At 74.7% G+C, this 56610-nt stretch carries 51 protein-coding genes, 1 tRNA gene and 1 pseudogene (1 of these 53 only partly in view); 21 read left to right on the plus strand and 32 right to left on the minus strand.

The window, feature by feature from the left end; genetic code table 11:
• The 6 genes and pseudogenes from WHI96_RS05500 to WHI96_RS05525 all read right to left on the minus strand — a co-directional run.
• Positions 1-595, minus strand: a pseudogene (locus WHI96_RS05500) (electron transfer flavoprotein subunit beta/FixA family protein); the annotation flags it as partial.
• Between the two features lie 29 nt (positions 596-624).
• The gene (locus WHI96_RS05505; RefSeq protein ID WP_253067225.1) at positions 625-1800 is read right to left on the minus strand and encodes an acyl-CoA dehydrogenase family protein; all 1176 of its coding nucleotides are present in this window, start codon (positions 1798-1800) and stop codon (positions 625-627) included.
• A 10-nt stretch (positions 1801-1810) separates the two neighbouring features.
• Positions 1811-3175 (minus strand): MFS transporter, encoded by a 1365-nt coding sequence (locus WHI96_RS05510; RefSeq protein ID WP_345641992.1) that lies wholly within the window; start codon positions 3173-3175, stop codon positions 1811-1813.
• A 49-nt stretch (positions 3176-3224) separates the two neighbouring features.
• The gene (locus WHI96_RS05515; protein ID WP_345641995.1) at positions 3225-4853 is read right to left on the minus strand and encodes an acyl CoA:acetate/3-ketoacid CoA transferase; all 1629 of its coding nucleotides are present in this window, start codon (positions 4851-4853) and stop codon (positions 3225-3227) included.
• Positions 4854-4936: 83 nt separating this feature from the next.
• On the minus strand, positions 4937-5740 hold the full coding sequence (locus tag WHI96_RS05520; protein WP_345641999.1) for a sugar phosphate isomerase/epimerase family protein: 804 nt from the start codon (positions 5738-5740) through the stop codon (positions 4937-4939).
• Between the two features lie 33 nt (positions 5741-5773).
• Positions 5774-6934 (minus strand): DUF993 family protein, encoded by a 1161-nt coding sequence (locus WHI96_RS05525; RefSeq protein WP_425571533.1) that lies wholly within the window; start codon positions 6932-6934, stop codon positions 5774-5776.
• A 111-nt stretch (positions 6935-7045) separates the two neighbouring features.
• Between WHI96_RS05525 and WHI96_RS05530 the strand changes: the two genes are divergently transcribed.
• On the plus strand, positions 7046-7780 hold the full coding sequence (locus WHI96_RS05530; protein ID WP_345642005.1) for an SDR family NAD(P)-dependent oxidoreductase: 735 nt from the start codon (positions 7046-7048) through the stop codon (positions 7778-7780).
• A complete protein-coding gene (locus tag WHI96_RS05535) occupies positions 7777-8949 on the plus strand; it encodes a glycerate kinase (RefSeq protein ID WP_345642008.1) in 1173 nt (390 codons plus the stop codon). The genes WHI96_RS05530 and WHI96_RS05535 overlap by 4 nt, the downstream gene beginning before the upstream one ends.
• A 65-nt stretch (positions 8950-9014) precedes the next feature.
• Here the strand turns inward: WHI96_RS05535 and WHI96_RS05540 are convergent, their stop codons facing one another.
• Positions 9015-10388, minus strand: coding sequence for an aldehyde dehydrogenase family protein (locus WHI96_RS05540; RefSeq protein ID WP_345642011.1), 1374 nt, complete (start codon positions 10386-10388; stop codon positions 9015-9017).
• Between the two features lie 103 nt (positions 10389-10491).
• On the opposite strand from WHI96_RS05540, the gene WHI96_RS05545 reads away from it, so the two are divergent.
• The 3 genes from WHI96_RS05545 to WHI96_RS05555 all read left to right on the plus strand — a co-directional run bounded on the left by WHI96_RS05545 (position 10492) and on the right by WHI96_RS05555 (position 13699).
• Positions 10492-11544: an alcohol dehydrogenase catalytic domain-containing protein gene (locus WHI96_RS05545; RefSeq protein ID WP_345642013.1), complete on the plus strand. Its 1053-nt coding sequence runs from the start codon at positions 10492-10494 to the stop codon at positions 11542-11544.
• Complete coding sequence (locus WHI96_RS05550) at positions 11541-12608, plus strand: Gfo/Idh/MocA family protein (protein WP_345642016.1); 1068 nt, start codon at positions 11541-11543, stop codon at positions 12606-12608. The genes WHI96_RS05545 and WHI96_RS05550 overlap by 4 nt, the downstream gene beginning before the upstream one ends.
• A 101-nt stretch (positions 12609-12709) precedes the next feature.
• The gene (locus WHI96_RS05555; protein WP_253067235.1) at positions 12710-13699 is read left to right on the plus strand and encodes a LacI family DNA-binding transcriptional regulator; all 990 of its coding nucleotides are present in this window, start codon (positions 12710-12712) and stop codon (positions 13697-13699) included.
• Positions 13700-13739: 40 nt separating this feature from the next.
• Here the strand turns inward: WHI96_RS05555 and WHI96_RS05560 are convergent, their stop codons facing one another.
• The 8 genes from WHI96_RS05560 to WHI96_RS05600 form a co-directional block, all read right to left on the minus strand.
• Positions 13740-14300 carry an aldo/keto reductase gene (locus WHI96_RS05560; RefSeq protein ID WP_345642942.1) on the minus strand — a complete coding sequence of 187 codons (561 nt, stop codon included), beginning with the start codon at positions 14298-14300 and terminating at the stop codon, positions 13740-13742.
• A gap of 393 nt (positions 14301-14693) precedes the next feature.
• Positions 14694-15812, minus strand: coding sequence for an NDMA-dependent alcohol dehydrogenase (locus WHI96_RS05570; protein WP_345642020.1), 1119 nt, complete (start codon positions 15810-15812; stop codon positions 14694-14696).
• Between the two features lie 20 nt (positions 15813-15832).
• Positions 15833-16831, minus strand: coding sequence for an ABC transporter permease (locus tag WHI96_RS05575; RefSeq protein ID WP_253067238.1), 999 nt, complete (start codon positions 16829-16831; stop codon positions 15833-15835).
• Positions 16832-16838: 7 nt separating this feature from the next.
• A complete protein-coding gene (locus tag WHI96_RS05580; protein ID WP_345642025.1) occupies positions 16839-18341 on the minus strand; it encodes a sugar ABC transporter ATP-binding protein in 1503 nt (500 codons plus the stop codon).
• Complete coding sequence (locus WHI96_RS05585; protein WP_345642028.1) at positions 18338-19348, minus strand: ABC transporter permease; 1011 nt, start codon at positions 19346-19348, stop codon at positions 18338-18340. Before WHI96_RS05585 ends, WHI96_RS05580 begins: the two co-directional genes overlap by 4 nt.
• Before the next feature lie 10 nt (positions 19349-19358).
• Positions 19359-20459 (minus strand): sugar ABC transporter substrate-binding protein, encoded by a 1101-nt coding sequence (locus WHI96_RS05590; protein WP_345642031.1) that lies wholly within the window; start codon positions 20457-20459, stop codon positions 19359-19361.
• A gap of 601 nt (positions 20460-21060) precedes the next feature.
• Positions 21061-21522, minus strand: a complete 462-nt coding sequence (locus WHI96_RS05595) for a nuclear transport factor 2 family protein (protein ID WP_345642033.1) — start codon at positions 21520-21522, stop codon at positions 21061-21063.
• An 11-nt stretch (positions 21523-21533) separates the two neighbouring features.
• Positions 21534-21728 (minus strand): hypothetical protein, encoded by a 195-nt coding sequence (locus WHI96_RS05600; protein WP_345642036.1) that lies wholly within the window; start codon positions 21726-21728, stop codon positions 21534-21536.
• 111 nt (positions 21729-21839) lie between these two features.
• Between WHI96_RS05600 and WHI96_RS05605 the strand changes: the two genes are divergently transcribed.
• Entirely contained in the window at positions 21840-22466 is a 627-nt protein-coding gene (locus tag WHI96_RS05605; protein WP_345642039.1) for a TetR/AcrR family transcriptional regulator, read from the plus strand.
• 77 nt (positions 22467-22543) lie between these two features.
• Here WHI96_RS05605 and WHI96_RS05610 read toward each other — a convergent pair whose 3' ends face one another.
• The 3 genes from WHI96_RS05610 to WHI96_RS05620 form a co-directional block, all read right to left on the minus strand.
• Positions 22544-22789 (minus strand): hypothetical protein, encoded by a 246-nt coding sequence (locus tag WHI96_RS05610; RefSeq protein ID WP_345642042.1) that lies wholly within the window; start codon positions 22787-22789, stop codon positions 22544-22546.
• Positions 22790-22963: 174 nt separating this feature from the next.
• Positions 22964-23038 (minus strand) — tRNA-Ile (locus tag WHI96_RS05615).
• A 53-nt stretch (positions 23039-23091) separates the two neighbouring features.
• On the minus strand, positions 23092-23586 hold the full coding sequence (locus tag WHI96_RS05620) for a nucleotidyltransferase domain-containing protein (RefSeq protein WP_345642044.1): 495 nt from the start codon (positions 23584-23586) through the stop codon (positions 23092-23094).
• Between the two features lie 46 nt (positions 23587-23632).
• On the opposite strand from WHI96_RS05620, the gene WHI96_RS05625 reads away from it, so the two are divergent.
• Both WHI96_RS05625 and WHI96_RS05630 read left to right on the plus strand, forming a co-directional pair.
• Positions 23633-24505, plus strand: a complete 873-nt coding sequence (locus WHI96_RS05625; RefSeq protein ID WP_345642047.1) for an LLM class flavin-dependent oxidoreductase — start codon at positions 23633-23635, stop codon at positions 24503-24505.
• Positions 24506-24842: 337 nt separating this feature from the next.
• The gene (locus WHI96_RS05630) at positions 24843-26369 is read left to right on the plus strand and encodes an SIR2 family NAD-dependent protein deacylase (RefSeq protein WP_345642050.1); all 1527 of its coding nucleotides are present in this window, start codon (positions 24843-24845) and stop codon (positions 26367-26369) included.
• Between the two features lie 3 nt (positions 26370-26372).
• Here the strand turns inward: WHI96_RS05630 and WHI96_RS05635 are convergent, their stop codons facing one another.
• On the minus strand, positions 26373-27326 hold the full coding sequence (locus WHI96_RS05635) for an ADP-ribosylglycohydrolase family protein (RefSeq protein WP_345642052.1): 954 nt from the start codon (positions 27324-27326) through the stop codon (positions 26373-26375).
• Positions 27323-28156: an ARPP-1 family domain-containing protein gene (locus WHI96_RS05640; protein WP_345642056.1), complete on the minus strand. Its 834-nt coding sequence runs from the start codon at positions 28154-28156 to the stop codon at positions 27323-27325. Before WHI96_RS05640 ends, WHI96_RS05635 begins: the two co-directional genes overlap by 4 nt.
• 66 nt (positions 28157-28222) lie before the next feature.
• Here WHI96_RS05640 and WHI96_RS05645 point away from each other — a divergent pair, with 66 nt between their 5' ends.
• Complete coding sequence (locus tag WHI96_RS05645) at positions 28223-28879, plus strand: NUDIX hydrolase (RefSeq protein WP_345642059.1); 657 nt, start codon at positions 28223-28225, stop codon at positions 28877-28879.
• 3 nt (positions 28880-28882) lie between these two features.
• Here the strand turns inward: WHI96_RS05645 and WHI96_RS05650 are convergent, their stop codons facing one another.
• The 3 genes from WHI96_RS05650 to WHI96_RS05660 all read right to left on the minus strand — a co-directional run bounded on the left by WHI96_RS05650 (position 28883) and on the right by WHI96_RS05660 (position 31030).
• On the minus strand, positions 28883-29584 hold the full coding sequence (locus WHI96_RS05650) for a TetR/AcrR family transcriptional regulator (protein WP_345642062.1): 702 nt from the start codon (positions 29582-29584) through the stop codon (positions 28883-28885).
• A gap of 81 nt (positions 29585-29665) precedes the next feature.
• Positions 29666-30421 (minus strand): SDR family oxidoreductase, encoded by a 756-nt coding sequence (locus WHI96_RS05655; RefSeq protein WP_345642065.1) that lies wholly within the window; start codon positions 30419-30421, stop codon positions 29666-29668.
• A gap of 69 nt (positions 30422-30490) precedes the next feature.
• Positions 30491-31030, minus strand: coding sequence for a metal-dependent hydrolase (locus WHI96_RS05660; RefSeq protein WP_345642068.1), 540 nt, complete (start codon positions 31028-31030; stop codon positions 30491-30493).
• A gap of 121 nt (positions 31031-31151) precedes the next feature.
• Here WHI96_RS05660 and WHI96_RS05665 point away from each other — a divergent pair, with 121 nt between their 5' ends.
• Positions 31152-32462, plus strand: coding sequence for a D-arabinono-1,4-lactone oxidase (locus WHI96_RS05665; RefSeq protein WP_345642071.1), 1311 nt, complete (start codon positions 31152-31154; stop codon positions 32460-32462).
• On the plus strand, positions 32444-33454 hold the full coding sequence (locus WHI96_RS05670) for an alanine racemase (RefSeq protein ID WP_345642074.1): 1011 nt from the start codon (positions 32444-32446) through the stop codon (positions 33452-33454). Before WHI96_RS05665 ends, WHI96_RS05670 begins: the two co-directional genes overlap by 19 nt.
• Before the next feature lie 3 nt (positions 33455-33457).
• Here the strand turns inward: WHI96_RS05670 and WHI96_RS05675 are convergent, their stop codons facing one another.
• The 4 genes from WHI96_RS05675 to WHI96_RS05690 are packed head-to-tail and all read right to left on the minus strand — an operon-like array spanning position 33458 to position 36696.
• Positions 33458-33898: an SRPBCC family protein gene (locus WHI96_RS05675; RefSeq protein ID WP_345642077.1), complete on the minus strand. Its 441-nt coding sequence runs from the start codon at positions 33896-33898 to the stop codon at positions 33458-33460.
• A 22-nt stretch (positions 33899-33920) separates the two neighbouring features.
• Positions 33921-34676 carry a hypothetical protein gene (locus tag WHI96_RS05680; RefSeq protein WP_345642080.1) on the minus strand — a complete coding sequence of 252 codons (756 nt, stop codon included), beginning with the start codon at positions 34674-34676 and terminating at the stop codon, positions 33921-33923.
• A complete protein-coding gene (locus WHI96_RS05685) occupies positions 34676-35509 on the minus strand; it encodes a phosphoenolpyruvate hydrolase family protein (protein WP_345642082.1) in 834 nt (277 codons plus the stop codon). The genes WHI96_RS05680 and WHI96_RS05685 overlap by 1 nt, the downstream gene beginning before the upstream one ends.
• Positions 35506-36696, minus strand: coding sequence for a Tm-1-like ATP-binding domain-containing protein (locus tag WHI96_RS05690; protein WP_345642085.1), 1191 nt, complete (start codon positions 36694-36696; stop codon positions 35506-35508). Before WHI96_RS05690 ends, WHI96_RS05685 begins: the two co-directional genes overlap by 4 nt.
• A 126-nt stretch (positions 36697-36822) precedes the next feature.
• Here WHI96_RS05690 and WHI96_RS05695 point away from each other — a divergent pair, with 126 nt between their 5' ends.
• On the plus strand, positions 36823-38019 hold the full coding sequence (locus WHI96_RS05695) for a hypothetical protein (protein ID WP_345642088.1): 1197 nt from the start codon (positions 36823-36825) through the stop codon (positions 38017-38019).
• 73 nt (positions 38020-38092) lie between these two features.
• Here the strand turns inward: WHI96_RS05695 and WHI96_RS05700 are convergent, their stop codons facing one another.
• The gene (locus tag WHI96_RS05700) at positions 38093-39229 is read right to left on the minus strand and encodes a DoxX family protein (RefSeq protein ID WP_345642091.1); all 1137 of its coding nucleotides are present in this window, start codon (positions 39227-39229) and stop codon (positions 38093-38095) included.
• Positions 39230-39310: 81 nt separating this feature from the next.
• Here WHI96_RS05700 and WHI96_RS05705 point away from each other — a divergent pair, with 81 nt between their 5' ends.
• Together WHI96_RS05705 and WHI96_RS05710 are read left to right on the plus strand one after the other, a co-directional pair.
• Positions 39311-40273, plus strand: a complete 963-nt coding sequence (locus tag WHI96_RS05705) for an ROK family protein (RefSeq protein ID WP_345642094.1) — start codon at positions 39311-39313, stop codon at positions 40271-40273.
• A gap of 43 nt (positions 40274-40316) precedes the next feature.
• Positions 40317-42038 carry an alkaline phosphatase D family protein gene (locus WHI96_RS05710; RefSeq protein ID WP_345642097.1) on the plus strand — a complete coding sequence of 574 codons (1722 nt, stop codon included), beginning with the start codon at positions 40317-40319 and terminating at the stop codon, positions 42036-42038.
• Positions 42039-42061: 23 nt separating this feature from the next.
• On the opposite strand, the gene WHI96_RS05715 is transcribed toward WHI96_RS05710, so the two are convergent.
• The gene (locus WHI96_RS05715; protein WP_345642100.1) at positions 42062-42844 is read right to left on the minus strand and encodes a maleylpyruvate isomerase family mycothiol-dependent enzyme; all 783 of its coding nucleotides are present in this window, start codon (positions 42842-42844) and stop codon (positions 42062-42064) included.
• An 85-nt stretch (positions 42845-42929) separates the two neighbouring features.
• Between WHI96_RS05715 and WHI96_RS05720 the strand changes: the two genes are divergently transcribed.
• Both WHI96_RS05720 and icmF read left to right on the plus strand, forming a co-directional pair.
• Positions 42930-43313, plus strand: coding sequence for a hypothetical protein (locus WHI96_RS05720; RefSeq protein WP_345642103.1), 384 nt, complete (start codon positions 42930-42932; stop codon positions 43311-43313).
• A 114-nt stretch (positions 43314-43427) separates the two neighbouring features.
• Positions 43428-46694 carry a fused isobutyryl-CoA mutase/GTPase IcmF gene (icmF, locus tag WHI96_RS05725; protein ID WP_345642106.1) on the plus strand — a complete coding sequence of 1089 codons (3267 nt, stop codon included), beginning with the start codon at positions 43428-43430 and terminating at the stop codon, positions 46692-46694.
• Between the two features lie 36 nt (positions 46695-46730).
• On the opposite strand, the gene WHI96_RS05730 is transcribed toward icmF, so the two are convergent.
• On the minus strand, positions 46731-48146 hold the full coding sequence (locus tag WHI96_RS05730; protein WP_345642108.1) for an MFS transporter: 1416 nt from the start codon (positions 48144-48146) through the stop codon (positions 46731-46733).
• Positions 48147-48662: 516 nt separating this feature from the next.
• On the opposite strand from WHI96_RS05730, the gene WHI96_RS05735 reads away from it, so the two are divergent.
• Both WHI96_RS05735 and WHI96_RS05740 read left to right on the plus strand, forming a co-directional pair.
• Entirely contained in the window at positions 48663-49241 is a 579-nt protein-coding gene (locus WHI96_RS05735; RefSeq protein WP_345642111.1) for a hypothetical protein, read from the plus strand.
• Positions 49238-50356, plus strand: a complete 1119-nt coding sequence (locus WHI96_RS05740) for a serine/threonine-protein kinase (RefSeq protein WP_345642114.1) — start codon at positions 49238-49240, stop codon at positions 50354-50356. The genes WHI96_RS05735 and WHI96_RS05740 overlap by 4 nt, the downstream gene beginning before the upstream one ends.
• A 7-nt stretch (positions 50357-50363) precedes the next feature.
• Here WHI96_RS05740 and WHI96_RS05745 read toward each other — a convergent pair whose 3' ends face one another.
• Positions 50364-51608: an MFS transporter gene (locus WHI96_RS05745; RefSeq protein WP_345642117.1), complete on the minus strand. Its 1245-nt coding sequence runs from the start codon at positions 51606-51608 to the stop codon at positions 50364-50366.
• A 67-nt stretch (positions 51609-51675) separates the two neighbouring features.
• Between WHI96_RS05745 and WHI96_RS05750 the strand changes: the two genes are divergently transcribed.
• The 3 genes from WHI96_RS05750 (at position 51676) to WHI96_RS05760 (ending at position 55903) form a co-directional block, all read left to right on the plus strand.
• The gene (locus WHI96_RS05750; RefSeq protein WP_345642119.1) at positions 51676-52575 is read left to right on the plus strand and encodes a LysR family transcriptional regulator; all 900 of its coding nucleotides are present in this window, start codon (positions 51676-51678) and stop codon (positions 52573-52575) included.
• Between the two features lie 74 nt (positions 52576-52649).
• Positions 52650-53432, plus strand: coding sequence for a helical backbone metal receptor (locus tag WHI96_RS05755; RefSeq protein ID WP_345642122.1), 783 nt, complete (start codon positions 52650-52652; stop codon positions 53430-53432).
• A gap of 29 nt (positions 53433-53461) precedes the next feature.
• Positions 53462-55903 carry a glycoside hydrolase family 3 C-terminal domain-containing protein gene (locus WHI96_RS05760; protein WP_345642124.1) on the plus strand — a complete coding sequence of 814 codons (2442 nt, stop codon included), beginning with the start codon at positions 53462-53464 and terminating at the stop codon, positions 55901-55903.
• 9 nt (positions 55904-55912) lie between these two features.
• Here WHI96_RS05760 and WHI96_RS05765 read toward each other — a convergent pair whose 3' ends face one another.
• Positions 55913-56610, minus strand: the end of a protein-coding gene (locus WHI96_RS05765) for a GMC family oxidoreductase (RefSeq protein WP_345642127.1). It continues 859 nt past the right edge of the window; the window shows 698 of its 1557 coding nt (coding positions 860-1557); its start codon lies beyond the right edge, outside the window; it ends in the stop codon at positions 55913-55915.

Here is a 56610-nt window from a genome sequence, read left to right on the forward strand (position 1 = left end):
TTCTTCGCCGCCATGATCCCCTTGAACGAGGGGTAACGCGGCTCGCCCGCCTTCTCCCCGATCGACACCACGACCGGCAACTCCGCAGTCAGATGGGTGACACCCTCGTCGGTCTCCCGCTTCGCCGCACCGTCGTACCCTCGACCGAGAGCTCGTTGGCGTGGGTCAACGACGGCACACCCAGCAGCTCGGCGACCATCGCCGGGACCGCACCGATCTGGCCGTCGGACGCGGAGTTACCCGCGATGACCACGTCCCAGCCCTCGACCGTGCCGATCAGCGTGGTCAACGCCTTCGCCGTCTGCACCGCACACGAGCCGTGGATCGCCTCATCGGACAGGTGCACCGCGGAATCCGCACCCATCGACAACGCCTTACGGATCGCGTCGGTGGCCCGATCCGGACCCATGCACACCACGACGACCTCCGAGCCGTCGTGCGCCTCCTTCAACTGCAGCGCCTGCTCCACCGCCCGCTCGTTGATCTCATCGATCACCGCCTCGGCACCCTCACGATCGAGGGTGTGGTCGGAGTCGGACAGCGTCCGCTCCGAGTAGGTGTCGGCCACCTGCTTGACCAGCGCGAGGATCCTCATCGGATCGCCCTTTCGTCCGTCGGGTTCGGTCATCGGGTCCGGGGAAGCAGGGCACGGCTGATGATCAGCCGCTGCATCTCGCTGGTCCCCTCGTAGATGCGGGTGATCCGGGCGTCGCGGTAGAGACGCTCGACCTCGTAGCCACGGATGAACCCCGAACCACCGAAGGTCTGGACCGCGACGTCGGCGTGCCGCACCGCGCCCTCGGACGCCGTGAGCTTGGCCATCGAGCACAGCACCGCGGCGTCGTCCGCACCGGAGCCCAGGGCGTGCGCCGCGTCCGCGGCCAGCGCGGTCGCGGCGCGCAGCTCGGTCACCGCCGTCGCGAGCGGGAACGAGATCGCCTGGTTCGCCCCGATCGGGGCGCCGAACTGGGTCCGGTCCGCCGCCTGCTGCACGGCGGCGGCGAGCGCCGCGCGGCTGATCCCGAGTGCGAGCCCCGCGATGCCGAGCCGGCCCTTGGCGAGCACCTCCATCATGTAGCCGAAGGCCTTGCCCTCCTCGCCGAGCAGGGCGTCGGACGGCAGCCGGACACGGTCGAACACCAGCCCGCCGACCTGGCTGGCCCGCTGGCCCATCTTGTGCTCGTGGTAGGCGCGCGTCACGCCGGCCTGCTCCAGGTCGACGACGAACACCGAGATGCCGCCGCGCTTGCCCTTCTCCGGGTCGGTGACGGCCAGTACCAGGGCGAAGTCGGCGACCGGCGCGTTGTGGATGTAGATCTTCTCGCCGGACAGCAGCCAGTCGTCGCCGTCGCGGACCGCCCGGGTGGAGATGCTGCCCAGGTCCGAGCCGGACTCCGCCTCGGTGAGCGCGTACGCGCACGGCCGCTCGTAGGCGAGCAGCGGACGCAGGTAGCGCTCGTGCTGCTCGGCGGTGCCGAACGCGGCCAGCAGCGAGCCGACCATCTCGACGAGCCCGCACTGGTCGGCGACCGAGGAGTAGCCGTAGGACAGGCCCTCCATCAGGAACAGGTAGTCCAGCGGGGTCGCGCCCGTCCCCCCGAGATCGGTGGGGACGGTGACCCCGAACATCCCGATCTTGGCGAGCTCGGTGTACAGCTCACGGGGGAAGCGCTCGGTCTCGTCCAGCTCGGTGGCGAGCGGACGGATCTGCTCGTCGACGAACTCCTCGACGAGCCTGCGCTCGTCGGAGCCGAAGGTGTCGGTGGGCAGGAAGGTGTGGCGCAGGGACAGCGCAGCCATCGGTGGCTCCTCAGGAACGTCGGGACGGGACGGACGCGTCTGCGGCCGCCGTCGGGGCGGGACGCGTGGTCCGCTCCAGGGTTTCGGGCAGGGCGACGATGGCGACCAGGCCGACGAGGCTCAGCACCATCAGGTAGACGGCCACGCCGACCGGCGACCCGCCGCCCCACGCCACCAGTGCGGTCGCGACCAGGGGCGCGGTGCCGCCGACGACGGCGGCCGGGATCTCCCGGGACAGGGCGATGCCGCTCCAGCGGGACCGGGCCGGGAACAGATCGGCCAGCATCGCGCCGGCCGGGCCGGAGGTGCACCCCTGGGAGACGCAGATACCCAGCGTCATCGCGACCGCGATCAGCACCCCGGAGCCGCTCTCGAGCATCCAGAACATCGGCATCGCGAACAGCAGGCAGAACGCGGCGCCGAACAGCATGACCGGGCGCCTGCCGACCCGGTCGGCCAGCCGGCCGCACGCGAGGATGACCGGGATGGCCAGGAACTCGGCGATGATCAGCCCGGTCAGCGCCGTACCCTTCGGGACCTCGAGGGTGTTGGTGACGTAGCTGAGCACGAACACCTGCATCGCGTAGGCCCACGGGATGATCAGGACGAACACGCCCATCCCGAGCAGGACCGAGCGCCGGTTGTTCCGCAGCACCTCGAGCACCGGGGCGCTCTGCACGGAGTCGTTCTGCTCGAGCTTCCTGAACGCGGGGGTCTCCTCGACCCGCCACCGCAGGTAGGCCGCGACCAGCACCATCGCCGCGCTGGCCAGGAACGGGATCCGCCATCCCCAGGCCAGGAAGGCCTCCTCCGGCATGAGGGTGACCAGGGTGAAGACCAGCGTCGCGCCGCCGGTGCCGACGTAGATCGCGGCGCCGGGCAGCGAGGCGGCGTAGGCGCGGCCCCGGTTGCCGGTCACCTCGGTGACCATCGTGATCGCACCGGCGAACTCGGCGCCCGCGCCCGCGCCCTGCAGCAGGCGGAGCACGACGAGGATGACGGCGGCCCAGATGCCGATCGTCTCCGCGGTCGGGAGCAGGCCGATCAGGGTGGTCGAGACGCCCATGACCATCAGGACCAGGAACATCGTGGGCTTGCGGCCGATCCGGTCGCCGTAGTGGGCGAAGATCAGGCCGCCGATCGGGCGCGCGCCGAGACCGACCGCGAAGGTGGCGAGCGAGGCGAGGACCCCGCCGAGCGCGCCGGCGTCGGGGAAGTAGAGGGGGCCGAAGACCAGGGCGGCGGCCAGGCCGTAGAGCGTGAAGTCGTACCACTCGATGACGGTCCCGGAGACGCTCGCGGCGAGCGTGCGCCGGCGCTGTTCCGGGTCACCGACGACCAGGGATCCGGTCTGCGGTTCGGGTGTCGTGGACATGACGGGGCCTCGTTCTCTCGCGTCGGTGGGAGGAGGGTGCGGCGTCCGGTCAGGCGTCGCGGGAACGCAGTGCCGCGATCCGCGAGTGCGGCGGCGCGGCCGGCAGCCGCAGGCCGGTGCGGTGCGGCTGGAAGATCTCGGCGGGCATCGCCTTGAGCTCGTCGGAGACGAGCAGCGGGAACGCGCTGCGGGCCAGGACGTCGCGCTCGAGGTCCACGCCGGGCGCGATCTCGGTGACGGTCAGGCCCTCGGGCCGGAGCTGCAGGACGGCCCGCTCGGTGACGTAGGTGACCTTCTGCCCGCGGGCCAGGGCGTGCGCGCCGGAGAAGGTCGGCGAGGCGACCTGCTCCACGAACTTGGTGTGCGGGCCGTCGGTCCGGATGTCGAGTCCGCCGTCGTCGACGGCGATGTCGCGGCGGCCCGCGGTGAAGGAACCGATGAACACGATCTCCGGGGCGGCCGAGACGATGTCGGCGAAGCCGCCGACGCCCGCCGTGACGTGCCGGCGTCCGGGCAGGTGGTGCACGTTGACCGAGCCGGTGCGGTCGATCTCCAGGAACGACAGCAGCGTCCGGTCGAAACCACCGCCCTGCAGGAGGGTGAACTGGTCGGCGCTGGCCATGATCGCGTCCGGGTTCACGGAGACACCGAAGGTGAAGTCCAGCAGCGGCACGCCGCCGACGGCGCCCTGCTCGATCACCCAGCTGACGGCGCCGGCCAGGTCCTCCTCGACCAGGACGTGCGGGACCAGAGCGGAGACGCCGAACCCGAGGTTGACGACGTCGCCGGAGCGCAGCTCGTGCGCGGCCCGGCGGGCGATCACCTTCTCCAGCGAGAAGGGGACGGGGTCGAGCGCGGACAGCGGGCGCCGCAGCTGCCCGGAGATCGCCGGGTCGTACGGGGTCTGGGTGGTCTGCATCTGGTCCGGCGCGACGACGACGGCGTCGACCAGGATCCCCGGGATGCGGACCTGCTGCGGGGACAGGCTGCCGCCCTCGGCCAGCCGCTTGACCTGGGCGATCACGAGGCCACCCCGGTTGTGCGCGGCGTAGGCGAGGTCCAGCGCGCCGAGCGGGGAGGCCTCCTCCTCGATCGTGAGGTTGCCGTGCTCGTCGGCGGTGGTCGCCCGGATCACCGCCACGTCGGGCACGATCGAGGGGAAGAACAGCCACTCCTCGCCGTCGAGCTCCTCGACCCGGACGAAGCGTTCCGGGGTGGCGTCGTTCATCCGCCCCCCGGTGAGCCGCGGGTCGACGAAGGATCCCAGGCCGACCTTGGTGAACACCCCCGGCTGGCGGGACGCCGCGGCCCGGTGCAGCTGGTACAGCACGCCGGACGGGAAGTTGTACGCCTCGACCTCGCCGTTCTCGATCATCTGCCAGATCCGCGGGGGCTCGGCCTTCGACGGCCCCGACGGGTAGGAACCGGCCACCACCCGGCGCAGCAGGCCGGGCCGGGCCAGGTGGTCGATGCCCTTGATCCCGGACATGTCACCGGCCGCGATCGGGTGCAACGTGGTCAGGTCGCGCGGCCCGGCGGTCTCGGCGAAGCGCTCGCCGATCCCGGCCAGCACGGCGTCCGGGCAGCCGAGGCCGGACGACGAGCTGACGCTGATCACGTCACCGTCGGCGATGAGGTCGGCGGCCTGGCGGGCGGTGAGGACGGCGGGTCGGTGCATGACGTCTGCTCCTGTGAAGTCGTCTGGGTTCGGTCGTCGCGGGCGGTCGGTGCTGCGGGACGGGTCGGTGGGTGCGGGGAGGGTCAGTGCTGCGGGACGGGGACGGTGTCGGTGATCGCGCCCAGGGCGGTGGCGGCGGCGCGGGCCGCGGCCTCGGGACCGGCCGCCCACCACGCGTCGCTGAGCACCTCGACCTCGACGAGACCCTCGAACCCGGCCGCCCGGCTGCGCTGTACGAACCGGTCCATCCCGATCACGCCGTCGCCGGGCATGCCGCGGCTGCTCAGCTGGCCGTGGATGGGCAGCACCCAGTCGGCGAGCTGGACGGTCAGCACCGTCCCGGACGCGCGGTCCAGACCCTCGTCGAGGGCGGCGTCCCACCAGACGTGGTAGCTGTCCAGCGCCAGCCCGAGCATCGGGTGGTCGATCCCGCGGACCAGGTCGACGGCCTCGCCGAGGGAGGTGATCGCGGAGCGGTCCGCGGCCATCATCGGGTGCATCGGTTCGACGGCGAGCGGGACGCCGGCCGCCTCGGCGTGCGGGAGCAGCGCCTCGACGCCGTCCCGGATCGCGCCGCGGGCGGCGGACAGGTCGCCGTCGCAGGCCGGCCCGCAGACCAGGACCAGGCAGTCCGCGCCCAGCACCCGGGCCTCCTCGATCGCGCGGAGGTTGTCGGCCCGCCGCGCCTCCCGCCCGGTGGCCGTGGGCTGCGGGAACATCCCGCCGCGGCACACCGAGGTGACCCGCAGGCCGGCGTCGGCGACCCGGCGGGCGGCCTCGGCGGCCCCGGCCCGCTCGTAGCAGTCGCGCCAGAGGCCGACGCCGCCGAAGCCGAGCCCGGCCGCCAGCGGCACCAGGTCCTCGACGGCCGCGGCGCGCGCGGTCACCGAGTTGAGGCTGCAGTGTGCGAGGTCCACGGCTCAGCCGATCCCGTGCACGGCGAAGTAGCGTCCGGCCCGGTGCGCCGCGACCTCCGGATCCCGGAAGAGGCCGATCCCGTCCGCGGCACGGACCAGGTCCCCGAGGTGACCGAGGGACCTGCCGGACTCCAGGCCACCGAGCATCCGGAAGTGCTCCTGGGCGCCGTCGAGGTAGGCCAGCCACGCGACACCGACCTTGTAGAACCGGGTCGGGGCGGCGAAGACCAGCCTGCTCAGCGGCTCGGTCGGGGCGAGGATCCCCCGGAAGCCGTCGACCCGGCCGGCGTCCAGCTCGGCGAGCGCGGCCGCGGCGTGCCGCCCGACGACCGCGAACGCGCCCAGCAGCGCGTCGCTGTGGTGCTCGCCGTCCCCGGCGATGAGGTCGGTGTAGTGGAAGTCGTCCCCGGTGAACAGGTGCACCCCGGCGGGCAGCCGGGACCGCAGCTCGCGTTCCAGGGCGTCGTCGAGCAGGGACAGCTTGATGCCGCGCACCCGCGAGCGGTGCTCGGTGATCAGGTCGAGCACGACCTCCATCGCCTTGCCCGGTTCGGGGTGGCCCCAGTAGCCGGCGAGCGCCGGGTCGAACGCCTCGCCGAGCCAGTGCAGCACGACCGGCTGCGAGGCGGCCCGCAGGACGTCCCCGTAGACCTCGAGGTAGTCGTCGGGACCGGCGGCGCGGGCGGCGAGCGCGCGGCTGGCCATCAGGACGGTGCCGCCGCCGAGCGACTCGATGTCGGCGAGCTGCTCGAGGTAGGCGTCGCGGACCGCCCGGACGCCACCGGCGTGCTCGGCGAGCTGGTCGGTGGAGATGCCGACGACCACGTCGGCGCCACGGGTGCGGGCCTCGGCGAGGGTCCGGCGCGCGAGCTCGCGCGCCGCGGGCCAGTCCAGCCCCATCCCCCGCTGCGCGGTGTCCATCGACTCGGCGACACCGAGACCGGCGTCCCACAGCCTGTGCCGCAGCGCCATCGTGGCGTCCCAGTCGATCGGACACGGCGCACCGTCGCCCGACGCACGGACGGGGTCGGGGACGACGTGCGCGGCCGCGAAGGCCACCCGGCTCGTCGCCGGTGTGGACGGCACGACGAGCTCGGCGGGCGGGCCCATGGACAGTGGAGCCAGGCTTCCGTCGGAAGCCGGCAGAAGGACCTCGGCCGACATCACACCTCCCAGAAAACGCTTACTTGTTGGAGTCGGCAGCAGCGTATAGCCTGTCATCGCGGGAGGCAAGAGAGCCTCCGCAGTTCAGAAAACGCTTACGAGGAGGTAGCGATGGGGCTGCAGCACGCCATGCCGTCCGCCGTGGTGACGGGCGGGGCCGGCGGGATCGGCTCGGCGATCGCCCGACGGCTCGCCGACCACGGGCACCCGGTCGTCGTGGTCGACCGGACACCGACCGCCCAGGACGTCGCCGACTCGGTCGGCGGACTGGCCCGGGTCGGCGACCTGACCGACCAGGGCTTCACCGACGCGGTCGTGGCGGACGCCGCCGCGCTGCCGGGGGGCCTCGGCGTGCTGGTCAACGCCGCCGGGATCCAGGCCCGGACCGACGCGGTCGACATCGCACCGGAGACCTGGGAGCGCCTCGTCGCGGTGAACCTCACCGCCGCCTACCGGCTGATCGCCGCCGCCGCGGGCCCCCTGGCGGTCGCCGGCGGCTCGGTGGTCAACATCGTGTCGCTGTCCGCGGACCGCGCGGTGCCGGGGATCGTCCCCTACGGCGCGACCAAGGCTGCGTTGGCGCAGCTCACGAAGGGTCTGGCCGTGGAGCTCGGCCCGCGCGGGATCCGGGTGAACGCCGTGGCCCCGGGGTACGTCGTCACCCCGATGACCGCCCCGGTCCTGGACCGGCCGGACTTCCGCGAGCGGGTGCTCGGGCGCATCCCGCTCGGCCGGCTCGCCGACGGGCAGGACATCGCCGACGTCGTCGGGTTCCTGGCCTCGCACGCCGCCCGGTACGTCACGGGCGTGGTCCTGCCGGTCGACGGCGGGTACGCGGTCACGTGACCGGCCCGCTGCGCGTGCTGGTCGCGCCCGACTCGTTCAAGGGGAGCCTGGCCGCGTCGGCGGTCGCCGAGGCACTGGCGGCCGGCTGGCGCGAGGTCCGCCCGCAGGACACGGTGACCCTGCTCCCCCAGGCCGACGGCGGCGAAGGCACCGTGGACGCGGTGGCGCGGTGCGTGCCCGGCGCCGAACCGCGGACCTCCCGTCCGGTGCCCGGCCCGGCCGGGCGACCGGTGACCGCGCACTGGCTGATGCTGCCGGACGGGTCGGCGGTGCTGGACTCGGCGAGCGTCTGCGGTCTGCCCCTTCTCGACCGGCCGGAGCCCGTCGCCGCCTCGACGGACGGGCTCGGTCTGCTCCTGCGGCAGGTACTGGCCGCCGGGGCCACCTCGGTCACCGTCGGTCTCGGCGGTTCGGCGACGACCGACGGTGGCGCCGGGGCGCTGCGGGGGCTCGGGGCCCGGCTGCTGGACCGCGCCGGCGACGAGATCGGCCCGGGCGGCGTGGAGCTGGCGCAGCTGCACCGCATCGACGTCTCCGGCCTGGTGCCGCCCCCGACAGGTGGGGTGCGCCTGCTGACCGACACCCGGGCGGTGCTGACCGGTCCGTCCGGCGCCGCGACCGTGTTCGGCCCGCAGAAGGGCGCGTCCCCTTACCAGGTCGCGCTCCTCGACCGCGCGCTGGCCCGGTTCGCCGATGTCCTCGCCACGGTGCTGCCGGTCGAGGCGGACCGGGCCGGGTCGGGGGCCGCAGGGGGCACCGCGTTCGGGCTGGCCGCCTGGGGCGGGCGGATCCTGCCCGGCGCGCACACGGTCGGCGAACTGACCGGACTGCACGGCCTGCTCCCGCACGCCGACGTCGTCGTCACCGGTGAGGGCCGCTACGACGCCACGTCGGGCACCGGGAAGCTGGTCGGTGCGCTGCTGCAACGGTGTGCGGGGTACCCGGCCGCGCCGCTGGTCGTCGCGGGGCAGATCGCGACCCCGCCGCCGGCCGCCGCGATCGCGCTCACCGACCTGGCCGGCTCGGTCGACGCCGCGATCGCCGACCCTGCCCGCTGGCTGCGCCGAGCCGGGGCGCTCGCCGCCCGGATGCGGGGAGACGCCGGGGACCGGGCGGTGGCCGAGGACGCAGTGGTCCGGGGCGCGGTGGCGGAGGGCGCGCCCGGCTGAGCGGCGCCCCCCGCATCCGGGCCGGCCCCGGCGCCGCGCCGCCGCGGTTCCGGGGCCGGGACACCTCAGAGCCGGCGCACGCTGACCCAGCGCTGCTCGGTGAGCAGCTCGACGTTGGCCGCCCCGCCGAACCGCTGCCCGACCCCGGAGGCACCGACCCCGCCGAACGGGACGTGCGTCTCGTTGAGCGCCGTCATGTCGTTGACGTGCACCATGCCCGCCCGCAGCCGGGACGCGACCGCACGACCGCGCTCGAGGTCCCGGGTGAACACCGACGCCGACAGGCCGTACTCGGTCGCGTTGGCCAGCGCCACGGCCTCGTCGGTGTCCGCGGCCACGGTGACGGCGGCGACCGGGGCGAAGGTCTCCTCCTCGAACAGCGGCATCCCGGGCCGCACCCCGGCGACCACGGTCGCCGGGAAGTACCGTCCCTCGCGGGTGCCGCCGGTGAGCAGCTCGGCCCCCTGCGCGACGGTGTCGGCGACCAGCCGCTGCGCCCGCTCGGCCTGGCGCTCGCTGATCAGCGGACCGAGATCGACCGTGGGGTCGATGGCCGGGTCCCCGACCCGCAGGCCGCGCGCGTGCTCGGCGAGCCGGGCGAGGTAGTCCTCGGCGACGTCGGCGACGACGATGTGCCGGCCGGTGGCGATGCACACCTGTCCCTGGTGGACGAAGGTGCCCCCGGCCGTCAGCGGGACGGTGCGCTCCAGGTCGGCGTCGGCGAGCACGACGGCGGGGTTGTTCCCGCCCAGCTCGAGGGCGACCCGCTTCAGGGCACCGCCGGCGATCCGGGCGATCTCCCGGCCGACCGCGGTCGACCCGGTGAAGTGGATCAGGTCGACGTCCGCGTGCTCGACCAGCGCCGGCCCGGCCGCCCGGCCCGGGAGGACGCCGAGGAGTCCGTCGGGCAGTCCGGCGGCGGTGAGCGCATCGGCCCATCCGGCGCCGCCGGAGAGCGGCGTCTCCGGTGCCGGCTTGACCAGGACCGCGTTGCCCAGGGCCAGCGCGGGCGCCGCGATGCGCAGGGCCAGGTGCATCGGGAAGTTCCAGCCCGTGATCACCCCGACGACGCCGACCGGTACCCGCTCGACCACGTTGGAGCGGCCCGGCACCGCCGACGGCAGTACCTGGGCCGTGGGGTGCAGGGCGAGCGCCGCCGCGGCGTGCAGCTCCTCGATCGAGTCGGCGACCTCGGCCTCGGCCTTGGCCCGGATGCTGCCGGTCTCGGCCGTCACGAGCCCGACCAGCTCCTCGCGCCGCGCCTGCAGACCGTGTGCGGCGCGGCGCAGGACGTCGCGCCGCTCGGGGGCCGGGGTGGCCGCCCAGCGGCGTCCCGCTTCCACCGCGGCGGCCACCGCCCGCTCGACGTCCGCGGCCGTCGCGTCGGGCGCGCCGGCGCCCGGGGCGCCGGCAGACCCGGTGAGTGTCGTCGTCGACATCGTCGCTCCTTCTGTAGAAAACGCTTACTCAATACCCTATCGGAGCTGTTAGAGTCCAGAAAACGCTTGCGACAACGAGGAGGTCGACGTGCGGAGAGCGGTCGTGACGGCACCGGGCCGGATCAGCGCGGAGGAGGTGCCCGAGCCGGCACGGCCGGGCCCCGGTGAGGTCGCGCTGGACCTGCACACGGTAGGGATCTGCGGCGGTGACGTCGCGCTGCTCGCCGGGCGCAACCCGCTGGTGTCCTACCCCGTCGTCCCCGGCCACGAGTGCGTCGCGACGGTCGCCGAGGACCCTTCCGGACGCCTCGCCGGCGGTACCTCGGTCGTGGTCTACCCGACGCTGGCCTGCGGCCGGTGCCGGGCCTGCGCCGATGACCGCCCGAACAACTGCGCCGAGATGACGGTGCTGGGACTCTCCGACCCGCGCGGCTGCCTGGCCGAGCGGTTCGTCGTCCCCGCCGCACACGCGATCCCGCTGCCGGGTGACCTCGGGGCCCGGTTCGGCGCGCTGGTCGAGCCGCTGGCGGTCGCCGAGCACGTCGCGGACCGTTCCGGGATCCGCCCCGGTGACACGGTGCTGGTCGTCGGGGCCGGGGCCATCGGCTCCGCGGTCGGGCTGGCGGCCCGGGCGCGGGGGGCGTCCCGGGTGCTGTTCACCGACACCCTCGCCACTCGCGGCGGCACGCTGGCCGCGCTCGGCTTCACCGACTTCGCGGCCAGCACCGGGGACGGTCCGGTCGAGTGGGTGCGTGACACGGTGGGGTCGGTGGACGTCGTGTTCGACACGGTCACCACCAGCGGGACCGCCGCCGCCGCGACCGCGGTGCTCGCGGGCGGAGGCCGGTACGTCGCGGTCGCCGCGGCCAAACCGGGGCACCGGATCGAGCTGGACTACCAGGCGTTCTACGCCCGGGAGCTGTCACTGGTCGCCTCCCGGAACTACACCCCCGCCGACTTCACGGCGGCGATCGGGCGGCTGGAGCGGGGCGAGGTCGATCCGACCCCGCTGCGCACGGCGGTGTTCGGGCTGGGGGCGGTGGCGGACGCGTTCGCCGAGCTGACCGGGCGTCCCGAGCGCAACGTCAAGGTGCTGCTCACGCGCGACGAGCTGGTCGGCTCCAGCCCGCTGCTCACGAGCGGTTCGCCGTCGTGAAGGTCGCGGTGCTCGGGGCGGGACTGGCCGCGGGCGGTCACCTGCGCGCCCTGCACACGCTGGCCGGCGAGCTGGACCTCGACGTGGTCGCGGTCGCGACCCGCGACGAGACCCGCGCCGAGCGTGTTCGCAGCCTGTTCCCCGGTGCGCAGCGCCGCTGGCCGGCCGAGGCTGCGCTCGACGGGGCCGACCTGGCACTGGTGCTGACCCCGCCGGACACCCACCTGGAGCTGGTAGGTGCCGCGGCCGCGCGCGGGGTCCACGTGCTCGTGGAGAAGCCGCTCGACCTCACCGCGGACCGTGCCGGTCGGCTCGTCGCCGCCACCGAGGCGGCCGGCACCGGACTCGCGGTCTGCTTCCAGCACCGGGCCAAGGAGGCCGGCCGGGGGCTGAAGGAGGCCGTGGCCTCCGGCGCGCTCGGCCCGCTGGTCGGGGGGTCGCTGGAGGTCGCGTGGTGGCGCCCCCAGTCCTACTACGACGAGCCGGGCCGCGGCAGCCACGCGCGCGACGGCGGGGGCGTGCTGATCACGCAGGCGATCCACACCCTCGACCTGCTCGTGTGGGCGCTCGGGCCGCCGCGCCGGGTCGTCGCGACCGCGACCCGCTCCCCCGTCCACGACCTGGAGGCCGAGGACACCGTGACCGGTCTGCTCGACTTCGGCGGCGGGACGGCCGTGTCGGTGTTCGTGACGACCGCGGCGTTCCCCGGCGCCGCGGAGCGGCTCACCCTGGCCGGGGGCCGGGGTACGGCCGTGCTCGACGGACCGCGGCTGGCGCTGCACCCGAACGACGGCGGGCCGGTCCGGACCCTGGGGACAGCGGGACCTGCGGGGATCGGGCCGGACACCGCGGAGATGCCCGCCGAGTGGCACGTCGAGATCCTGCGGGACGCGGTCACCGCGTTCCGCGCCGGTGGCGAGCCGCTGGCCTCCGGACGGTCGGCGCTGGTCACCCAGACGGTCGTGCAGGCGCTCTACGTCTCGGCCCGGAACGGCGCGTGGGAACCGGTTCCCCGGCCCGGGGCCGCTAGGGTCGGTGCCCTGCCGGACGGTGGTGCGGGATGACCGAGGCCGCCGACCGGCCTTCGACCGGGCGGCGATCGGGAGCGGGACGGGTGGACAGGGAGGACGGCCGGAGCCGGCGTCGTACGCCGCGGGGCGGTCGGGTGACGATCGACCAGGTCGCCGCCGCCGCCGGTGTGTCGAACGCGACCGTGTCGCGCGCCATGGCGGGCCGGCCGGTCCGCGCCGACCTGGCCGAGCGGGTGCTGGCCGCGGCCGCCGAGCTCGGCTACCAGCCGAACCGGGCGGCCCAGGCGATCGCGTCGGGCACCTACCAGATGATCGGCGTGGTCGTCCCGGACGTGCAGAACCCCTACTTCAGCGGGGTGCTGAAGCGGATCACCCGCAGCGCGGGCGGAAGCGGCTACCGGGTGCTGGTCGCCGACGCCAACGACGACCCCGGCGAGGAGTTCGCGCTGGCGCGCAGCCTGCTCCCCCAGGTGGACGGGCTGGTCCTGGTCTCCCCCCGTATGCCCGACACGGACCTGCGCCGGCTCGCCGAGGAGTCCGGGCGGATGGTTCTGGTGAACCGGGGGCCGTCCGGTGTCGCCCTGCCGACCATCACCGTGGACGCCTTCGCAGCGACCATGAAGGTGTGCGGGCTCCTGGTGGGCCTGGGCCACCGCGACGTCGTCTACCTCGGCGGGCCGCCGGCCGCGTGGCAGGAACAGCAGCGGTGGCGGGCCCTGCAGCACGCCGAGGCGTTCGGCCTCGGTGCCCGCCGGCTGGCGGGTGGGTCCACGGTGGAGGACGGCTACCGGGTCGCCGAGGAGGCGCTGGCCACCGGCGCGAGCGCGATCGTGGCCTTCAACGACCTGCTGGCCATCGGAGTGGTCCACCGGCTGCTGGAACTCGGCGTCGACGTGCCCGGACGGGTGTCGGTCACCGGGGCGGACGACATCCCGTTCGCGGCCTGCCTGCGCCCGAGCCTGACCACGACCCGCTCGCCGCGCGACGAGCTCGGCGACGCCACCTGGGACGCGCTGGTCGCCGCGATGGCGGGCGAGTCCCCCGAGCCCCCGGCGCTGCCCGAGCCGGAGCTGGTGGTGCGCGACTCGACCGGTCCGGCACCGGGCGGCGGCCGCGCCGGGTGACCCGGCGCGGTCGTCGCCGCGGCGCGGCGATCCCGGGGTGTCAGAACTCCTCGTACTCGTCCGGGTCCTGACCCGACAGCCGCTCGTGGTCGACGCCGGCGATCGTCGCCATCTCCTCGTCGGTGAGCGCGAACCCGAACAGGTCGAGGTTGGCGCGCTGCCGCTGCGGGTCGGACGACTTCGGCAACGGCACCGACCCGACCTGCACCTGCCAGCGCAGGACGGCCTGCGCGGTGGACACCCCGTGGGTCTCGGCGATGGCCGTGACCTCCGCGCTGCGCAGCAGCGCACCCCGCCCGATCGGGCTCCACCCCTCGGTGACGATGCCGTGCTCGGCGTGGAAGGCCCGCAGCGCGTCCTGCGGCCAGTAGGGGTGCAGCTCCACCTGGTTCACCGCCGGGACGACACCGGTCTCCCCGATCAGCCGGGTCAGGTGCGCCTCGGTGAAGTTGCAGACCCCGATCGACCGGACCAGTCCCTCGTCGCGGAACGCGATCAGTTCGCGCCAGGTGTCCACGTAGCGGTCCAGCCGGGGCAGCGGCCAGTGGATCAGGTAGAGGTCGATCCGGTCCAGGCCCAGGTTCCCCAGCGACGTCTCCAGCCTCCCGGGCCGCGCCGCGCCCCTGGAGCCGCCCGGGCAGCTTCGTGGTGACGACGACGTCGTCCCGGTCGAGACCGGAGGCCCGGACCGCGGCGCCGACCGCGTCCTCGTTGTCGTAGCGCAGTGCGGTGTCGAGCAGGCGGTAGCCGGACGCCAGCGCGGACGCGACCAGGGTGGCGGGGTCCCCGCCGGTGCCGGTGTAGCAGCCGAAGCCGACGGCCGGGATCGCGGTGCCGTCGTTCAGCATGTGGGTGGGGACGGCGGGGACTGCTGCCATGGTGGTCTCCTCGGGGGAGGACCGGACCGGCCGGTGCCGTCGGTGGCCGGCCGGCCCGGTCGCTCGTCGCTGCTCGTGGACGTCGGGGCTCGTGGAACCTCGGTGCTCGTGGAACCTCAGTGCTCGTGGACGAGCACGCCCCGCAGGTTGATACCCGCGTGCATGTCCGCGTACGCCTGGTTCACCTCGTCGAGCCGGTAGCGGCGGGTGATCAGCTCGTCCAGCTTGAGCCGGCCCGCGCGGTAGTAGTCGAGCAGCGCCGGGATGTCCCGGGTCGGGTTGCAGTTGCCGAACAGCAGGCCGCGCAGTGTCTTGGCGTAGGTGACGAGCTCCAGCGGGCTGATCGGGATGCCGGGCTCGTTCTGCCCGATGGAGGCGACCGCGATCGTCCCCCGCTTGCGGACGGCGCCGAAGGCCTCCGCCACCAGGTCACCGGTCAGCACGCCGACCGTGACGACCGCGCTGTCGGCACCCTGACCGTTGGTCACCGACCTCACGAACGGCAGGGCCTCGGAGATCGAGGGGAAGGCGTGCGTCGCGCCGAGCTCGAGCGCGCGCTCGCGCTTGTAGGCGACCGGGTCGACGGCCACGACGTACGCGGCGCCGGCGTGGCTCGCCCCCTGGACGGCGTTGATCCCGACCCCACCGACCCCGACGACGAGCACGGTGTCCCGCGGCCGCACCTCGGCCGCGTTGACCGCGGCACCCCAGCCGGTCCCGACCCCGCAGGACACCAGGCAGGCGACCTCGAACGGGATGTCGTCGGCGATCTTGACCGCCTGCGCCTCGTCGGTGACGAGGTGGTCGGCGAAGGTCCCGAGACGCTGCATGGCCCCGATACCGTGCCCGTCGGCCGTGGTGAACCGGGCCGAGCCGTCGAGCGCCATCCCGGTCTCCATACCACCGCCGGTGTCGCAGATGTACTGCATGCCCTGCGCGCACCAGGTGCAGGTGCCGCACGCCGGCAGGTAGGCCGTGGCGACGTGGTCGCCCGGCTTCAACCGGCGGACGGCGCTGCCGACCGACTCCACGATCCCGGCGCCCTCGTGCCCGCCGACCAGCGGCAGCGCGTTCGGGATGTCCCCGGTGACGAGATGGTCGTCCGAGTGGCACAGGCCCGAGGCCATCACCTTGATCCGCACCTCGGTCGGGCCCGGGTCGCGCAGGCGCAGGCGCTCCACCGACCACTTCGATCCGACCTCGTGCACCACCGCGCCGTTGACGTCGATGCTCATGCGGTCCTTCCCTTCCCTGTTCATTTGATGACGGTCAACTTGCTGCGGTCCAGCGTCAGCAGGACGGCGACGATCACGACCACCCCGTAGACGATCTGCTGGTAGCTGGGGTCGATCCCGGCCACGGTGCCGCCGACCCGCAGGACGGTGACGATGAGCGCGCCGACCAGGACCCGCCACGGCCCGCCGATCCCGCCGGTGATCGCACACCCGCTGATCACGACGGCGGCGATCGCGGGCAGCAGCAGCGCGTCGGCGAGCTGCGGTGCCGCGGTCTGCTGCTGGGCCGCCAGGACGATCGCGGCGAGCCCCGCGAAGAGCCCGGACAGCGCGAACGCCGCGACCCGGACGAGCCGGGTCCGCACTCCGGACAGCAGGGCCGCGCGCTCGGCCAGGCCGACGAGATGGAACACGTTCCCGCCCGGCAGCCTGCGCATCGCCAGCCCGACCACCGCCACCAGCACCAGCGTCAGCAGCACCGAGGACGAGACCGACGCGACACCGAGGTTGGTCAGCCAGGAGATCGCCTCGAAGTTCCGGTCGATGTAGACGGTCGAGTTCCCGGACAGCGCCATCGCGACCGCGCCCCACAGACCGAGCGCACCGAGCGAGACGACGAACGACGGGACCTGGCCGTAGGCACCGACCAGGCCGGTGAGGGCACCGATCAGGGTCAGCGCGACGAGGACGAGCGGCACGGCGAGCATCCCCGCGCCGGGGAGCACGAGCGCGAGCACGACGGTGCCCAGCGACGTGACCGCCGCGGCGGACAGGTCGATCCCCCCGGTCAGGACGACGAACATCTGCCCGAGCCCGAGCAGGACGATCGGCACCGCCTGGTTGGCGACGACCAGCATGCTCTGGCCGGACACGAAGGCGGGCTCGGCGACCGTCACCATCGCGACGAGCAGGAGCAGGACGGCGGCCGGCGCCGCCGACCGCAGGTGGCGGCGGGCGTCGCGACCCCGGGGTCGAGGCCGCGCGGGCGGGGCCGCGGGAGCCATGGTCGTGGAGTTCACGGCGTCCTCACATCATCTTCTCGAGCAGCTGGAGCGGGGTCGGCGCGTCGTCCGCGTCGAACTCGCCGGTGATCCGGCCCTCGCGGAGCGCGAGGATCCGGTGCGAGGCGGCGATCGCCTCGTCGAGGGTGTCGGCGAGCAGCAGGATCGCGGTGCCCTGTGCGGTCAGCTCGCGGAACAGCCGGTAGAGGTCGTCGCGGGCACCGACGTCGAGCCCGCGGGCGGGGTGGTCGAGCAGCAGCAGGCGGGGCGGCCCGTTCTGCAGCCAGCGGGCGACCGCCACCTTCTGCTGGTTGCCGCCGGAGAGCCGGCCCACCTCGGCGGCGGGGTCCGGCGGGCGGACGTCGAGCCGCTCGATCCAGGACCGGGCTATCTCGCTACGGCGGCGGGCGGAGAGCACCCCGCGGACGGCGCCGGCCCGTGGGTGGACGGTCAGCAGCGTCTCCGCGACCGTGAGCCCGGCGATCATGCCGTCCGTCCGCCGCTCGGCCGGGACGTGCGCGACGCCGGCCCGGACTGCCTGGGCAGGGCCGGCCGGTGCGTACCGCCGCCCGGCCAGGTGCATCTCGCCGGCACTCGCCGGCTCCGCCCCGAAGACCGCGCGGGCGATCTCCTCCCGGCCCGATCCGGCCACCCCGACGAGCCCGAGGACCTCGCCCGGGCGGATCTCGAACGAGACCTCGTGCACCCGGCCGGCGACGGCGAGGTCGCGCACCCGCAGTACCGGTTCCGCGCTCCGGTCGACCTCGGCCCGGTCGGCCCGCGGCCCGGTGACCTCCCGGCCGACCAACAGCCGGTAGAGCTCGTCGTCACCGGCGTCGGGGCCACGCTCGGCCACCACCCGCCCGCCACGCAGCACGTAGATCCGGTCGCAGAACCGCCGGATCTCCTCCAACCGGTGCGACACGAAGATCACCGAACCGCGCTCGGACAACGCCCGCACCCGGTCGTGCAGGAGGTCGACGTCCTCACTCTCCAGCACCGACGTCGGCTCGTCGAGGATGATCAGCGGCGGGTGCCCGTGGTCCCCGATCTCGGTCGCCCGGGCGATCTCGACCATCTGCCGCTCGGCGAAGCCGAGGTCGGCGGTGGACCCCCGCGGATCGGCCGTCGACCCGACGCCGGCGAGCAGCCCGGCGGCCCGGCTCTCGAGCCGGCGCCGCCGCACCCAGCCGCCCCGGACCGCGTCCCCCTCGGAACCGAGCAGGACGTTCTCCGCCACCCGCAGGTTGGGCACCAGCGCCTGCTCCTGGTGCACGATGCTCACGCCGAGCGCCGCGGCGGCCCGCGGACCGGACGGCGTGACGACCTCGCCCGAGAAGCGGATCTCGCCGGAGTCCGGGCGCAGCTCGCCCGAGAGGATCTTCAGCAGGGTGGACTTGCCGGCCCCGTTCTCCCCGACCAGGCCGACCACCTCGTGCCGGCGGACCTCCAGCGACACCTCGCTCAGCGCGGCGAGCCCGCCGAAGGACTTGCTCACCTCACGCAGCTCCACCACGGGCGCGTTCACTTGATCACCCGCATCCGGTGCCGGACCGGGGTGGCGCCGGCGACGACCGCGGCGACCAGGATCAGTGCCTGCACCGCCTGCTGGACCCACGGCTCGGCACCCAGCAGCAGCAGGCCGTTGCCCAGAACCACCAGCAGGAACACACCGGCGACGGTGTGCAGCGGGCCACCGCGCCCGCCGGCGAGCAGGGTCCCGCCCAGGACCACGGCCGAGAGCGTGAGGAACAGCGTCCCCGAGCCGACCGCGACGTCACCGGCACCGAGCCGGATCGTGGCGAGCACGCCGGCCAGGCCCGACGCGATCCCGGCGAGGGTGAAGACCGCGATCTTGACCCGGCCGGTGGGCAGGCCGGCGAGCCGGGCGATCCGCTCGTCACCCCCCACGGCCAGGACCGTCCGGCCGAACCGGGTCGACCGGCAGGTCACGACGGCGAGCACGACGACCAGCACCGCGACCAGCGCGAAGAGCGGGATCCCGGCGACCGTGGCGCCGGCCCACCCGCGGAAGTTCTCGTCCAGCAGCTCCGGGGTGACCGATCCGAACAGGACGGTCGCCGTGCCGAGACCGACGAACCAGGTCCCGAGGGTCACGATGAACGACGGCACCCGCCCGACGACGTGCAGCACCCCGTTGGCCAGGCCGAACAGGGCCCCGCACCCGACGCCCACGAGCAGCGCGCCCCAGCCGAGGTCGGCCGCGGTCACCGAGTTGCGGGCGAGCAGGACGAAGGTGAGCCCGCTGGCCGCCATCACCCCCTCGACCGAGAGGTCGATCCCGCCGGTGAGGACGACGAGGGAGATGCCCGTGGCGAGGATCAGCGGGATGGCGGCCTGGTCGAGGATCGCCCGCAGGTTCTCCGGCGTCGCGAACCCGGGGGTCGCGACCGCGAACACGAGGCAGAGCACGACGAGGGCGAGGGCGGGGCCGGCGTCGGCGAGCGCGCGCCCGCGCGTCCCGGACGGCGCGGACCGTCCTGCCCCGGTGGGTGGCTTCTGAACGGTGGTCATGTCGCGCCCCTCAGGAGATCCGGCCGGCGTTGCGCTCGAGCGGGTTCCGGACCGACTCGACGATCTGCTCGGGCGTCGGCGGGGTGGCGTACTGCGCGGCGTTCTCGGCGGTGACCAGGAACTGCCGGACGTAGAACGCGCGGTCGGACTCCGGCAGGCCCGCGACGTCGAGCTCCCCCGTCGCGGCCCGGTAGGCGAGCGCGAGTCCCATGGCGCCGTTGAAGTAGGGGTCGGTGGTGTAGGTCGCGACCATCCGGCCCGCCTCGATCGCCTGGAGCCCCTCGGGCGTCGCGTCCGCGGAGCTGGCGATCCGGACGTCGGTCCGCCCGGACTCGGAGACGGCCTGGATCGCGCCGAGCGCCATCGAGTCGGTGGCGGCCCAGATGCCCGTGACCTCCCGGCCGTACTTGCTGAGCAGCGTCTTCGTGGTCGTGTACGCCTTGGTGCGGTCGAAGTCGGCGGGCTGTGCGTCGAGCAGCCGCACGCCGGGGGCCCCGCTCAGGGCCTCCTGCAGACCGTTGAACCGCTCGGTGCTGATGTCGTTCGAGAGCAGGCCCTGCAGGGCCACGACCCCACCCGTCCCACCCATCGACTCCGCGAGCACCCGGCCGGTCTCCCGGCCCTGCTCCACGCCGTCGTAGCCGGCGTAGGCGACCCAGCTGTCGCCGATGTCCCAGGGGTTCAGGTCGTCGGGCTTGCTCCACTGCGTCACCACGCGACCGCCGGCGTTCTTCACCGCCGCGACGATCGCCGGCGTGTCGGCGGTCGAGTTCGGGTTGATGTTGAGCAGGACCGTCCTGCCGGTGGCCAGTACGGACTGCAGCTGGGCCAGCGCCTGCTGCGAGTCGCCGTTGTAGACGATCGTCTTCAGCTCGACGCCGACCGACTCGGCGTAGGCCTTGCTGCCCTCGACCCAGGCCGCCTCGTACGGGTTCGTCAGGGATCGGACCTCGGACACCATGATGATGTCCTCGGGGGCGACCGGGCCTGCCTGCGCCGTCGAGCCGGTGGTGGTCGTCGAGCATCCGGCGAGGGCCACCGCCAGGACGAGTGCGATCGCGGCTGCCGCCGATCGGGCCGTGGCGGCCCGCAGTCGAACGAGGGACCTCATGGGATCCGCCTCCAGGGTGCTTCGTTGCGCCGGCCACACGCTCGTGTGACTGAAAACGTTTTCTACACGAGGATGCTCAGGCAGTCAATGGCTCATCGTGGCGGGGCAAACAGCTGCTCACGGTCGAATCTGGTGTCTGCGTTCACGACGATCTGTCGGGAATGCGCTTTCTCAGAGGCGCCCGGGTACGCGGCCGGGCGACGCCCGGACCGAGTGTCACCCGGCGTGCGCCGCTCGTCACCGACCAGCCGGGCAGCCAGGGCCGTGCCGATCAGGAAGCCGGTGCGGCTCAGTGCGCTGTTCCGGTGAGTCCACCTGGCGGTAGCTGACGCGCCACCCGGCCGCGCGGAGCCACGGCGCAGCCGGTGGCCGATGATCATGACCGGCCACCGGCCCGGAGAGTGGCATCTCGCTACATGATGTAGTCGCAGCCGGAGGGGATGTGGAGGGGGAAGGAGCGTCGCAGCTCCGTCCACACGAACAGACCCGGACCGTTCTCGCTGGTCACAGGGCTTCGCGTGCGGCGGGCCGGGCTCGAACCGGCAACGGCAGGGCGTCGTGCCGGCGGGTTCGGCGTAACGGCAGCGGCACGGCCGAGCCGTCACGCCCGCGCGGCCGAGGTGATCTGTGGCGCCGCAGCTTCGGTCATGCCGGTCGCGGCCTGGCGGTCGAGGGCGTTGTCGATGGCGGCGACGTCGTCGACGTAGGCGTGGAAGGCGATGATCCTGCCGTTGCGCAGGCGCAGGATGTGGGCGCCGTCGTTGCGGTAGTGGGAGCCGTCGGCGAGTTCGGCGTGGCTGCTCCACTGCACCCCCACGGTGGTGTTCCACGGCCACCCGTCGACCGCGACGGCGTGGACGTCGAAGCTCAACCCGGGCAGCACGCGGTAGAGCCGGACGAGCCAGGCCTCGACGTCGTCGCGGTCATCGCGCCGGCCGCCGAGCGCTCCGGCGCCGGGGAAGGAGTGCCGGACATCGGGGGCCATGTCATCAGTGCCCAGCTCGCCGCGCGAGAGGGCGGCGAATGCGGCGCGGACGTTGTGGCGCACGAACATGCGGTACATCGGGATCTCCTTCAGGAACGGATGCGGCGGATCAGCGAGCGCAGCTGCGCCTGCTTCCACAGCACAACGCCGGTGATCGTGAGGGCGGGCACGACGACGACCCGCACGATGTCGAGCAGCGGGTCGGCGATACCGGCTGGGGCGTAGAGCGCGGTACCGAGCACGAGGGCGGCGACGAGGTGGACGACCCGGGACACGGTGCGCACTCGCCGCGGCGATGCCGTTCTCGCCGACTTGTTTGACGCCGTCAAAGTTGCCATGGGGCAGACCATTCCATCGAACTTTGACGCTGTCAAACGATGTGGGATGCTGCTGCCGTGTCTCCCGTTTCCGATCCGGCGTACCCCACCGACGTCAAGGCCGCTCTGCTCACCGCCGCACACACCGAACTCCGCGAGCACGGTGCCGACAAACTCAGCCTGCGTGCAATCGCCGAGCGGGCCGGGGTCTCCCGCGCTACACCCAAGTGGCACTTCGGCGACCGAGCAGGGCTGCTCAGCGCCGTCGCGGCCGAGGGCTACCGGCAGCTGGGTACGCACCTGGACGCCGCGGCCGCCGCCGCGGATCCCGACCCGGGTGCCCGGTTCACCGCGATCGGGCGCGCCTACCTCGACTTCGGCCTGGCCCACCGCGAGCTGTTCACCCTCATGTTCCGCCCCGCGGAGCTGCACGCCGACGACCCCGCGCTGGTCGCCGCACGCAACGCCTCGTTCGCCGGACTCACCGACGTCACCGCCGCCCTGGACCCCGGCGGCGCCGCTCTTGCGCCCGGTTCACCCGACGGGCTGCCTCTGCTCGCGTGGGCCGCGGCGCACGGGCTGGTCGTGCTGGTGAGAGACGGGGCGCTGCAGCGCCTGACCGGTATCGATACCGACGACGGGGCAGCGGACCTGGCTCACAGGCTGGTCGGGGTGTTCACCGCGCTGGCCCGGCCGGCGCGGTAGCACGTCCGCGGCCCCCGGTCTCGGGCCACACCCGAGCGTCCGCGAGGTGTGAACATCAGGAATCCCCGGGTCCGGAGCTACACGAGCCGCCGGTACAGGTCGGCCGTGGTGACCGCACGGGCGCCATCGGCGACCTGGGCGTCGAGCTCGACCAGCCACAGCTCGGCCGCCCGCTCGAAGGTGTGCTCCGGCCGCGGGGCGCGGTCGCGACGCTGCGCGACCGGGTCCGGATCTCGTCCCGGAGCGCGCGGGACGCGGCGGCCTTCGTCGCCCCACTGCGTTCGATCAGCCGGATCCTGCCGTCGAGGTCTCGGAACCGGCATCCGGCGAGGTAGCCGCCGGTGGGGTCGCCCGCTCGTCGGGCGACCTTGATGCTGCAACGGCGGTCGGGCCACGCCGATCACCTGCCGCTCGATCGAACCCCACGTGGTTCCCGTTGGATTCGATCGTCATACGAGCTGCTGCAGCGCCGACGCAACGGGCTGACCTGGGGGAAGTGCGGCGGGCCGGGCTCGAACCGGCAACCTGACGGGTTATGAGTCCGCTGCTCTGACCGATTGAGCTACCGCCGCGGCGAGCCGGAGAGTACCGGAGCAGAGCGATCCCTCCTCCGGAACCTCCTCGGTCAGTCCGCCCCGGCGCGCTCGATCCCGTCGAGGAACGCCAGGTCGGCCAGGTCGACCGCACGCGGCGGGTATCCCTCGTGGAAGCGGCGCTGCGCCTCCACCGACACGCACGGAACGGTGCGACCGCCGATCACCCCCGTCGCGTAGTAGCGGGCCGGGAACTCCCAGAAACCGCCGTCGAGGTCGGCCTGGCGGGCGCTGCCGTCGTCGCTCACCTCCAGCGGGTGGAGGTCCACGCGCGTACCACGCGGCGCCACCAGCTCGACCCGGGTGGGCCGCCAGTCCGTCTCGATCGCGTAGCCGAGACCCGCCAGGACCTCGAGAGCCCGGCCCTCGTGCCGCCCGTCGACGTCCACGTCGAGGTCGCGGTGATCGCGCGTCCGCCGGCCGATCAGGGCGTCCACGCCCCACCCGCCCTCCACCCAGTACGTGCAGCCCGCCGCGTCCAACGCGCCGAGCACGCGCAGGACCTCCGCCTCGTCGGTGACATCCATACCCCACCCTGGCACGGCTCCCCTGGTGCTCTCCTACCCTTTCCCGATGCGGCTCGGTTACCTCACGCACGTCACCGGTGACGATCCGTCACGCGCCTACCGCGAGACGATCCGGTTGGCGGAGCGGGCCGAAGAGCTCGGGTACGACTCGTTCTGGGTGGCCCAGCACCACGACGGGCACCTCGGTGGGCGGCTGCCGTCGCCGCTGGTCCTGCTGGCCGCGGTCGCCGAACGCACCCGGCTGATCCGGCTGGGGACCGCGGTCGTCGCGCTGCCGCTGGAGGACCCGCGTCGGCTCGCCGAGGACGCCGGCGTGCTGGACGCGCTCTCCGGCGGACGCCTGGAGCTCGGCATCGGCGCGGGCGCCGACCCCGACGCGGCGCGACGCTTCGGACGTCACCACGACGACCGGCACCGCGACACCGTCGCCACGCTGGACGTCCTGCTGGAGATGCTGCCGCCCGCGCTCGCCGCGCAGCGGGTGTGGTGGGCGACGGCGACGCCGTCGTCCGTGGACGCCGCCGCGGCCCGCGGGGTGGGGGTGCTGTCGGGCAGGCCGCCGTCGTCGGACGGCGGTGTCGTGCCCGAGCTGGCCCGGTACTGGACCTACGCCCGCGGCGTCCCGCGCGTCGCGCTGTCCCGGCCGTTGCCGGCGGGCCACTCGACCGGCCGGATCATCGACGAACTGCTGGCCGACCCCGCCCTGCCGTGGGCGGGCGAGATCATCGTGCAGGCCCAGCCGTCGACGGTGCGCGCCGACGTCCACGACGAGGTGATGGAGCGGACCGCGCGCTTCGTGCGGCCGTTCCTCGGGGTGGCGGGGCCGGCGCACGGGCCCGCGGTCGTCGAGGAGGGCGACACCGACGACGACCCCACGCCGGCGATGCGGCCGCGGCCGGTGGAGCGGCCGCACCGGTAGAGGGCGGTGGACCGGACGGGGAGCGAAGCGGAGATCACCGCCGCTGCCGAACGCGCCGGCTGCCGCGTCGAGGTGGTGCGGCTCGCCGGTCGGCACCGGCGCGGCGGTTCGGAGTTCCACGAGCAGCGGGTCCGTCGGCCGCCGGGGCTCGATCCGCGCCCACCCGTCCGTTGGTCCGAGCAGGTCGTCGCCGACCCCGACCAGCGCTACGCCGTCACCGCGCTCCCGTCCCCGACCGCTCTGGAGAGCCGGCTGCTCGGCCGTTCCCCGGGGACCGCGCCGTGCCGAGGAGCCGGTCGCACCGGTCGCGGACACGCGTCTGCGACAGACTGTCGGAATGGGTCACGTCTTCGTCGTCCCCGGCGACATCACCCGCTTCGCCTGCGACGCCTGGCTCCTCCCCACCGACTGCACCCTGCACCTGGCGCAGGGCTGGCTGAGCAGCGTCGACGGCCTGCGCGCCGCCCGCGACGCGCTGGGGGGCGAGGCCGATGACCTGCGCACGGAGCACACCGTCGCGCTGGCCCTGCCGCGGTGGGACGGACCCCGTCCGGTCCTGACGGCGGTGCCGTTCCACGGGGTCCGCGACGCCCGTGACGTGGGCGACCGCGTCGGGGCCGGGCTCCGCGAGGCGTCGCGGGTCGCCCGGGACACGCACTCGGCGCGGGGCAGGCCCCTGGTCGCGATGCCGCTGTTCGGCGGTGCGGGCGGCGGCGGTGACGCGTTCCGCGGAACGCTCGTCCGGGCCGCGCTGGAGACCGCGCGGGCCACCGACGCCGACGTCGACGTCGCGCTGGTCCTGCGCGAGGAACGCGACCTCGCCCAGGCCCAGCGGCTGCGACGCCAGGAGGAGGACCGGTGGTGGCCCGGGCTCGACGACGCCCTGCGCGAGCGCTCCGCGACGCTCGCCGGACACGCCGGCCGTGGGCGACTGGTCCCGTTCATCGGGGCCGGGGTCTCGATCTCCGCCGGACTGCCGACCTGGAAGGGCCTGGTCGAGCGACTGACCACCGAGCGCCTCTCCCCGGCGGATCGGACGGAGTTCGGAACGCTCGACGTCCTGGACCAGGCCGAGATCCTCGAACGCGGCTACGCCGACCGGGCCGCGTTCGCCGCGGCCGTCGTCGGCCACACCTCGGCCGACCGGTACGGCATCGCACCCGCGCTGCTGTCCGGGCTCCCGTGCCGTGAGGCCGTCACCCTGAACTACGACCAGCTCTACGAACTCGCCGGGGAGGCGCTCGGGAAGCGGACCGCCGTGCTCCCCGAGGACTCGGCGGCGCTCGGCGAGCGGTGGCTGCTCAAGCTGCACGGGACCGTGACGAGGCCGGAGTCCATCGTCCTGACCCGCCGCGACTACCTGGCCTTCCGCTCCGGCCGTGAGGCGCTGTCGGCGCTCGCGAAGGCGCTGCTGCTGACCCGGCACCTGCTCTTCGTCGGCTTCGGCCTCACCGACGACCACTTCCACGAGGTCGTCCACGACGTCCGGGCCGTCCGTCCGCGCCGGCCGGGCGACCCGAAGCTGGGGACGGCGCTGATGCTGTCGTCGTCGACGCTGCGACGGCGGCTGTGGGGCGACGACCTCGACCTCGTCGCCCTCGACGACGGCGGTGCGCTCACCGACGTCGCCGACCAGGCCCGGCAGATGGAGATCTTCCTCGACCACCTGCTCGCCCACACCGATGCCGGGCCCGGGCACCTCCTCGACGACCGTTTCGCGATGCTGCTGACCCCGCCGGAGCGACGGCTGGCCGACCGGCTCCGCCGCGTGGCCGCGGAGATGGGCGACGACGAGCTGTCGACCACCGCCGGACGGGCCGTGCGCGACCTCCTGGACCGGCTCGGCGACTCCGCACGACGCTGACGCTCACCACGGGGCCCGCACCGGCGGCGTGACCGGTTCCCGGCCCGTCGCGATCCGCCCGGCCAGCGCGACGAGATCCTCCCCGCCCAGCCCCGGCCATCCGTGCAGCTCACGCCGCCACCGCTCGGGGACCGCCGCACCACCGAACCGACCACCCAGCAACGCCCCCGCGATCGCGGCGACGGTGTCGGTGTCCCCTCCCCCACCCACCGCCGCGACCAGGCCGTCGGACAGCGTCGCCGCCCCCTCCACCGCCGACCGGGCGCCGAGCAGCGCCGCGACCACCCACCCGTTCCCGACGGCCCAGGCGCCCGGCCGCAGTCCCTCCGCCCGGTCCAGCCAGACCGTCCACTGCGGATCGACCCGGGACAGCCCGGCACGCAGGTCGGGCTCCCCGGTCCGCACGGCACGGTCGATCGCGAGGCACCACAGGACACACGCCTCGCCGGCGACCGGGTCGTGGTGGGTCAGGGCGCTGACCGCGTGGGCGGCCTCGACGATCCCGTCCGGGTCGCCGAGATGGGCGAGCGCGACCGGCGCGGTGCGCATCAGGGAGCCGTTGCCCGCGGTGCGCCCGGTCTCGGAGTGCACCCGCGCGGCGGCCGCCCGCATCCGGGCCGCCGACCCCGGGCCGGGGGCGAGCCCGGTGAGCACCCGCCGGGTCTGGATCCCGACGTCGGCCGGGCCGGTCGCGAACCAGGCGAGGAAGCCGTCGGCGATCGCGTCGAGCGCGTCCGGGGTCCGCAGGTCGGCGCCGGTGGCGGCGACCCGGGCGATCACGCAGCTCATCTCGGTGTCGTCGCTCCACTGGCCCGGTGCGTAGCCGCCGAGGCCGCCACCGAGCATCGCGGGCTCCCCGACGAGCGGGCGGGAGCCGTACTCGTAGGGGACCCCGAGGGCGTCGCCCGCCGCCGCACCCAGCAGCACCCCGGCGGCCCGGTCCTGCACGGCGCTCACGCCGCCACCACCAGCGGGTGGGCCGGGTTCGTCGCGACGGTGACGACCGCGCGCCCCCGCCAGGACAGGCTGCTCAGGCGGGCCGTCGCCGTCGCACCGGCGAACGCCGTCCCCTCGCCGCCGCCGGACACCGGCGCGGTCGGCACCGCCGCGAGCTGCGCGACGAACCGGCGGGCCCGGTGGCCGGGCGTCACCACCGGGTCGGCGCCGACGGCGTCGACGGCGGTCCCCGCGACCAGCCCGTCCCAGGCCGCGGCCAGGGTGCGCGGCGAGTCGAACACCTCCAGCAGCAGCGGACGGCCGGCGACCCCGGCCAGCACCCCGCACTGGAACGGCAGCGGCGCCAGGTCGCCGACCAGCCGGCGGGCCCGCGCACGGCGGTCACGGGCCGCGTCCTGGAACGACCCGGTGGCACCGGCGCCGTAACCGGCGACCCGCCGCCACACCGTGGCCTGGTCCGCGGTCGCGGCGCGCACCGCGACCGGGGCGCGCTCGCCGTCACGGGCGTGCTCGGTGCCCCCGGACCAGCGCCGCGCCTCGACGCAGCGGACCGCGACCACCGCCGACCGTCCGGCCCCGACCAGCGCGGACCGGGTCACCACCCGGTTCTGCCACCCGCCGGTCAGCAGCTCCCCCTCGGTCAGCAACGCCGGGCGCGGCCCCCGGTTCGTGACGACCAGCTGGTCGACCGCCGGCGTGCCCGCCCGCTCGGCGACGCGCAGCGCGCCGCCGCCCAGGTCGTAGCCGCGGCCGCGCACGGCCCCACCGTTGAAGACCGGGAACAGGGTCAGCGCCCCGCGCACCACCGGGTTGCCCACGTGCAGGTCCATGACGTCCTCCTATTGGCTCAACTCTGCGCTAACCAATAAGAGCATGACCGCGCTAATCTGTCCAGCATGGGATGGACCGACGAGCACGGCAGGCGCCTCACCGACTACGACCGGCCGTCCGTGGCCGTGGACGTCGCCCTGCTGACCCTCGACGCCGGGGGGCGGCTCGCCGTCGTGGTCCACGAGCGCACGGGGGCGCACGCCCGCGGGCTGCCGGCACTGCCGGGGACGTTCCTGCACGTCGACGGCGCGGAGACGTTGCGCGACGCGGCGCTGCGCGCGCTGCGCGACAAGGTGGGCGTGACCGGCCGGGAGCCCGAACAGCTGCGGGTCTTCGACGACCCCGCCCGCGACCCGCGCGGCCGGGTGCTGTCGGTGGCGCACGTCGACCTGGTCGGCCACGACCGGATCGAGGGCACGACCGGCGTCCTCGCCCCGGTCGAGGACGGGACGCTGCCCTACCCGCTGGCCTACGACCACGACCTCGTCGTCGCGCACGCGCTGCGCTGGGCCCGGGACCGCTACGCCGCGGCCCCCGACCCGGCCGGGCTGGCGGGCGGGGAGTTCACGCTGCTGGAGCTGCAGGGCGTGCACGAGGCCGTCGAGGGGCGACGCCTCCAGAAGGACACCTTCCGCCGCCGGGTCGCCGACGGACTGGTCGAGACCGGCCACGTCCGCGCCGGGACGGTCGGGAAGCCGGCCCGGACGTTCCGGCGGCGGTGACGCTCACCCCCGTCGCGCGAGCTCGGCCAGCCACTTCTTGAGCAGCACCGTCTCCGGCGCCCCGAGGACGTCGTTGTCGTCGGGCAGCGCCAGCAGGGCCGCCGCGGCGTCGCCGACCCCCGGCCCGCCGGTCGCGTGCTCCGCATGTCCACCGGTGATCGCGGCGAGGGTGGCCTCGCGCATGTCGGCCGACAGCCCGGGGTCCGGGCGCGCGGTGATGATCTGCCGCAGGGTGACGCCGACGTTGGCGGCGAGGACGTGGGCCGCGGCGCGTTCCGGGCTCACGGTGAGCCGGCCCCGGCGGTCGGCCTCCCGGGTCAGGCCGAGCAGGGCGGTGGCCGGTCCGTCCTGGGCCGACGGCCGTCGCCCGGGCGTGACCTGCCCGTACATCAGGGCGTAGAAGCCGGGGTGGGCGATGCCGAACGCGACGTGGGCGTCCCACCCGTCGCGGATGTCCTGGATCGGGTCACCGCTGGACTCCTGGGCCCGCTTCGCGGACAGGTACCGCTCGAACCCGTGCTCCACCACCGCGTCGAGCAGGCCGTCCTTGCTGCCGAAGAAGTGGTACAGCGTCGGGAGGCGGACGCCGGCGGCGTCGCAGACGGCCCGCAGCGGGACGGTCTCACCCGGCGACGCCGCGATGAGGTCGGCGGCAGCGCGCAGGAGCCGGTCCCGGGTCCCGACCTCGGCCGGTTGATCTGCCACGGCTCCACTGTAGGACGCGCGTGCGGGGCCGGGGCGCCGGCGGCGGACCGGCCGCCGCCCCCGGCGCCCATCGTCACGCCCTCAGCGCGTGGTGTAGCCGCCGTTGGCGAAGATCGTCTGGCCGGTGATCCAGTGCCCCTCGGTGGCGAGGAACCGCACGATCGGCGCGATGTCCTCGATCTTCGTGAGCCGCCCGCCCATGGCCATCGACTTGTGGAACTCGACCCGCTCGGGGGTCTCCTCCGGGTAGAAGAACGGTGTGTCCATCGGGCCGGGGGCGACGTTGTTCACCGAGATGCCCCGGTCGGCGAACTCCTTGGCCGCCGCGCGGGTGAAGTGCTCGACCGGGGCCTTGCCGCCGGCGTAGGTGGAGTAGCCGTCGGTGAAGGCCGCCAGCAGCGACGTGACGACGGTGATGATCGCGCCGTCGTCGGCGACGCTCCGGCCCGCCTCCTTGATGAAGAAGTACGCGGCCTTGGAGTTGATGTCGAACATCGCGTCGTACTCGGCCTCCGTGGTGTCCACGATCGGCTTGCGGAGCACCTTGCCGACGGCGTTGACGGCGACGTCGACGGGACCGAGCGACCCCGTCGCATCGGCGAAGAGCTGCTCGACCTGCGCCGGGACGGTCAGGTCCCCCTGCAGGAGCACCCCTTCGCGGCCGGCCGCCTCGACCGCCTTCAGTGTCTCCTCGGCATCGGAGCGCGAGGACGCGGAGTTGTAGTGGATCGCGACGTTCGCCCCCGCCTCGGCGACCTGGCGGCTGATCAGCCCGCCGAGGTTCTTGCCGCCCGCGGCGACGAGCACGGTCCGGTCCTGCAACGACTGCACACTCATGCGTTCCTCCCGTATCGACTGTATAGCTAGATGTATCAGCTATACAGGGCGATGTCGAACGCGGTCGCGTCAGAAGGCCCAGGTCCCCGTCAGCAGCGCCACGCCGGTGACGGCCAGCAGCCCGACGACGACGTGCTCCCCCGTCCCGCCCGTGCGGAACCGCAGCGCCCGCGGCCAGCGAATCCCCACCAGCGGCCAGAACGCGAACCGGTTGCCGTTCGAGGTCAGCTCGTCGCCGATCGCCCCGACCCAGCAGCCCGCGCCCGCCGCGACACCGGTCCAGACCGCCGTCTCCCCGGGCAGCAGGAACCCGGTCGCCCACCACGCCAGCAGGCCGACCGCGGCCGCGAAGACCGGCGAGTGCGACAGGCCACGGTGCGAGACCCCGGTCGTCACCCGGGACAGCCACCGGATCGCCCGGCACAGGAGCCAGGTGACCGGCGGCAGCGACCGTGCGGCGACGCTCGACGGGTGGTCGAGGTCGGGAGCGAAGGCCGCCAGCGCGCACACCACCACGACCACCGGCACCAGCACCGGTGGCGGCGGGATCGCCGAGCAGACCGCGAGCCCCAGCACCGCGCCCGACAACGCGTGCGTACGACCCATCATCGTGATCCCCCACCCCTGTCCGAACGGACACGGAGGGTAACCGTGCGACACCGTGACGCCGGGGCGCCGACACGCGCGAACCGGCCTTGACCGTGCCCGCCGGGCCGCGCAGGCTCGCAGGGTGACGGACCGGTGGCGCAACTGGGCGGGCAACCAGCGCACCCGTCCGATCAGGACGGTCCACGCCCGCGACGCCGACGACGTCGCCCGGGCGGTGCGCGACGCCGCAGACGGGGACCTGCGGGTCCGCCCGCTCGGCAGCGGCCACTCCTTCACCGGCATCGGCGTGCCCGACGGCATCGCGCTGGCCGTCCCCGCCGACCCGGCCGCGATCCGGCTCGACGGCGGGCTCGTCACCGTCCCGGCCGGGGTCACCCTGCACACGCTGAACCGGTGGCTGTGGGCCCACGGCCGCGCGCTGCCCAACCTCGGCGACATCGAGGCCCAGACCGTCGCCGGTGCGATCTCCACCGGCACCCACGGCACCGGCGCCGGGTACCGCGGCATCGCCGACGGGGTGCGCGGGCTGCACCTCGTCGACGGGCTCGGGGAGCTCCACGAGCTGGGCCCGGCCGCCGACCCCGACCTGTTCGACCTGGCGCGGGTGGGCCTCGGGGCGCTCGGTGTCCTGGTCGGGGTGACGCTGGCGACCGTGCCCGCGTTCCACCTGCACGCCCGCGAGTCCGCGCGCCCGCTCGCCGAGGTCCTCGACGGCCTCGACGACCTCGCCGCCGGTCACGACCACGTCGAGTTCTACTGGTTCCCGCACACCACGACCGCGGTGCTCAAGACCGACGACCGGACGGAACGGCGCTCGCCCGGGCGCGGCCGGGTCGCCGCGCTGGTCGGCGACGAGGTGCTCGGCAACGGGGCGTTCGGGCTCGTCCAGCGCGTCGCCGCGCTCGCCCCGCCGCTGGTCCCGCGGCTCAACCGGGTCATGGCCGGGCAGATGGCCGCCGGGGAGTACGTGGCCCCGTCGTACGCGGTGTTCTGCAGCCCGCGCCGTGTCCGGTTCCTGGAGATGGAGTACGCCGTGCCGCGGGCCGCGCTGCCCGAGGCGTTCGCCGGGCTGCGGGCCGCCGCCGCGCGGCACGCCCACGACGTCGCGTTCCCGGTCGAGGTGCGGATCCTGCGCGGCGACGACATCGCGCTGTCCACCGCGTACGGACGGGACACCGCCTACCTCGCCGTGCACGTCCACTCGGGACGCCCGCACGAGGCGTACTTCGGGGCCGTCGAGTCGGTGCTGTCCGCACTGGACGGACGGCCGCACTGGGGCAAGCTGCACACCCGCACCGCGGAGCAGCTGCGTCCCCGCTACCCGCGGTTCGACGCGTTCGTCGCCGCACGTGACCGACTCGACCCGGCGGGCCGGTTCCGCAACCCCTACCTCGACCGGGTCCTGGGAGTGCCGTGCACGTCGACGACCTGACCACACCCGCGCTGCTCGTCGACGCCGCCGCGCTGGAGGCGAACCTCGCCGACATGGCCGCGCTGCTGCCCGGCCCGCGGCTGCGGCCGCACGTCAAGGCGCACAAGACGACCGAGCTGGCCCGGCGGCAGGCCGCCCACGGCCACACCGGGTTCACCTGCGCCACCGTGCGGGAGGTGGAGGGCATGGCGGCGGCCGGGCTGGGCGCGGACCTGCTGCTCGCCAACGAGGTGCTCGACGCCCGCCGGCTCGGCGCCGTCGTCGGGTCGGGCGCGCGGGTCACCGTCGCGATCGACTCGGAGCAGACGCTGCGGGCCGCCGTGGACGGCGGCGTCCGCGAGGTGCTCGTCGACGTCAACGTCGGCCTGCCCCGCTGCGGCATCGCGCCCGCGCGGGCCGGGGCGCTCGCCGACGCCGCCCGCGCCGCCGGGCTCGTCGTGCGCGGCGTGATGGGCTACGAGGGCCACCTGCAGATGCTCGACGACGCGGCCGAACGCGCCCGGCTCACCACCGAGTGCACCGACCGGCTGCTGGCCGCGCACGCCGACGTCGGCGGCGAGATCGTCTCCGGCGGCGGCACCGGCACGCACGCGATGAACACCGCCTGCACCGAGATCCAGGCCGGGTCCTACGCGCTGATGGACACCGCCTACACCGCCGCCGGGCTGCCGTTCCGCCAGGCGCTGACGGTGCTGTCCACCGTGGTCTCGACGACCGCACCCGACGGCGACATGCCCGGCTGGGCGGTCGCCGACGCGGGCCTCAAGGCGTTCGGCATGGACCACGGCAACCCCACGGTGCCCGGTGGGAACGTGTGGTTCTGCTCCGACGAGCACCTGGTGTTCGCCGCCGACGCCCCGCCGCGCACCGGCGACCGGGTGCGGGTCGTGCCGGCGCACGTCGACCCGACCGTCGCCCTCCACGGGCGGATGCACCTCGTCGACGGCGACGAGGTGCTGGAGACCTGGGCGGTCGACCTGCGCGGCTGGTGAGACCTACCGGCCGAACCTCTCCCCCAGCGCCGCCAGGCCCACCCCGAACACGCCGTTCGCGAACAGGCCCGCGAGGTCGCCCTCGTCGGCGCCGTCGGCGTCGAACTCGGTCCACCACTCGCCGAAGGTGTGCCCGACCGCGGTGACCGGGGCCAGCCGCACGGTGGACACGTAGCGGCGCACCGGGAACGGCGACTCGAGGATCTCGTAGGTCAGGGCGTGGCCGCGCTCGTCGAGTGCGGTCAGCTCCTCGACGACGGTGCCGCCGCCCTCGGCGAGGGTCAGGCGGCGCTGCGCGCCGATCTCGCTGCCGGAGGCGCCGCGGATCAGCTCGCAGGTCGCGATCGCCGGGTGCCAGCGGTGCAGGCCACCGAAGTCGCGGACGTGCGGCCACACCTCGGCCAGCGGTGCCGTGATCACGGCGCTGGAGTAGGGACGGGGCATCGGGGGCTCCTCCTCGGGAGTGTCAGGACTGCCGGCGCAGGTGGGGGGCCTGCGCCGCGAGCTGGTCGAGCTGGCTGCGGACGTCGTCGAAGCCGCTGTCGACCCGCAGGTCCAGCGCGATCGACGCGGCCAGCTCCGCGGTGTCGTGGAAGGCGGTGCGGGCGACCTCGAGCCGGGCGCCGACGGTGCGGGCCACCTCGCTGCCCTGGCCCGCGCTCTCCAGGCTCTCGCCCATCCGCGCGGTGCGCAGGGCCTCGGCGAGCTCGGCGTCGAGGTTGCGGCCGATGTCGTGCAGCCAGTCCTTGGCCGGGCCGTCGGGCACCGTCCGCACGACGCCGTGGAACGCGGTCACCGAGCCGACGCAGCCGGAGTAGGCGCGCGCCCACCGGGACCCCGCGACGAGGCCGTCGGGCAACGAGACGGGGGCGTTCTCGGCGGCCCGGCGCATGGCCTCCTGCTCGGCGGGGCTCGCGGAGCGCAGGTAGGCGCGGGCCAGGGCCTGGGACGGCAGACCGAGGAACAGGACCGCCGGGATCGAGCAGAACAGCACGCCGGCGATCGTGCCGCCGATGCTGCGCCCGATGACCTCCGCCGCCGGGTAGCTCCCGGCCTCGGCGATGCCCATGGCCACCCCGATGCCGATCCCGCAGGCCGCCCCGAGCAGCAGGGCCACCAGCCAGCCGTGCGCGGCGAGGGTGTGCGACACCCTGCCCCCGCGCACCGCCATCCGTCGCCGCCAGTCCCCGCCGGGCGGCGGGGCGGGCATCCCGCGCGCCATCACCGCTCCAGCACGTTCTTGAAGGCGCGCGTCTGCTCGGTCAGCGCGGTCTCGGTCGGCAGCCGCTCCATCGACGAGGCCCCGTAGAAGCCGTGGCAGACCTTCGCCGTGCGGAGCACGTGCGCGGCGTCCTCGGGCATCGCGACCGGCCCGCCGTGGACGAGGACGAGCACGTCGTCGCGGACCTCCAGCGCCGCCTGCGCCCACTCGTCGACGAGCGCGACGCAGTCGTCGAGGGTCTTGGCGGTGCCCGCCCCGATCGCGCCGCCGGTGGTGAGCCCCATGTGGCACACCACGATGTCGGCACCGGCCCGGGCCATGGCGCGGGCGTCGTCGACGGAGAAGACGTACGGCGTGGTCAGCATGTCCTTGGCCCGCGCCGCGGCGACGAGGTCGACCTCCAGCGCGTAGCCCATCCCGGTCTCCTCCAGGTTGGCCCGGAAGGTGCCGTCGATCAGCCCGACGGTCGGGAAGTTCTGGATGCCGGCGAACCCGAGCGAGGACAGCTCGTCGAGGAAGCGGTCGGTGAACAGGAACGGGTCGGTGCCGTTGACCCCGGCCAGCACCGGGGTGCGGCGGACCACCGGCAGCACCTCGGCCGCCATCTCGACGACGATGTCGTTGGCGTTGCCGTAGGCCAGCAGCCCGGCGAGCGAGCCGCGGCCCGCCATCCGGTAGCGCCCGGAGTTGTAGATGACGATGAGGTCGATCCCGCCGGCCTCCTCGCACTTGGCCGACAGCCCGGTGCCCGCGCCGCCGCCGACGATCGGCTCGCCGCGGGCGGCCATCTCGCCGAACCGCTCCATCAGCTCCGCGCGGCCGAACCGCCTCATCGCCGTACCTCCTGCCAGGCCGAGAGCACCGCGTCGGCGAACTCCGGGTCGTTGACGTGGTGCGCGACCCGCCGGACGTTCCCCGGAGAGCCCACACCGGACTCGATCGCGGCGAACAGCGCCGCGTCGGCCTCGGGATCGTGGAACGCCGCGCCCGGTGTGTCCAGTGCGGACACCCCGCCCAGCGGCAGGAGGAACCGCCACGGCCCGGTCAGCGCGTTCAGCTTCGCCGCCAGCCAGGCCCCGATCTCCCGGTTCTCGTCGACGGTGGTGCGCATCAGGGTGACGTTCGCGTTGTGCTCGTACAGCACGCGGTCGGCGAAGCGTTCCGGGACGGTCGCCCGTGCGCCGAAGTTGACCATGTCCAGGGCGCCGCAGGACCCGACCCACGGCACCGCGGCGCGGGCGATCGCGTCGAGCCGGTCCGGGCCGCAGGCCATCACCCCGCCGACGAGCAGGTCCGCGACCTCGGTGGTGGTCAGGTCCAGCACCGAGTCGACCAGGCCGGAGTCGACGAGCTTCTCCATCGACGGCCCGCCCGAGCCGGTGGCGTGGAAGACCAGGGCGTCGACGCCGTCGCCGAGCCGTTCGCGGACCGCGGTGACCAGCGGCGTGGTCACCCCGAACATCGTCAGCCCGACGGCGGGCAGGTCGGCACCGGTCTCCGGCGGCGGGGCGGTGGCGGCGGCGGCCAGCATGTGCGCGGCGTTGCCCAGCACCCGTCGCGAGATGCGGTTGAGGCCCGCGACGTCGGTGAAGGCGTGGAGCATCGCGACGTCGCTCGCCCCCACGTAGGGCGCGGTGTCGCCGGAGGCGACGGTGGAGACCATCAGCTTGGGCACCCCGACCGGGAGGTCGCGCATCGCCGGGGTGACCAGCGCGGTCCCGCCCGAGCCGCCGAGCCCGAGGACGCCGCCGACGTCGTCGCGGCCGGCGAGGAAGGCCCGCAGCGCCTGCGCCATCGCCCCCACCGCGCTGCCGCGGTCGCCGGTGAACACCGCGTCGGCGCCCCCGGGGTGACAGGCGGCGACCTCGGCCGCGGTGACGTCGGGACCGGGGCTCGCCGCACCGGAGGTGGACACGTCCACCCGGCGCACGTCGGCGCCGTCGGCGGCCATCAGCTCCGCCACCCAGGCCAGCTCGGCGCCCTTGGTGTCGAACGTGCCGATCACGTATGCGGTCCCCACACGGGAGTTCTACCCGGACCCGGGTACCCGGGGCGAGAGCCGGAGCCCGGACGGCGCAGGGCACCATGGACACGCCCCTTTCCGCCGGGCTCGTGACCTCGGGGCCCGTGACGTCGTTGGAGAGACATGCTCGGTCAACCGGACGACCCGCGTGGCATCGTGCTCCCGCTCGACGGGCGGCCCGGCGGCACGGAGACCGGCGCCCCCGAACGCAACGGTGGCCCGCGTCCCCTCCGCAACGGGAACCCTCCCCCCGGCCCGGCGCTGCTGCTGAGCTGGACCCCCACCCCGGCCGTCGACGACGACCGCACCTGGGCGACGCTGTCGGCGTCGAGCGAGCTGGCGCGCCGGCTCTCGCCCGACGCCGGCCGCGGACCCGCCGCCGGGCTCACCTTCCGGCTCGCGCTGCCCGAGGCGTTCGGCGCCGAGCCGCTGCTGCGCCTGGCCGGCGGCGAGACGGCCGCCGCGGCCCCCGGGTCGTCGGCGCTGGTGCCGGTCGCGCCCACCGCTCCCGGTGACCGGCACGGCGCCGGGCTGGGCCTGCTCACCCTGACCACCGCGGCCGAGATCGCCGCGACCGGCACCCAGACCCGGGTGCTCGACGCGCTGACCGCCGCGGTCGACCAGCTGGCCCCGTCGTGCGTGATGCGGCTGGACTCGCGGCTGCGGGCGGCCGAGGAGTCGCTGCGCGAGGCCCAGGCCGAGCTGCTCGAACGCGGCTCGCTCGTCGTCGACGGCGACGCGACCGACAGCGGCTCCCCGTCGCGTGGCCTCGAGACGGCGGTCGCGAACCTGTCGGTGCTGCGCCACCAGACGCACGCCTGGATCGCGGGCTGGGAGCGGGTCGTCGCCGGGGCCGACCCGTCGGGCACGCCCGGCCTGGCGCTGCGCGACGCGCTCGGTGAGGTCGGCAAGCTCGGCTGGACCGGGTTCCCGGCCGGGGTGCACGGTGCCTACCAGGCACTCGTCCTGGACGCCCGGCGCATCCTGCTCACCGCGGCCGACCACCTGCTGCGCGCCCCGAACCGGCCGCTGACCGCGCTGCGCCCCCTGGTCGAGAGCGACCTCGCGGGCCGGGCCGCCGACGTCGCTCGGCTGCACCGGCTGCTGACCACGCTGTCGACGCTCCCGCAGACCGTACGCAAGCGCTCCGGCGGGATGATGCCGAACCTGATCGCGGACCAGGCGGCGGCCAACGCGCGCAGCCAGGCGCTGTTCACGCGGATGGCGAACGCGCTGCGCTCACCGGTGTGGGACGGCCGGGTCGTCGTCGAGGTGCGGTCGCTCGACTCGGGCGAGCTGCAGGTGCTGCGCCCGGTCTGACCCCGGACACGCCACGACCCTCCCGTCCGGCACGGAGCCGGTCGGGAGGGCCGTGGCCGGGTGTCGCGGTGGGTCAGCGGGCGACGGCCTCGGCGCGCTTGCGCGCGTCCTTCGCCGACGCCTTGGCCTGCTTGGCGGCCTCGGCACCGGCCACCGACGCGCGGTCGGCGAGGTCCGAACCGAGCTTCGCGGCCTGCGACTGGGCCTGGGTCACCAGGGTGGACAAGCGGTCGGCGTACTCAGGGGCACGCTTCTCGGCGCGGGCGGCGGCCTTGCGGGCCTGCTTCTCCCAGCGGACGCGGCGCTTCTCGGCCTCACGCACCCACCTGTCACCACTGCGCCCGGCGGCCTTGCGGTACCGGGCGCCCTTCTTGTCCACGACCTTCTCCAGCTGGGCGCCACGCTTCTCGGCCGCCTTCGCCAGCTTGGCGCCGCGCTTCTCAGCGACCTCGGCCTGCTTGCGGGCGGCCTCGGCGCCGCGCTCGGCGGCGGCCGAGAGCTGCTCGGACCAGGTGGACGCCCTGTCCGAGGCGACCTCGGACAGGTGCGCGGCCTGCTCGGAGGCCTTGCCGCCCCACTCGGTGGCGCGCTCGCGCACGACCGGGCCGTACTCCTCGACGGCCTCGGCCAGCTTCTCCCGGCTGCCCGCGGCGGCCGCGGCGATCGAGGTGCCCGCGCCGGCCAGTCCCGCGGCGAGCTGGGCACCGGTGTCGGAACCGGAGCCGGAGCCGGAGAGCCGGGCCTGGGCCCGCTCGGCGGCCCGGCGCGTCCGGTAGGCGTGCGACGGCTTGCCGTGGGTGTCGGCGGCCGCGATGAGCAGCCCGCCGAGCAGGCCGACGTTCTTCAGGAAGTGGATCTGCTCGTTGGCGCGCTTCTGCTGGTCGGTCTCCTCCCAGAAGCGGTGCCCGGCCAGGGTGGTCGGGACGAGCGAGGCGGCCAGCGCGGTGGCCGACAGGCGGGGGAACTTGCCCAGGGCGAGGAGCGAGCCCGCCACGATCTTCACCCCGGCATCGACCTTGACCAGGGTCTCGTTGTCCGGGCGCCGGTCCAGCGGGGCGTTCTCCACGACCTTGTCGATGGCCGGGGCGGCCTGGTCGAGAACGGGCTGTGCGGCGGAAGTCAACGCGTCGGCGTTCCGCAGCTCGTTGATTCCGCCGTAGATGAACACGGCCGCGAGGGCGGGTCGGGCTACACGTCGCAAGACTGGCATGGGGCACCTTTCCCCGGCTCGTCCGTCCGCAAACCCGGGGTGGGTGTGGTGTCACCGCCGTGGGATGGCAATCATGCCCGGGTGACGAACGGACGGCGGGCCATCGGGCTCGACATCGGAGGAACGAAGGTCGCCGGAGCGATCGTGGGCGAGGATGGCACGGTCCACGCCGAGCTGCGGCGCAACACCCCGGACACGTCCGATGCGGACACGATGACCACCCTCCTGCGGGAGATGGTCGAGGAGCTGCGCGGTGACGCCGAGGGCGCGGACGTGTGCGCGATCGGCGTCGGAGCCGCGGGGACCGTGGAGTGGCCGGTCGGCCGGATCCGCTGGGCGCCCAACAACAACTACGAGAACTGGGACGTCCGCGGCCTGCTGGAGGCCGCGTGCGGGCTGCCGGTGGTCGTCGACAACGACGGCAACGTCGCCGGTCTGGCCGAGGCCCGGCTCGGCGAGACCCGCAACGACGACATGGTGCTGCTGACCGTCGGCACCGGCGTCGGGGCGGGCATCGTGCTCGACGGGAAGATCTACCGCGGCGCGCACGGGCTCGGTGCCGAGGTCGGGCACATGAACGTCAACCCGGACGGCCCGCAGTGCGGCTGCGGCAACTACGGCTGCCTGGAGGCGGTCGCGTCGGGGACCGCGCTGACCCGGATGGGCCGCAGCGCCGCCCTGCACGACCCGCGGGGCATGATCGCGACCCTGGCCGCGGAGGCCGGGGGCGAGGTCACCGGCCAGCACGTGACGATGGCCGCGATGGCGGGCGACAGCACGGCGGCGTCGCTGTTCCAGCGGCTCGGGCGCTCGCTGGGGATCGGCATCGCCAGCATCAACGCGATCTTCGAGTTCGAGGTCGTGCTGATCGGCGGCGGCCTGGTCGACGCGGGCGAGCTGCTGCTCGAGCCGGCGCGCCGGGCGGCCCGGGAGTTCCACTACGGCCCGCCCGAGGTCCGCCCGATCCCGCCGGTGCTGCCCGCCACCTACAAGGGCGACGCCGGGAAGATCGGTGCGGGGCTGCTGGCGCTGGAGGAGACCTGATCTCGTCCCGCAACGGGGCCGGGGCACGACTACGCTCGGACGGGTGACACTCCTGCTCGGACCGGTGCTGCGGCACGTCGACGAGACCAGCGCGCTGGTCTGGGTGCAGACCTCCGGCCCGTGCCGCGTCTCGGTGCTCGGCTGCGACGCCGCGACCTTCGAGGTGTCGGGCCACCACTTCGCCCTGGTGCGGGTGACCGGGCTGACGCCGGGCACCCGCACCGCCTACGAGGTCCACCTCGACGGCGAGCAGGTCTGGCCGCTGCCGCACTCGCCGTTCCCGCCGAGCCTGATCGCGACACGCGGCGCGGACACCGAGACCCACCAGCGGATCGTCTTCGGCTCCTGCCGCTACGTGAAGCTGGCCGACCCGAAGCTGGCCCGGCAGTACGGCCTCGACGCGCTCGACGTCTACGCCGGCCGGATGGCCGGGCTGCCCCCGGAGACCTGGCCGACCACCCTGCTGCTGCTCGGGGACCAGGTCTACGCCGACGAGCTCACCCCGCAGACCCGGCGGCGGATCGCCGGGCGGCGGGAGCGGCACCCGGACTGGCCCGACGACGAGATCGTCGGCTTCGACGAGTACTCGGGCCTCTACCGCGACACCTGGTCGGACCCCGAGGTGCGGTGGATGCTCTCCACCGTCCCCACCGCGATGATCTTCGACGACCACGACGTCCGCGACGACTGGAACACCTCCGGCGCCTGGCGCGAGCAGATCGCCCGCACGCCCTGGTGGTCCGAGCGCATCCGCTCCGGCCTGGCCTCGTACTGGGTCCACCAGCACCTGGGCAACCTCTCCCCCGCCGAGCTCGCCGCCGACCGGACCTGGCAGGAGGTGCAGGCCGCCGAGGGCGACGTCTGGCCGCTGCTGTCCGAGCGGGCCGCCCTGTGGGACCGCGAGACCGGCGACGGCGACGACACCCGCAAGGACGAGCGGTTCTCCTTCTGCTGGGAGCTCGGCCGCACCCGGCTGATCGTCATCGACTCCCGCAACGGACGGATCGTCGAGTCCACGCCGCGCCGGATGGTGTCCGACGCCGAGTTCGACTGGATCTCCGCGAAGGCGCTCGCCCCCGGCGACGTGGACCACCTCGTCCTGGGCACCTCGGTGCCCTGGCTGATGCCCCAGGTCATCTCCGACCTGGAGGCCGCGACCGAGAAGGGCGCGAACGGCTCCGGCCGGGTCGCCGCCGTCGCCGAGTGGGCCCGCCAGGAGGCCGACCTGGAGCACTGGCCCGCGTTCGGGCGCTCCTTCGCCCGGCTCGCCGAGCTGATCCGCGAGGCGTGCCGCCCGCGCGCCGGGGACGCCCCGCCCGCCACGGTGTCGGTGCTGTCCGGCGACGTCCACCACTCCTACGCCGCCGTCGCCGACGTGCACACCCACACCCCCGGGGACCGGCCCGGCCGCGGCCCGGAGGGCACCCGGGTCCACCAGCTGACCTGCTCACCGGTGCACAACGTGGTCCCCGCGGTGATGCGGGTGATGTTCCGGATCACCTGGTCGCGGCTGCTGGGCAGGATGACGACCCGCTGGACCCGCCGGACCGGGGCCGGCCGCGCGGGCGTGGCCTGGGAGCGGACGACCGGTCCGCTGTTCGGCAACCTCGTCGCGACCCTGGAGACCGACGGGCGACGGGCGTCGTGCCGGTTCGAGCGGCCCCGCTCGGCCGCGGTGCTCGACACCGCCGCCGAGGTCGTCCTGACCCCGCAGGCCCCGCCCATGGCGGCCCGGCAGCGGAGGGGGACCGCCCCGGCGGTCTGACCGCGGCCCGCGGTGACGGCCGGTCAGAACCCGGTCCGGGCCAGCCAGCCCGTCCAGACGCCGGCGTCGCCGAGGACGTGGAGGCGGTCGTCGTCGGCGGGGATCCGGCGGGTGACGCCCCGGAGCAGGTCGGCGGCGGTGCCGCGGACCGCGGCGTCGCCCTTGCCGTGCCCGTGCTCCCAGACCACCCGCCCGCCCGCGCCGCGCACCATCCACTCCCCTGCCGCGTCCGGCACGTCGTCGGTGGCGTGCAGGTGCAGCGTGGCGCCCTCGGCCAGCGGCGGCTCGTCGGCGGCGGGGCGGGCGGCGAGCAGGCCCAGCCACTCCGAGACGCCGTCGGCGGCCACCTGGGGGTCGATCGGGAAGGGCACCCCGAGCGCGACGGCGGCGTCGGCGCGGTGCACCGTCGCCTCGTGCAACCGCCGCCGCACCCACCACGCCGAGGGCCGCGGACCGGTGAAGGTCCACACCGGCGCGGTCGGCCCGGCCGCGACGACGGCGTCGAGCAGCTCGGTCGCGCCGTCGCGCAGCCACTGCGCCGCGACCTCGGGGCCGCCCTCGGGCGGCTTCCCGCCGGGCACCTCGCGCGGGTCGAGGGCCTCGGTCGCGCCGGTGGCGACCATCCGGGCCGCCCACCGGTGCCCGCGCCCGACGTGGCGGAGCAGCTGCAGCAGCGACCAACCCGGGCAGGTCGGGACCGGGGTGGCCGGATCGGCCGTCGTCAGCAGCGTGGCCAGCCGGTCGTTCTCCGCGAGGAGGACGGCGGCGTACGGGTCGACCGCGGTGCGGTCCGGTGTCGTGGTCATGAATTCCTACCCCCGGTCGCGGAACATGTGGGCGGGTTGCGGCGAGTCGTGCATGACGATCGTGCAGTTCGGGTAGGCAGGGATCATGCCGCCTCATCGTGACTGGACGCGACGGGGCGCGGGGCGGGCACTGCTGTACTGGCCGTTGACGGCCTTCCTGTTGGTGGCCGCTTTCCCCGCGTACTCCGTGGTGCTGGTCATCGCCTCCGGGATCCTGCTGCCCACCCTCGGCCTCGTCGCCGGGCTGGCCGGGAAGCGCTGGCGGGCACGCAAGCTCGCCCGGGCGCGTCGCATGCTGTCCGACGTCGTGGACCCCGCCCCACCCGCCGACGACGACCCCGTCGCAGACGAGGACGAACCCGACGCGACCGTTCCGGGGTCGTCCTGGCCGACCGGCCGGCACGCCCGCCGGGTCCGCGAGCAGGCCGCTGCGGCCACCGGGGAGCCCGCGGCACGCGACGCGGCCTGACCCGCACCGCACGCCCCCTGTGACGCTCGCCCGGTTCCTTGTACGTCCGATACTAGGATGTCAAACTAAACCGGCCGGGACACCGCCGTCCGCCCGGCGGGAGGTACGTCGCCGATGAGCACGGACACGGCCGCACAGGCCGAGCTGCACGTCCCCACGCACCCGGTCCGTTTCGTGACCGCGGCCAGCCTGTTCGACGGGCACGACGCCGCCATCAACATCATGCGCCGGATCCTGCAGCGCCAGGGCGCCGAGGTCATCCACCTCGGCCACAACCGCTCGGTCGACGAGGTCGTGACCGCCGCGATCCAGGAGGACGTGCAGGGCGTCGCCATCTCGTCCTACCAGGGCGGGCACGTCGAGTACTTCTCCTACCTGGTCGATCTGCTGCGCGAGCGCGGCGCCGGCCACATCAGGGTCTACGGCGGGGGCGGCGGCGTGATCGTCCCCGAGGAGATCGAGCTGCTGCACTCCCGCGGCGTCGCGCGCATCTTCTCCCCCGAGGACGGCCAGCACCTGGGCCTCCCCGGGATGATCAACATCATGATCCGGGAGTGCGACACGGACCTGGCCGCCGAGCCGCCGTCGTCGTACGACGGGCTGTTCTCCGGCGAGACCGCGACCCTGGCCCGGGCGCTCACCCAGGCCGAGACCGGGACCCTGCCCGACGAGGTCCGCGAGCGCGTCGCCGCGTCCGAGCGCCCCGTGCCGGTCCTCGGCATCACCGGCACCGGCGGCTCCGGCAAGTCCTCGCTGACCGACGAGCTGGTCCGCCGGCTCCGGCTCGACCAGGAGGACAAGCTCCGCATCGCGGTGCTCGCGGTCGACCCGACCCGGCGCAAGGGCGGCGGCGCGCTGCTCGGCGACCGCATCCGGATGAACGCGCTGTCTTCCGGGCCCGCCGGCGCAGGAGGCAGTCACGGCCCGGTGTTCTTCCGCAGCCTCGCCACCCGCGGCAACGACGGCGGCTCGCTGCCCGAGCGGCTCGGCGACACCATCGCGGTGCTCCGCTCCGCCGGGTTCGACCTGGTGGTCGTCGAGACGCCCGGCATCGGCCAGGGCGACGCGGGCATCGTCCCGTTCGTCGACCACTCGCTGTACGTGATGACGCCGGAGTTCGGCGCCGCGTCCCAGCTCGAGAAGATCGACATGCTGGACTTCGCCGACGTCGTCGCGATCAACAAGTTCGAGCGCCGCGGCGCCGAGGACGCCCGCCGCGACGTCGGACGCCAGCTCGTCCGCAACCGCGAGGAGTTCGGCGCGACCTGGGAGGACATGCCGGTCTACGGCACCTCGGCCGCCACCTTCAACGACGACGGCGTCACCGCGCTCTACCAGCACCTGCGCGACCTGCTCGCCGAGGGCGGGCTGACCGTCGGCGAGGGGCGTCTCCCCCGCGTCGACACCAAGACCTCCAGCGACTACGCGGCCGTCATCCCGCCGGAGCGGGTCCGCTACCTCGCCGACATCGCCGGCGCGGTGCGGGAGTACCACGCCGACACCGAGACCCACGCCCGGGCGGCCCGTACCGCGCAGCACCTGCGCACCGCCGCCGAGCTGGTCGGCGGCGACGACCTCGACGAGGCGCTGCGGACCGCGGAGAAGGAGGTCCCCGCCGAGTCCGCCGAGCTGCTGGGGTCCTGGCCGTCGCGGGTCGCGGACTACTCCGGCGACGAGTACGTCTACACCGTGCGGGACAAGGAGTTCCGCACGAAGCTGACCCGCGAGACGCTGTCCGGGAACCCGGTGCGCCGGGTCGCGCTGCCGACGTTCGACGACGACGCCGCGCTGCTGCGCTTCCTGCGCCGGGAGAACCTGCCCGGCTTCTACCCCTTCACCGCCGGGGTGTTCCCGTTCAAGCGGGAGGGCGAGGACCCGGCCCGCATGTTCGCCGGCGAGGGCGACCCGTTCCGCACCAACCGGCGGTTCAGGTACCTGTCGGAGAGCTCGGAGGCCAAGCGCCTGTCGACGGCGTTCGACTCGGTCACCCTCTACGGCCACGACCCGGACACCCGCCCCGACATCTACGGCAAGGTCGGCACCTCGGGCGTCTCGATCGCGACCCTGGACGACCTCAAGGCGCTCTACGACGGCTTCGACCTGTGCTCGCCGACGACCTCGGTGTCGATGACGATCAACGGCCCGGCGCCGACGATCCTCGCCTACTTCCTCAACGCCGCGATCGACCAGCAGGTCGACCGGTTCCGCGACGAGCAGGGCCGCGAGCCCGACGAGGGTGAGCGCGAGGAGCTGGTCGCCTACGCGCTGGCGAACGTCCGGGGCACGGTGCAGGCCGACATCCTCAAGGAGGACCAGGGCCAGAACACCTGCATCTTCTCCACCGAGTTCTCGCTGCGGATGATGGCCGACATCCAGGAGTGGTTCATCGCGCACCAGGTGCGCAACTTCTACTCCGTCTCGATCTCCGGCTACCACATCGCCGAGGCCGGGGCGAACCCCGTCAGCCAGCTCGCCTTCACCCTCGCGAACGGGTTCACCTTCGTCGAGAGCTACCTGGCGCGCGGGATGGACGTCGACGACTTCGCCCCGAACCTGTCGTTCTTCTTCTCCAACGGCATGGACGCCGAGTACACCGTGATCGGCCGGGTCGCCCGCCGCATCTGGGCGGTCGCGATGAAGGAGCGCTACGGGGCCAACGAGCGCTCCCAGAAGCTGAAGTACCACGTCCAGACCTCGGGAAGGTCCCTGCACGCGCAGGAGATGAACTTCAACGACATCCGCACCACGCTGCAGGCGCTCTGCGCGCTCTACGACAACGCGAACTCCCTGCACACCAACGCCTACGACGAGGCGGTCACCACGCCGTTGCAGGAGTCGGTGCGCCGCGCGATGGCCATCCAGATGATCATCAACAAGGAGTGGGGCCTGTCGCTGAACGAGAACCCGCTGCAGGGCTCGTTCGTCGTCGACGAGCTCACCGACCTCGTGGAGGAGGCGGTGCTGCGCGAGTTCGAGTCGATCGCGGACCGCGGCGGCGTGCTCGGGGCGATGGAGACCGGCTACCAGCGCGGCCGGATCCAGGACGAGTCGATGCTCTACGAGCACCGCAAGCACACCGGTGAGCTGCCGATCGTGGGCGTCAACACCTTCCTCAAGCCGGCCGACCCGGACGAGGCGCACCAGGAGATCGAGCTGGCCCGCGCCACCGAGGCCGAGAAGCAGTCCCAGCTCGACCGGCTCGCCGACTTCCAGTCCCGCCACCGCACGGAGGCCGAGCAGGCGCTGCGCCGGCTGCAGGACGTCGCGACCGGCGACGGCAACGTGTTCGACGAGCTGATGACGGCCGCGCGGGTGTGCTCGCTGGGTCAGCTGACGACGGCGTTCTTCGAGGTCGGCGGACAGTACCGGCGCAACATGTGACGGCGGGCGGGGCCGGTCCGTCCGGTCCCGCCCCGCTCACCAGCGGCCGCGCCGGTTCGGGATCCGTGCGGCCGCCAGACCGACCGCGGCGAGCGCCACCGCCAGCACCCCGTAGGCGATCCCGGCGGCGACGCCCGGGTCGTCGGCGGCGGTGACGGCGGCGGTCAGCACCGACACCGCGGCGATGCCGCCCATCTGCCGGAACATGATGCGCAACCCGGACACCGCGGCGACCTCGTCGGGCACCAGGTGCATGCCGGCGTTGTTGGCGGCCGGTCCGGAGAGCCCCGTGCCGAGCCCCAGCAGGGTGGAGCCGGCGAGCAGCCACACCGTGGGTCCGCCGAACGGGGGCGCGACCGCGGTGACCACCAGCCCGGCGACGACGGCGACCAGCCCGCCGAGGAGCAGCGGCCGGAAGCCCAGCCGGCGCAGCAGCGCGACCGCGGCCGCCGAGGTGACGATGGTGCCGATCGCGCGGCCGGTCAGCAGCGCCCCGGCGACGAACGCGGGCAGGTCGTAGCGGACCTGGGCGTAGAGCGGCAGGGTCGCCGAGAACCCGATCACCACGGCGCCGAAGACGACGTTGGTGACGTTCATGATCCCCAGGCCGCGCCCGGCGAGCAGGTGTACCGGGACGACCGCGTCGGGCCGACGCCGGGCGTGCCGGACGAACACCGCACCCGCCGTCAGCGCGACCACACCGGCCAGGACGGTCCAGCCGGGCCCCGAGCCCGGCGAGCCGAGCCGGGTGATGGTGAGCATCGTGGCGAGCAGGGTCGCGACGAGCAGCGCGATCCCGACGGCGTCGATCCGCGCGGTCCGCCGGTGCGGCGGGTCGTCGACCAGGGCGAGCCCGACGGCGACGAGCAGGATCCCGATCGGCACGTTCACCAGGAAGATGCCGTGCCAGGTCCAGGTGGTGAGCACGAGCCCGCCGACCAGCGGCCCGAGGATCGCGCCGATCGGGAAGACGCTGGTGAACAGGGCGAGCGCCCGGTCCCGGTCACGGCCGAACTGGTGGGCGACGATCCCGTTGGCGGCCGGCAGCATCACGCCGCCGGCGAGGCCCTGCACCAGCCGGCAGGCGATGAGCACGCCGATGGAGGGGCTGAGCGCGCTCAGCCCGGACATCACCGTGAACACGGTGACCCCGGCCAGGAACATCCGCCGGCCGCCGAAGCGGTCGGACAGCCACCCGCCCAGTGGCAGCGCCAGGATCTGCCCGACCGCGGCGACGGTCACGACCCAGCCGGTCCAGGCCAGGTCGGCGCCGAGGTCGCCGCTGATCGTCGTCAGCGCGGTGGCGACCGACGTCCCGTCCAGGGAGAACATCAGCAGCGCCAGGCCGACGACGGCGAAGACCGGCACGCGCCGGGGCAGCGGGTCGTCGCCGGGAGGCCCGGCGGGGCCGTCCCCGGTCGGGCGGTGGGTGTCGTGGGCGGCGTCGGTCACGTGGTGGGCACACCTGTCTTCCCGGAGGAACCGGACATGATGTGCTTACCACAAGCTAAACAGTCGGGCGGTGGCAGCGCCCGCCGGCGTCAGCGGCGGGACCGGCTCCGGCGACGCCCGCGGTTCCACCCGCCGAGGATGCCGATGGCCTCGACGAACGACTCGGCGGCCTTGGAGAGCGTGCGACCGGCCTTCTTCATCGGGTCCTCCCGGGGTGCTGCTGGGGTGCTGGGGGCTTCTCCACCGTGGCAGACGGCGGAGCGTGCCGGACGGCGGGGGTGTGCTCCGCACGGGTGACGAAACGGACGGACGTCCTCCCGTTCCGGAGACGATTCCACCCGCCCGGAGCACCCGCTCCCGGCGTGTCGCCCGCCTGCGTGCGCGGACGGAGCAGCGCGCCCCGCGGTCCGGAGCCTCACTCCTCCATGCGGAGGGACCTGCCCGTGCTCACCGCGCGTGATCGCCGGCGGGGCGGGATGCTGCTCGGACGGGTCTCGTCCCGGAGGGGGAACACCGATGTCACCGGACGTCATGCTGTGGGTCGTCGTCGCCGTCGTGGTGCTGGTCGTGCTGGGTCTGGCCCTCGTGGTCGGGTCCCGGGTGCGCGGCCGCCGGCGGACCGCCGCCCTGCGCCGGCACTTCGGGCGGGAGTACGACCACGTCGTCGAGCAGTCCGGCGGGAAGGACCGCGGCGAGACCGAGCTGCGCCGTCGGCTGAGCCGGCGCCGGGAGCTGGACGTGCGCGACCTCGACGCGGACGAGCGCGAGCGGTTCGCCGGGGACTTCGCCGGGGCGCAGAACGCCTTCGTCCGCACCCCGCGGGCCGGGCTGCGCGACACCGACCTGCTGCTGCAGCAGGTGATGCGCACCCGCGGCTACCCGGTCGAGCACTTCTCCGAGCGCGAGGAGATGATCTCGGTCGACCACCCCGACCTGGTCGGGCACTACCGCGCGGCGCACGCCGTGGCCGTCGCCGAGGACGACGCCGACACCGAGTCGCTGCGGAAGGCGATGCTGGACCACGGCTACCTGTTCGACGAGCTGATCGGCGCCGGGCACCCGGAGAGCACGCAGCGGACACTGCCGGCGTCGTGAGCGGGACGGCCGAGCTGCCGGGCGCGGCCGGGCCGGAGCGCACCGACGAGATCCCGGCCGGCCTGCCGGGCGCGGGTGACGTGGTGGGCGGCCGCTACGAGCTGCGCCACGTGCTCGGCCGGGGCGGGATGTCGACGGTGCACCTGGCCCACGACCGGGAGCTGGACCGCCCGGTCGCGGTGAAGCTGCTGGTGCGCGCGGGCGACCCGGGCGACGTCGCCCGGCTGCGCGACGAGGCCCGCGCCGCCGCCGCGATCGACCACCCCGGCGTCGTCACCGTGCACGACACCGGCACGACCGGGCACACGGCCTGGGTCGTCATGTCCTACGTCGAGGGCGAGACCCTCGCCCGGCGCATCGGGCGGACCGGCCCGCTGGAGCCGCAGGAGGTGACCCGGATCGGGGCGGCCGTGGCCGAGGCGCTCGCCGCCGCGCACCGGGCCGGGGTGGTGCACCGCGACGTCACCCCCGGCAACATCATCCTGCGCCCGGACGGGAGCGTCGTCGTGACCGACTTCGGCATCGCGCGCCTCGGCGACGGCGCCGGGCGCACCCGGACCGGGCACGTGATCGGCACCCCGCTCTACCTGGCCCCCGAGCAGGGCCGCGGCGCCGCGCACCTCGACGGCCGGGCGGACCTGTACGCGCTGGCCTGCTGCCTGTTCACCGCGCTCACCGGGCGGCCGCCGTTCACCGACGCCGACCCGCTCGCGGTGGTCGTGGCGCACCTGCGGGAGACGCCGCCGCGGCCCTCGTCGCTGCGCCCGGACGTCCCACCCGCGCTGGAGGAGGTGCTCCTGCAGACCCTGGCCAAGGACCCGGACCGGCGCCCGCGCGACGCCGCGGCACTCGCCGCCCGGCTGCGCGCGGTGCACGGCGACCCGGCTCCCCCGCCGGTCGGCACCCGGGAGCTGCCCGCCGGTGACGGCACCGCCACGGCGGCACCGGCCGCACCCGGGGACGAGGCGGGGACGCACGCGCTGGACAGCACGCTGGCCGAGGTCGAGAACGACGACGGTGCCGCCGCCGACCGCCGTCGCGGGGCCGGTGCGCTGCTGCTGGTGCTGGCCGCGCTGCTGCTGCTCGGCGCGGTCGCGGCCCTCCTGCTGTTCTGAGCCGGGCTCAGGACGGGGCCGGGGTGCGGCGCAGGACCAGCGCGAGCGCCAGTGCCCCGAGCAGCAGCGCGCTGACGTAGCCGGTGACCCCGGCCCAGCCCGCGTGGTCGTAGGCGATCCCGCCCACGGCGCCGCCGATGCTGGACCCGGCGTAGTAGCCGACCAGGTAGAGCGACGACGCCTGGGCCGGCACCGCGCCGGGCAGCATCGCCGAGCGCCGCCCCACCCAGGAGCTGGCGACCGAGTGGGCGCCGAAGAAGCCGACGGTCACCAGCAGCAGCCCGGCCAGGGTGGTGGGGAGCAGGTCGGGCAGGGTCACCCAGATCCCGCCGAGTGCGACCAGCGTCGCCACCCACAGCACCGGGCGGCGCCCGAACCGGTCCCCCAGCCTGCCCGCGCCGGTGGAGGCCCAGCTGCCGGCGAGGTAGCCGAGGAACACCAGTCCGACCAGGGTGCCGGGCACGGAGAACGGCGGGGCCAGCAGCCGGAACCCGAGGTAGTTGTAGACGGTCACGAACGCGCCCATCAGCAGGAACGCCATCCCGAACAGGCAGAGCAGGCCCGGGTCGGTGAGGTGGCGGCGCAGCGGTCCGCCGAGGTCGCGCAGCCGGGTGCGGGCCGGGGCGGGCGCCGTGGCGGGCGGCAGGAGCAACCGGAACGCGACGGTCGCGAGCACCGAGACCGCGCCGACGGCGGCGAGCCCGGCCCGCCGGCCGCCGAGCTCGGCGACCCAGGACGCGACGAGCCGCCCGGACAGCCCGCCGAGGGTGTTGCCGGCGATGAGCAGCCCGACCGCGCCGCCGAGGTGCCGCGGCGCGACCTCGTGGGTGAGGTGGGCCATCGACAGGGCGGGCAGCGCCGCGAGGGCCACGCCCTGCAGCCCGCGGACGACGACGAGCGTCTCGAAGGTGGGCGCCAGCGGGGCGAGCAGCGCGAGCACCGCCGAGGCCGCGAGCGCCCAGGTCATGACCCGCGCGCGGCCCCGGGACTCGGTGAGCGCGGCCAGCGGCAGTACGGCGAGGGCGAGGGTGCCGGTCGTCGCCGACAGCACCAGGCCGGCCGTGGACGAGGACACCCCGAACTCCGCCGAGAGCGTCGGCAGCAGTCCCTGCACGCTGTAGACCAGCACGAACGTCGCCAGACCCGAGAGCCACAGGGCGATGCCGAGCCGCCGGTAGCCGGGGGTGCCGCGCTCGTGGGGCGGGGCGGGCCGGGTGGCGGTCGGAGCCGGGGGACGCTCGGTCGTTGTCATCGCACACGACCGTAGGTGCCGGTCTCGCATGCGTCCAATGCATGCTTCGCCGATCTACCATACGTTGATGCATGAGTCGTTGGCGCCGGCGCTGCACCGCTTCGTCGCGGTCGCGCGCGACGGTCACCTCACCCGCGCCGCGGAGCGGATCGGGGTCCCGCAGCCCACGCTGTCGCGGGCGATCGCCCGGCTGGAGGACGAGCTGGGCGTCGCGCTGTTCCGGCGGGCCGGGCGCGGGTTGGCGCTGACCGCGGCCGGACGGACGCTGCTGCCACGGGCCGAGGCCGCGCTGGCCGAGCTCGGTGCGGGCGTCGCCGAGCTGGCGGGCGACGCCGACCCGGTCACCGGCCGGGTCGCGCTCGGCTTCCTCGCGACGTTGGGCACCACCGCGGTGCCGGGCATCCTGCGGGAGTTCCGGGAGCACCACCCGCGGGTGCGGATCGAGCTGGTGCAGGTGCCGCACGCGGCACTGCTGGAACGGGTCCGCGACGGCCGGGTCGACCTGGCCCTCACCTCCCCCATGCCCGACGAGCCGGGTCTGGTCGCGACCCCGCTGGCCGAGGAGGAGCTGCGCCTCGCGGTGCCGTCCGGGCACCGGCTGGCGGGCGCGGGAACCGCGGACCTCGCCGAGGTCGCCGACGACCCGTTCCTGCTGTTCGCCCGCGGCTACGGGCTGCAGGGGGTGGTGGGGTCGTGGTGCGCGCAGGCCGGGTTCCGCCCGCGCCGGGCGTTCGAGGGCGGGGAGACGGCGACGCTGCGCGGCCTGGTCGGGGCCGGGCTGGGTGTCGCGCTGCTCCCGGCCGGGCCGGACGTTCCGGGGGTGGTGCAGGTGCCGGTGCGCAGCCCGCACACCGTGCGGACGCTGGGGATGGTCCACGCGGCCGACCCGCGGCCGACGGCGCCGGTGCGGGACCTGCGGGCGTTCGTCGTCGCGCACGGGCCGCGGTGGCTGGCCGACCGCGGGTGAGCCGGGGTCTGCGGCGCGGCGGCCGGGGCACGCTCGGCCGCCGGTCCTCCGGCCCGCGGGTTACGGTCGGCCCCATGACTGCGCGGACTGCGGCACCGGTCGACGACGAGGGCCGCGAGGTCCCGGTCCCGGGCACCGTGCGGCGGGTCGTGTCGATCGTGCCGTCGCTGACCGAGGCGCTGGAGGCGACCGCGCCCGGCATCGTGGTCGGCGCGACGGACTGGTGCACCCACCCCGGCGACCTCGGCGCGGAACGGGTCCGGGGCACGAAGAACCCCGACGTCGAGCGGATCGTCGCGCTGGCACCGGACCTGGTCGTCGCCAACCAGGAGGAGAACCGGCCGCCCGACCTCGACGCGCTGCGCGCCGCGGGCCTGCCGGTGTACGTGACCGACATCCGCGACGTCGACGGCGGGCTCGCCTCGCTGGGCCGGATGCTCGCCGCGTGCGGGCTGGACGAGCCGGACTGGCTGCGCGAGGCCCGTGCGCTGTGGGCCGCGGTCGAGCCCGCCCGCGACCGTCGCCGGGCCGTGGTCCCGATCTGGCGCAGGCCCTGGATGGCCGTCGGCTCGGACACCTTCACCAGCGCCGTGCTGGACCGGCTCGGCGTGGTCAACGTCCTGGACGGCTCCCCGGAGCGCTACCCCCGCTTCGACCCCGCCGACCTGCCCGACCACGACCTCGTCGTGCTGCCCGACGAGCCGTACCGGTTCACCGCCGAGGACGGCCCGGAGGCGTTCGACGCGCCGTCGGTGCTGGTCAGCGGGCGGCTGCTGACCTGGTACGGCCCGAGCCTGCTGGCGGCGGCGCGGGAGCTGCCCGGGGCGCTGGCGGACGCGCGTCGTCCGGCCCGCTGACCTTCCCCGGCGTCGGTACGGTCGGGCGCATGGCGCCCGTCGACGAGGACCTGATCACCACGCTCATCGTCCGGCTCGACCTGGAGCGGAAGGTCCGGCTCCTGACCGGGGCCGACTTCTGGTCCACCCCGGCCGAGCCGTCGGTCGGGCTGCGCCGGATGGTGCTGTCCGACGGCCCGTCGGGAGTCCGCGGGGAGAGCTTCGACGAGCGGACCCCGTCGCTGTCGCTGCCGTCGTCGACGGCGCTGGGCGCGACCTGGGACCCGGCCGCGGCCCGCCGCTACGGCTCGGCCCTGGGCGCGGAGGCCCGCCGCCGGGGCGCCGACGTCGTCCTCGGCCCGACGATCAACCTGCACCGCAGCCCGTTCGGCGGCCGGCACTTCGAGTCGCTGTCGGAGGACCCGCTGCTGACCGGCGAGCTCGCCGCGGCCTACGTGGCGGGGCTGCAGTCCCGCGGCGTCGCCGCGACCCCGAAGCACTACGTCGCCAACGACGCCGAGACCGAGCGCTTCACCGTCGACAACCGGGTCGACGAGCGCACCCTGCACGAGCTGTACCTCGCGGCGTTCGAGCCGGTCGTCACGCGGGCCGGGGCCTGGGCGCTCATGTCCGCCTACAACGCCGTCAACGGGCCGACCATGAGCGAGAACCCGCTGCTCGCCGAGCCGCTGACCGGCGAGTGGGGCTTCGACGGGCTGGTCGTGTCCGACTGGGGCGCGGTCCGGACCACCGAGGCCTCGGCGAACGCCGAGCAGCACCTGGTCATGCCCGGCCCGGTGGGCGCCTGGGGCGGGCGGCTCGTCGCCGCCGTCCGCGACGGCCGGGTCGCCGAGGCCACGGTGGACGACAAGGTGCGGCGGCTGCTGCGCCTGGCCGCCCGGGTCGGCGCGCTGGACGGCGTGGGCGCCCCGCCCGTCGCCGCCCCGGCGGCCGAGGACGGGCCCACCGTCGCCCGGGAGCTCGCCGCCGCGGGCAGCGTCCTGGTCCGCAACACAGGTGAGCTGCCGTGGGACGCCGCCACCCTCGGCACGGTCGCGGTGCTCGGCCACAACGCGGAGCTCGCCCGCACCCAGGGCGGTGGCAGCGCCACCGTGCGGCCGGCCGCCGTCGTCTCCCCGCTGGAGGGGCTGCGTGCCGTGCTCGGCGGGGACCGCGTCCGGTACCGGCTGGGCGCGCAGGTCGCCGAGGGTGTCCAGCCGTTCGACCCCGGCCGCATCACCAACCCGGTCACCGGCGGCCCCGGGCTGCGCGCGGTGTTCCGCGACGCCGACGGCGCCGAGCTGCGCGCCGAGGACCGCCTCGGCGCCTCGCTGATCTGGATGGGTTCCGAGATCCCCGAGGGCGCCGACCACGTCGAGATCTCCCTGCGCTGGGACGCCCCGGCCGGGGAGCACCGGATCGGCGCGGCCGCCGTCGGGCACCTGACGCTCGACGCGGGCGGCACCACCGTGCTCGACACCGAGGGCGTCCTGACCGGCGACGAGGGGCCCGGCGCGGCGATCTTCGAGGCACCGTCGGTGACCGCCGGGGTCACCACCGACGGGCCGGTCGACCTGGTGCTGCGGTTCCGCCCGTCCGGGCAGGAGGCCGGGATGGCGCTGGTCGCCGTCACCGTCGGGACCGAGACCGCGGTCGCCGACCCGGACGCCGAGATCACCGCCGCGGCCGCGCTGGCCGGGGAGTCCGACGTCGCCGTCGTCGTGGTGGGCACGAACGACCGGATCGAGAGCGAGGGCTTCGACCGGTCCACCCTGGCGCTGCCCGGGCACCAGGACGCGCTGGTGCGGGCGGTCGCCGCGGCGAACCCGCGCACGGTGGTCGTCGTGAACTCCGGCTCGCCGGTGCTGCTGCCCTGGCGCGACGAGGTCGCCGCGGTCCTGCTCGGCTGGTTCGGCGGGGAGCGGTTCGGCGAGGCCGTCGCCGACGTGCTGCTGGGCGCCGCGGAGCCGGGCGGGCGGCTGCCCACCACCTGGCCGGCGACGGGCGAGGAGCGCTCGGTGCTCTCCGGCGTCCCGGCCGACGGGGTCCTGCGCTACGACGAGGGCGTCCACGTCGGGCACCGCAACTGGCTGCGCCACGGCGAGACGCCGGCGTACCCGTTCGGCCACGGCCTCGGGTACACGACGTGGACCCTCGACGACGCGACGACCGGCCCGTGGTCGCCGGACGGCGTCGAGGTCACCGTGACCCTGACCAACACCGGCACCCGGACCGGGCGCCAGGTCGTGCAGGCCTACCTCTCGCGACGTGGGAGCGACGTCGAGCGCCCGGCCCGGTGGCTGGCCGGGTGGGCCGTCGTCGACGCCGCCCCCGGTACGACGACGGTCACCGTCCCGGTGTCCCGGCGCGCGTTCCGGCACCGGGCCGGGGCCACCTGGGCCACCGAGCCCGGCACCTGGACCCTGCACCTGGGGTTCTCGGTCACCGACACCCCGCTGCAGGCCGACGTCGAGGTCGCCGCGCAGGGGTGAGGCGTCCGGTCAGGCGTGCGCGGCGCGCACCAGGTCCGAGCACTTCTCCCCGATCATCATCGTGGTGATGTTCGGGTTGATCGCCGGCAGGAACGGCATCGCCGACGCGTCGGCGACCCGCAGGCCGCGCACCCCGCGGACCCGCAGCTGCGGGTCCAGGACGGCGCCCGGGTCGTCGTCGGTGCCCATCCGCGCCGTGCACGCCGGGTGGTAGACGGTGTTGTGGGTCTTGCCGACGTAGTCGGCGAGCTCGTCGTCGGTGACGGCGTCCGGGCCCGGCGCCAGCTCGGCGGCGATCCACTCCTTCAGCTCCGGCTGCTCGGCGATGCGGCGGGCGAGCCGGATGCCCGCGGTCATCACCCGCATGTCGTGGCCCTCGGGGTCGGTGAAGTAGCGCGGGTCGACCCGGGCCCGGTCCCGGAAGTCGCGGGTGCGCAGCCGCACGGTCCCCCGGGACCGGCCACGGGTGACGTTCGGGGTGAGGCAGAACCCGTTGTCGGTGGTCGGGTAGCCCCAGCGCAGCGTGTTCATGTCGAACGGCACCGAGCCGTAGTGCATCATCAGGTCCGGCCGGTCCAGGGCGGGGTCGGTGCGGTGGAACAGCCCGATCTCCCACCACTGGGTCGACTCGGTGACCATCGGCTTCGCGGCGTCCCAGAAGACCAGGCCCTCGACGTGGTCGTCGAGGTTCGAGCCGACGCCGGGCA

Origin of the sequence: Pseudonocardia tropica (assembly GCF_040105315.1) — a bacterium.
Classification (GTDB): domain Bacteria; phylum Actinomycetota; class Actinomycetes; order Mycobacteriales; family Pseudonocardiaceae; genus Pseudonocardia; species Pseudonocardia alni.

Excerpts from the sequence above, each read along its gene's own strand:
- WHI96_RS05655 (WP_345642065.1), bottom strand. The coding sequence starts at position 30,421 with ATGAGTGTGCAGTCGTTGCAGGACCGGACCGTGCTCGTCGCCGCGGGC.
- WHI96_RS05630 (WP_345642050.1), top strand. The coding sequence starts at position 24,843 with ATGGGTCACGTCTTCGTCGTCCCCGGCGACATCACCCGCTTCGCCTGC.
- WHI96_RS05700 (WP_345642091.1), bottom strand. The coding sequence starts at position 39,229 with ATGCCAGTCTTGCGACGTGTAGCCCGACCCGCCCTCGCGGCCGTGTTC.
- WHI96_RS05645 (WP_345642059.1), top strand. The coding sequence starts at position 28,223 with ATGGGATGGACCGACGAGCACGGCAGGCGCCTCACCGACTACGACCGG.
- WHI96_RS05590 (WP_345642031.1), bottom strand. The coding sequence starts at position 20,459 with ATGAGGTCCCTCGTTCGACTGCGGGCCGCCACGGCCCGATCGGCGGCA.
- WHI96_RS05685 (WP_345642082.1), bottom strand. The coding sequence starts at position 35,509 with ATGAGGCGGTTCGGCCGCGCGGAGCTGATGGAGCGGTTCGGCGAGATG.
- WHI96_RS05540 (WP_345642011.1), bottom strand. The coding sequence starts at position 10,388 with ATGTCGACGACGACACTCACCGGGTCTGCCGGCGCCCCGGGCGCCGGC.
- WHI96_RS05755 (WP_345642122.1), top strand. The coding sequence starts at position 52,650 with ATGACTGCGCGGACTGCGGCACCGGTCGACGACGAGGGCCGCGAGGTC.
- WHI96_RS05715 (WP_345642100.1), bottom strand. The coding sequence starts at position 42,844 with ATGACCACGACACCGGACCGCACCGCGGTCGACCCGTACGCCGCCGTC.
- WHI96_RS05675 (WP_345642077.1), bottom strand. The coding sequence starts at position 33,898 with ATGCCCCGTCCCTACTCCAGCGCCGTGATCACGGCACCGCTGGCCGAG.
- WHI96_RS05585 (WP_345642028.1), bottom strand. The coding sequence starts at position 19,348 with ATGACCACCGTTCAGAAGCCACCCACCGGGGCAGGACGGTCCGCGCCG.
- WHI96_RS05640 (WP_345642056.1), bottom strand. The coding sequence starts at position 28,156 with ATGGACCTGCACGTGGGCAACCCGGTGGTGCGCGGGGCGCTGACCCTG.
- WHI96_RS05525 (WP_425571533.1), bottom strand. The coding sequence starts at position 6,934 with ATGTCGGCCGAGGTCCTTCTGCCGGCTTCCGACGGAAGCCTGGCTCCA.
- WHI96_RS05530 (WP_345642005.1), top strand. The coding sequence starts at position 7,046 with ATGGGGCTGCAGCACGCCATGCCGTCCGCCGTGGTGACGGGCGGGGCC.
- WHI96_RS05660 (WP_345642068.1), bottom strand. The coding sequence starts at position 31,030 with ATGATGGGTCGTACGCACGCGTTGTCGGGCGCGGTGCTGGGGCTCGCG.
- WHI96_RS05680 (WP_345642080.1), bottom strand. The coding sequence starts at position 34,676 with ATGGCGCGCGGGATGCCCGCCCCGCCGCCCGGCGGGGACTGGCGGCGA.
- icmF (WP_345642106.1), top strand. The coding sequence starts at position 43,428 with ATGAGCACGGACACGGCCGCACAGGCCGAGCTGCACGTCCCCACGCAC.
- WHI96_RS05515 (WP_345641995.1), bottom strand. The coding sequence starts at position 4,853 with ATGCACCGACCCGCCGTCCTCACCGCCCGCCAGGCCGCCGACCTCATC.
- WHI96_RS05570 (WP_345642020.1), bottom strand. The coding sequence starts at position 15,812 with ATGAGCATCGACGTCAACGGCGCGGTGGTGCACGAGGTCGGATCGAAG.
- WHI96_RS05620 (WP_345642044.1), bottom strand. The coding sequence starts at position 23,586 with ATGGATGTCACCGACGAGGCGGAGGTCCTGCGCGTGCTCGGCGCGTTG.
- WHI96_RS05745 (WP_345642117.1), bottom strand. The coding sequence starts at position 51,608 with ATGACAACGACCGAGCGTCCCCCGGCTCCGACCGCCACCCGGCCCGCC.
- WHI96_RS05735 (WP_345642111.1), top strand. The coding sequence starts at position 48,663 with ATGTCACCGGACGTCATGCTGTGGGTCGTCGTCGCCGTCGTGGTGCTG.
- WHI96_RS05720 (WP_345642103.1), top strand. The coding sequence starts at position 42,930 with ATGCCGCCTCATCGTGACTGGACGCGACGGGGCGCGGGGCGGGCACTG.
- WHI96_RS05595 (WP_345642033.1), bottom strand. The coding sequence starts at position 21,522 with ATGTACCGCATGTTCGTGCGCCACAACGTCCGCGCCGCATTCGCCGCC.
- WHI96_RS05750 (WP_345642119.1), top strand. The coding sequence starts at position 51,676 with ATGCATGAGTCGTTGGCGCCGGCGCTGCACCGCTTCGTCGCGGTCGCG.
- WHI96_RS05610 (WP_345642042.1), bottom strand. The coding sequence starts at position 22,789 with ATGCCGGTTCCGAGACCTCGACGGCAGGATCCGGCTGATCGAACGCAG.
- WHI96_RS05510 (WP_345641992.1), bottom strand. The coding sequence starts at position 3,175 with ATGTCCACGACACCCGAACCGCAGACCGGATCCCTGGTCGTCGGTGAC.
- WHI96_RS05760 (WP_345642124.1), top strand. The coding sequence starts at position 53,462 with ATGGCGCCCGTCGACGAGGACCTGATCACCACGCTCATCGTCCGGCTC.
- WHI96_RS05695 (WP_345642088.1), top strand. The coding sequence starts at position 36,823 with ATGCTCGGTCAACCGGACGACCCGCGTGGCATCGTGCTCCCGCTCGAC.
- WHI96_RS05505 (WP_253067225.1), bottom strand. The coding sequence starts at position 1,800 with ATGGCTGCGCTGTCCCTGCGCCACACCTTCCTGCCCACCGACACCTTC.
- WHI96_RS05625 (WP_345642047.1), top strand. The coding sequence starts at position 23,633 with ATGCGGCTCGGTTACCTCACGCACGTCACCGGTGACGATCCGTCACGC.